Below are 42,076 nucleotides of genomic sequence, written 5' to 3'. Positions count from 1 at the left end.
AGCTAATCACCCTTCGCTTCGGTGTGGCGCGCATTCTACGGAGCGACCCCACCTCTGGCAAGCACTTTTTTAAATAATTTTCTCAGGCCTTCCAAAGGCTTAGAGAAGGGTTGGCCTATGGCACACGGAGGACAATAATGCCCGCCTTTGTATAAAGGAGAGACTCACCCCATGTGGTTCAAAAACCTGCTTATCTATCGCCTGACCCAAGATCTGCCTGTTGATGCCGAGGCGTTGGAAACTGCACTGGCCACCAAACTGGCGCGCCCATGTGCAAGCCAGGAGTTGACCACCTACGGTTTCGTTGCGCCTTTCGGCAAGGGCGAAGATGCGCCGCTGGTACACGTCAGCGGTGACTTCCTGCTGATCAGCGCACGCAAGGAAGAACGCATCCTGCCGGGTAGCGTCGTGCGTGACGCGGTGAAGGAAAAGGTCGAAGAGATCGAAGCCGAGCAAATGCGCAAGGTTTATAAGAAGGAACGCGACCAGATCAAGGATGAAATTATCCAGGCGTTCCTGCCTCGCGCCTTTATCCGTCGTTCGTCTACCTTCGCCGCCATCGCGCCTAAACAAGGCTTGATCCTAGTCAACTCGGCCAGCCCGAAACGTGCCGAAGACCTGTTGTCCACCCTGCGTGAAGTGATCGGCACCCTGCCTGTACGCCCGCTGACCGTAAAGATGTCCCCGACCGCGACCATGACCGAATGGGTCACCACTCAGAAAGCGGCGGACGATTTCTTTGTACTGGACGAGTGCGAACTGCGCGACACCCACGAAGACGGCGGCATTGTGCGTTGCAAGCGCCAGGACCTGACCAGCGAAGAAATCCAGCTGCATTTGAGCACTGGCAAAGTGGTCACTCAGCTGTCGCTGGCGTGGCAGGACAAGCTGTCCTTCGTGCTTGACGACAAGATGGTGGTCAAGCGCCTGAAATTCGAAGATTTGTTGCAAGACCAGGCAGAACAGGACGGCGGCGACGAAGCCCTTGGCCAACTGGATGCCAGCTTCACCTTGATGATGCTGACCTTCGGTGACTTCCTGCCGGCGCTGGTTGAGGCGTTGGGTGGGGAAGAGACTCCGCAGGGGATCTGATTGCTATCGGCGCCAGGCATTAATGGTGGCGCCGGCTTAAAAGATCGCAGCCTTCGGCAGCTCCTACATTGATTCGGTTGATCGCAAATAATGCGGATAGACCTGATTCCTGTAGGAGCTGCCGCAGGCTGCGATCTTTTTTTGCAAGCAGCGTATGCTTAGCTCCCTAACGCTTTCACACATAATAAGGATCAGGCCATGCGCGCACTGGCTGCATTGAGTCGTTTTGTCGGCAACACTTTCGCTTACTGGGTACTGATTTTCGCCGTCGTGGCGTTCCTGCAACCGGCGTGGTTCATCGGCCTGAAAGGCGCGATCGTGCCGCTGTTGGGGCTGGTGATGTTCGGCATGGGCCTGACGCTCAAGCTTGAAGACTTTGCCGAAGTCGCTCGCCATCCATGGCGCGTAGCCCTCGGTGTGGTTGCACATTTCGTGATCATGCCCGGTGTGGCGTGGCTGCTCTGCCAGGCATTCCATTTGCCGCCAGAAATCGCCGTCGGCGTGATCCTGGTCGGTTGCTGCCCAAGCGGCACCTCGTCGAACGTGATGACCTGGCTGGCACGCGGCGACCTGGCGTTGTCGGTGGCCATCGCCGCCGTCACCACCCTCCTCGCCCCGCTGCTGACCCCGGCGCTGATCTGGCTGCTGGCTTCGGCCTGGCTGCCGGTGTCGTTCATGGAGTTGTTCTGGTCGATCCTGCAAGTGGTGCTGCTGCCGATCGTGCTTGGTGTAGTTGCCCAGCGTCTGCTCGGTGATCGGGTTCGTCACGCGGTGGATGTGTTGCCGCTGGTGTCGGTGGTCAGCATCGTGATCATCGTCACGGCGGTGGTTGCCGCCAGCCAGGCGAAGATTGCCGAGTCCGGCTTGCTGATTATGGCCGTGGTCATGCTGCACAACAGCTTCGGCTATCTGCTGGGTTACTTCACCGGACGCTTGTTCAAGCTGCCATTGGCCCAACGCAAGTCGCTGGCGCTGGAAGTCGGCATGCAGAACTCCGGACTGGGTGCCGCCCTGGCCAGCGCACATTTCTCGCCACTGGCCGCGGTACCGAGTGCGTTGTTCAGCGTTTGGCACAACATTTCCGGGGCGCTGCTCTCGACTTACTTCCGCCGTATGAGCGAGAAAGAAGACCGGAAAATCGCGGGTCAGCAAGCTGCCGACTGATCCACGAACTTGATCCCCGGGTTAATGCTGGGCACTATATTGCGCAACGCGAGGACGACCTCGCGGCTCAATCGAGTCATTAATCTGGGGACGACCCCGTCAATCGATGAGGTCTTTGATGTCCTGGATCATTCTGTTTTTCGCCGGCCTGTTCGAAGTCGGCTGGGCCGTCGGCCTGAAGTACACCGACGGTTTCAGCCGCCCTCTCCCGACTGCTTTGACAGTTGCTGCCATGGCCATCAGCCTCGGCTTGCTGGGCCTTGCCATGAAGGAATTGCCGCTGGGCACGGCCTATGCGATCTGGACCGGTGTGGGTGCCGTGGGCACGGTGATCGCCGGGATTATTTTGTTCGGTGAGTCCATGGCGCTGGTTCGACTGGCGAGTGTGGCGTTGATTATTGCCGGGCTCGTTGGCCTGAAAGTCAGCACTTAGGCGACTACCGCTATCGCGAGCAGGCTCGCTCCTACAGTGGATTGATGGTGTGTTGGCTATTTGTGACACAACACATTTCCAATGTAGGAGCGAGCCTGCTCGCGATGAGGCCGGCACAAACAACGACTATCTAACTGAACCGCGCAAATCCCCCACCAACACCTGCAACTTGCCCGGCTCCGCCACCTCAACCGCCACCGCCGCTCCCGCCACCAACGTCACCCGCGACCACAACCGGCGAAACAGCCCCTTGCCCGGATCGCGGCTGAAGAAACTCCCCCACAACCCCTGCAACGCCAGCGGAATCACCGGTACCGGCGTCTCTTCGAGAATCCGCGTCAGTCCGCCCTTGAACTCGTTGATCTCGCCATCAGCCGTCAATTTTCCTTCAGGGAAAATGCACACCAGTTCACCGTCCTTCAGATACTGCGCAATACGCGTGAAGGCCCTTTCGTAGATCTGAATGTCTTCGTGACGCCCCGCTATCGGAATCGTGCCGGCCGTGCGAAAGATAAAGTTCAGCACCGGCAGGTTGTAGATTTTGTAGTACATCACGAAGCGAATCGGCCGACGCACCGCGCCGCCAATCAGCAAGGCATCGACGAACGACACGTGATTGCACACCAACAACGCCGCGCCTTCGTCGGGGATCAATTCCAGGTTGCGATGCTCCACGCGGTACATGGAATGGCTGAGCAGCCAGATCATGAAACGCATGGTGAATTCCGGGACGATCTTGAAAATGTAGGCGTTGACGCCGATGTTCAGCAGCGACACCACCAGGAACAACTGCGGAATCGACAGCTTGGCGAAGCTTAGCAGGATGATCGAGACAATCGCCGAGACCACCATGAACAGCGCGTTGAGAATATTGTTGGCGGCAATCACCCGCGCCCGTTCGTTCTCGGCGGTGCGCGACTGGATCAGCGCGTACAGCGGCACGATATAGAAACCACCAAAAACGCCTAGACCGAGGATGTCGATCAACACCATCCAGGTGTGGCCAAATCCGAGAATTTCGATCCAGCCATGGCCCTCGACACTGCCTGGAATTCCGCCGGAATGCCACCACAGCAACAAGCCAAACACCGTCAGGCCGAACGAGCCGAACGGCACCAGGCCGATTTCGACTTTGCGCCCGGAGAGTTTCTCGCAGAGCATCGAACCCACGGCGATGCCGACCGAGAACACCGTCAGAATCAGCGTTACCACGGTCTCGTCGCCGTGCATCCATTCCTTGGCGTATGCCGGGATCTGCGTCAGATAAATCGCCCCGACAAACCAGAACCAGGAGTTGCCGACAATCGAGCGCGACACTGCCGGGGTCTGTCCCAGGCCCAGCTTCAATGTGGCCCACGATTGGCTGAAAATGTTCCAGTTCAAACGCATGTCCGGCGAGGACGCCGCGGCCCGCGGAATGCTGCGACTGGCCAGATAACCGAGCACCGCAATTCCGATAATCGCCGTGGAAACGATCGGCGCGTAGTGACTGGACGACATCATGATCCCGGCGCCGATGGTCCCGGCCAGAATCGCCAGGAAAGTCCCCATCTCCACCAATCCGTTGCCACCCACCAGCTCATCTTCGCGCAGGGCCTGGGGCAGGATCGAGTATTTCACCGGTCCGAACAGCGCCGAGTGCGTGCCCATGGCGAACAGCGCCACCAGCATCAGTGACAGGTGATCGAACATGAAACCGACCGCGCCGACCGCCATGATGGCGATTTCCCCGAGCTTGATCAGACGGATTAGCGCGTCCTTGGCGAATTTTTCGCCGAACTGTCCGGCCAGCGCCGAGAACAGAAAGAACGGCAGGATAAACAGCAGCGCACAGAGGTTGACCCAGATCGAACGGTCACCGTCGATGGTCAGCTTGTACAAAATGGCGAGGATCAACGACTGCTTGAAGATGTTGTCGTTGAAGGCTCCGAGTGACTGTGTCACGAAGAACGGCAAGAAGCGCCGGGTGCGAAGCAAGGTGAACTGTGAGGGGTGACTCATCTTCCATGTCCCTGATTTAGGCAGTGAGTGGCGTGGATACAGCGATTGGAATGTCGCACGTCGATCCAGGCCACACCTTACCTAATCTTTACCGCTTATTTCTTTAATCCTGCAATGCACGGCGAGACAAACAGCTCGCCGCGCCAGGCGCCCAGCACGGTACGTTTGCCGACGATCAGCCACATTACGGCCAGCAAACTCACCAGCACGCAGCCGAAGACATTGAAAAATGTGAGGTGCAAAGTGCTGGCCAGTTTCAACGTTGCCAGCGAATAGACGCCCAACGGGAAGGTAAAACCCCACCAGCCAAGATTGAAAGGTATGCCGGCGCGCAGATAACGCAGCGTGATCAACACCGCCATCAGCATCCACCACAGGCCAAAGCCCCATAGCGTGATCCCGGCGACCAATCCTAGTCCCGCTGCAATTTCACCAATACCCGATAAACCATTGGCGGCGAAAATTGCTGGCGCATCGGCGCCCAACAGCAACATGCCCAGCGCCCCAGTACCAATCGGGCCAAGCGCCAACCAGCTCGAAGCGGCCATGTTTTCATGGGGCAGCTTATGCAGCGCCATGCGCAGCAACAGGATCGTCAGAATGCTGAACGCCACCGGTAGGGAAAATGCCCAGAGCACGTAGCTGGTCACCAGCACCACCAGTTGCGAATGGGCATCGGCGAGATGCGGCGCCAGCAGGCCACCGCTGGCGGCCGCCACTTCCGCCGCCACCACCGGCAACAGCCAAACAGCCGTCATTTGGTCAATGCTATGTTCCTGTCGGGTGAACATCATGTAGGGAATCAGCACGCCGCACGCCAGCGACATCGCCACATCCAGCCACCACAACACCTCGGCCAGTTGAATCACACCCTCGCCCCAACGCGGCAGGCCGAACAGCAGAAAACCGTTGATGATGGTCGCCAGGCCCATGGGGATCGTGCCGAAAAACATCGAAACCGTGGAGTGGCCGAAAATCCGTCGTGCCTCGTCGAAAAACATCGCCCACCGCGCCGCGTACAGCACCGTGAACAGCAGGAATAGAAAGATATTGAATAGCCAAAGCGCTTCGGCAATCCCGCGCAGCACAGGATTGGCGACGGGCAATTGAGCCAGCGCCAACGCCAGCACTCCGGTGCCCATGGTGGCGGCGAACCAGTTAGGCGTGAACTGGCGGATGACCTCGCGCGGGTGCTGCAAATGGCTGAACGGCTTGATACCGGGCTTGATGGTGTTGGGGCATGTCATGGTGAACTCCTGTCCTCTGGTGAGGTAGGAGTCCATGTTAGACCCCGATCGAATATCTATATAACGGGTAATATCTCTAACTGTTATCGGTTTTACGAATAAACATCACCTGATCTCGCTGCACGCACTGACCGCCCGTGGGCGCATCAAGCCAAACAACGCACTCAGCGACAGGATGATCAACACCGCGCCGTAACCATCGGTGGTTGCGACCAGGCCGAAGGTCCGGGAGAGGTTGCCGGCCAGTAACGATGGCAGGCAAAACGCCAGATAACTCAGCACATAAAATGCCGACATCAGCCCGGCACGTTCATGGGGCAAGGCCAGCGGGACCAGGCTGCGCACGGCACCGAGGAACCCGGCGCCGAAGCCACACCCGGCGACCAGCGTTCCCAGGAAAAACAGGGCCAAACTGGCGCTGTGCACGCCCAGTAGAATCAAGATGACACCCGTCGGTAACAAACTGGCGCCCAATTGCAACGCTCGGGTGGCCGGCCGATTACGAAGGGTGAAAATCATCAAGGCACCGGTGAGCGTCAATGCGGCTACCGTCGCCCCACCGATCAGATTCGATGTCGATCCGGTAGCAGTGCGCACCAACGACGGCGCCAGCGACGCGAAGAAACCGCCGAGCGCCCAAGTCGCAGTGTTGAGCGGCAAAACCCGCCACAAGGTGGCGCGCGCCTGGACCGGCACATGCAGGGTCGGACGCAGCGATGCCAAAGCACCGGCCTGCGGCGAGACACTCTCCGGTAAACGCCAGACATACACGGCCTGCACCGCAAAAAGCGCCAGTAACAGCCAAAAGGTCAAATGCAACGGCGCCGGTGCAAACTCAGCCAACAATCCGCAGCCCATCCCGCCCAGGGCCATGCCGAGCAACGGTGCAACACTGTTGATCAGCGGCCCGTGCTGGCGGTCGGTGTCCAGCAGCGCGGCACTCAAAACAGCGGTGGCCATGCCAGTGGCAAAGCCTTGCAGCACACGGGCAGCGATCAGCCAGGCGACACTGTCGGCGTAAATGAACAACAGCATCGCCAGGATATTCAGCACCACCGCGGTGAAAATCACTGGTTTACGTCCCAGGTAATCCGAGAGCGATCCAACTGTCAGCAGAGCGGCCAGCAGACTCAGCGCGTAAACGCCAAAGATCAGAGTCAGCACGGCGGCCGAGAACTGCAACTGCTCTTGATACAAGTGATACAAAGGCGTCGGCGCGGTAGAAGCCGCCAGAAAGCTGAGTAAGGTGATCGCCAGAAACCACAGGCTGGCACGGTTTGAAGAACTGGACATGAGCACACTCCGCAAAAGCTAATTATTTGCTTTTGCGGAGTGTGCTACTGACGTGCGCTTAAAGCAAATTCTTTGTGTTAAGGTCCGATACGTGGCTTTAACGACCGGGGCTGTGCCACCACAAACCCCGGCGCGAAACAGGAAATACAGGATGGCAACTCCCACTTTACGTCCCGGTGGCCGCAGCGCCCGGGTACAGGAATCGATTCATACCGCCGTGCGCGAACTGCTCGAAGAGCAGGACCGCGCTACCGTCACCGTGCCGCAAATTGCCGCGCGCGCGGGCGTCACGCCCTCGACGATTTATCGGCGCTGGGGCGATTTGTCGGCGTTGCTGGCCGACGTCGCCCTCGCCCGCCTGCAACCGGAAACCGAATCAGCCAACACCGGCAGCCTTCAGGGCGATGTGCGGGCCTGGGCGGAACAATATCTGGACGAAATGAGCTCCGCCCCCGGTCGCAACATGCTGCGCGACGTGCAATCGAGCCTCAAGCCAAGCTATTGCGCGACGATCATTGGCGGGCAGTTGCAGACGATCCTGGATCGTTACCCGGATGAGCCCAAACCGAGTGTCGATCGGCTGATCAATATGGTGGCTGCGCCGATCGTGTTTCGAATCCTGTTTTCCGAGGCGCCTCTGGACGTGGAGGAGTTGCACCGGTTGATCGGGATTGCGTTGGGTCAATGAGGCTCGCTCCTACAAGGGATCGCGTTTTTTCTGAATGAACACGGTCGAATGTAGGAGCGAGCCTGCTCGCGATGAGGCCCGAACAGACACCCGAGATTCAAAGAGCTGCTACCTGCGACACCCCACCACCCCACGACCTTGGTCGACACTGACTAACCCCGGCCATCGTGCGAGACTGTGGGTCCGGGCGGGAGGCCCGGGAGTCTTTGTTTTCCGGGAGTTCCCATGTCGCTGTCCAGCGGGCTGATCGCCGCCGTCGCCCTGGCCTATATGGCCATCATGTTCGCCATCGCCTTCTACGGTGACCGCCGCAGCGCGCCATTGCCGCCGCGGGTGCGCGCCTGGGTGTATAGCCTTTCGCTGGCGGTCTACTGCACCAGTTGGACGTTCTTTGGTGCGGTGGGCCAGGCGGCGGAACAGCTTTGGTCGTTTCTGCCGATTTACCTCGGGCCGATCCTGCTGCTGATCGGGGCACCGTGGGTGCTGCAAAAAATGGTGATGATCAGCAAACAGGAAAACATCACCTCGATTGCCGACTTCATTGCCGCACGGTACGGCAAATCCCAATCGCTGGCGGTGGTGGTGGCGCTAATCTGCCTGGTCGGCGTGTTGCCCTACATTGCCTTGCAACTCAAAGGCATCGTCCTCGGCGTGAACCTGCTGATCGGCGCCGGTGCCGATGCCATGGGCGTTCGCGCGCAGGACACCGCACTGATCGTATCGCTGGTGCTGGCACTGTTCACCATCGTCTTCGGTACGCGCAACCTCGATGCAACCGAACACCACCGCGGCATGGTGCTGGCGATTGCGTTCGAATCGCTGGTCAAGCTGTTCGCGTTTTTGGCTGTCGGCGCGTACGTGACGTTCGGGCTCTACGACGGTTTCGACGACCTGTTCGACCAGGCCATGCTCGCCCCGCGCCTCGAAGAATACTGGAAGGAAACCATCAACTGGCCGTCGATGGTGGTGCAGACCGGGGTGGCGATGATGGCGATCATTTGCCTGCCGCGACAGTTCCACGTGACCGTGGTCGAGAACATCGACCCGCAGGATTTGCGCCTGGCGAAATGGGTGTTCCCGGCCTACCTTGCCTTGGCGGCATTGTTCGTCGTACCGATTGCGCTGGCGGGTCAGATGCTACTGCCGAGTTCGGTGCTGCCGGACTCCTTCGTCATCAGCCTGCCGCTGGCCCAGGCTCATCCGGCGTTGGCGCTGCTGGCGTTTATCGGCGGTGCTTCGGCGGCCACCGGCATGGTGATCGTGGCCAGCGTGGCGTTGTCGACCATGGTTTCCAACGACATGCTGCTGCCGTGGCTGCTGCGCCGCAACAACGCCGAGCGTCCGTTCGAAGTGTTCCGCCAATGGATGTTGTCGGTGCGCCGCGTGACCATCGTGGTCATTCTGCTGCTGGCCTACGTCAGTTATCGGTTACTGGGCTCGACTGCGAGCCTGGCGACCATTGGCCAGATCGCATTCGCTGCGGTGACACAGCTGGCACCGGCCATGCTCGGCGCGCTGTACTGGAAACAGGCCAACCGCCGAGGCGTATTCGCCGGCCTCGCTGCCGGGACATTCCTGTGGTTCTACACCCTGGTTCTACCGATTGCCGCCCACAGCCTGGGAATGTCTTTGAACAGTTTCCCGGGCCTGGCCTGGCTGCACAGCAACCCGCTGAACCTGCCGATCACCCCGCTGACCCAAGGCGTGGTGCTGTCCCTTGCCGGCAACTTCACATTGTTCGCCTGGGTTTCGGTGCTATCGCGCACGCGGGTATCGGAACACTGGCAGGCCGGTCGTTTCATCGGCCAGGAGATCAGCGCCCGCCCGAGCGCACGCTCGATGCTGGCGGTGCAGATCGAGGATTTGCTGCAACTGGCCGCTCGCTTTGTGGGTGAGGAACGCGCCCGCCAGAGCTTCATCCGGTTTGCCTACCGCCAGGGCAAAGGCTTCAACCCGAACCAGAATGCCGACGGCGAATGGATCGCCCACACCGAGCGCTTGCTGGCCGGTGTGCTCGGCGCCTCATCGACGCGCGCGGTAGTGAAAGCCGCCATCGAAGGTCGGGAGATGCAGCTGGAGGACGTCGTTCGGATCGCCGACGAAGCTTCGGAAGTCCTGCAATTCAACCGAGCGTTGCTGCAAGGCGCGATCGAAAACATCACCCAGGGCATCAGCGTGGTCGACCAGTCGCTGAAACTGGTGGCCTGGAACCGTCGCTATCTTGAGCTGTTCAACTACCCGGACGGTTTGATCAGCATCGGCCGCCCCATTGCCGACATCATTCGCTACAACGCCGAGCGCGGATTGTGTGGCCCCGGCGAAGCCGAAGTGCATGTCGCCCGCCGCCTGCACTGGATGCGTCAGGGGCGCGCGCACACTTCTGAGCGGATGTTCCCCAATGGCCGGGTGATCGAACTCATCGGCAACCCGATGCCCGGCGGCGGCTTCGTCATGAGTTTCACCGACATCACCCCGTTCCGCGAAGCCGCGCAGGCACTGACCGAAGCCAATGAAGGCCTGGAACAACGGGTTGCCGAGCGCACTCACGAACTGTCGCAACTCAACATGGCCCTGACCGAAGCCAAGGGCACCGCCGAGGCGGCGAACCAGTCGAAAACCCGTTTTCTGGCGGCGGTCAGCCATGACTTGATGCAACCGTTGAACGCCGCGCGATTGTTCTCTGCGGCGCTCAATCATCAGGACGACGGTTTGTCCGCCGAGGCACAGAAACTGGTCCAGCACCTGGACAGTTCACTGCGCTCGGCCGAAGACTTGATCAGCGATTTGCTCGATATCTCCCGCCTGGAAAACGGCAAGATCAATCCGGATCCCAAGCCGTTCGCACTCAACGAGTTGTTCGACACGCTCGGTGCAGAATTCAAGGCACTGGCGCGGGATCAGGGTTTGAAGTTCCGCGTGAGGGGCAGCAAATTGCGGGTCGACAGTGACATAAAACTGTTGCGCCGGATTTTGCAGAATTTCCTCACCAACGCTTTCCGCTACGCCAAAGGGCCGGTGCTGCTCGGCGTTCGCAGGCGTCGAGGTGAGCTGTGCCTGGAGGTCTGGGACCGGGGCCCGGGTATTCCGGTGGATAAACAGCAGGTGATTTTCGAGGAATTCAAACGCCTGGACAGTCACCAGACCCGTGCCGAAAAGGGACTCGGACTGGGCCTGGCGATCGCCGACGGCTTGTGCCGCGTGCTGGGGCATACGTTGCGCGTACGCTCGTGGCCAGGACGCGGCAGCGTGTTTAGCGTCAGCGTTCCGCTGGCCCGCGCGCAATCCGCGTTGCCGGCCAAGGCTGCCGAACTCAATGGCAAATTGCTCAGCGGCGCGCAGGTGCTGTGCATCGACAACGAAGACAGCATCCTGATTGGCATGAACAGCTTGCTGACCCGCTGGGGTTGCCAGGTCTGGACTGCGCGTAATCGCGACGAATGCGCAGCGCTGCTGAGCGATGGGGTGCGGCCGCAATTGGCGCTGGTGGATTACCACCTCGATAACGGCGAAACCGGAACCGAGCTGATGGCCTGGTTGCGAACCCGGTTGGGCGAGCCAGTACCCGGCGTAGTGATCAGCGCCGATGGACGACCGGAAACAATGGCCCAGGTGCATGCGGCGGGACTGGATTACCTGGCCAAACCCGTGAAACCGGCGGCGTTGCGGGCGTTGTTGAGTCGGCATTTGCCGTTGTAGCGACATCGTTGAGCCAGCGCAACCCTGTGGCGAGGGAGCTTGCTCCCGCTGGACTGCGCAGCAGTCCCTCTCTTGGGGCCGCTTCGCGACACAGCGGGAGCAAGCTCCCTCGCCACAAATATCATCGGCGCGCCAGCGATTTACTCCGGCAACTCCACCAACCCATCCACATCAGTCATCGCCCGTTCCAGCAAATCCGCCGGCAGGCTTTTGCTCGCCCGCGCGCCCAGCAACTTCAGTTGTTCGCTGCGACTGACAAGGTTGCCACGCCCTTCTGTCAGCTTGTTGCGCGCCGAGCTGTAGGCCTTGTCCAGTTGCTGCAAGCGATTGCCGACTTCATCCAGATCCTGAATGAACAACACGAACTTGTCGTACAGCCACCCGGCCCTTTCAGCGATTTCCCGGGCGTTCTGGCTCTGGCGCTCCTGTTTCCACAGGCTGTCGATGACGCGCAGAGTGGCCAGCAATGTTGTCGGACTGACGATCACGATGTTGCGATCGAACGCCTCTTGAAACAGCGTCGGCTCAGCCTGCAACGCGGCGGAAAATGCCGCTTCGATCGGTACGAAAAGCAGCACAAAATCGAGGCTGTGCAAGCCGTCGAGACGTTTGTAATCCTTGCCGGCCAAGCCTTTGACGTGATTGCGCAGGGACAGCACGTGCTGCTTGATGGCGATTTGGCCGATGGCCTCGTCTTCGGCCGCCACGTATTGCTGATAGGCCGTGAGACTGACCTTGGAGTCGACCACCACCTGCTTGTCGCCCGGCAAATAGATGATCACGTCCGGCTGGAATCGCTCGCCGTCCGGGCCCTTGAGATTGACCTGGGTCTGGTACTCGCGACCCTTCTCCAGCCCGGCATGTTCGAGCACGCGCTCGAGGATCAATTCGCCCCAGTTGCCCTGGGTTTTCTGCCCTTTCAAGGCGCGGGTCAGGTTGGTGGCTTCGTCGCTCAGGCGCAAATTGAGTTGTTGCAAACGCTCCAGCTCCTTGGCCAGGGAGAAACGTTCCCGGGCCTCGGCCTGATAGCTTTCCTCGACGCGTTTTTCAAAAGACTGGATGCGTTCTTTCAACGGATCGAGCAATTGCCCCAATCGCTGCTGACTAGTTTCGGCAAATCGCTGCTCACGTTCATCGAAGATCTTCCCTGCCAGCTCGGCAAACTGCGCGCGCAGTTCATCTCGCGAGCCTTGCAAGTCATTGAGGCGCTGCTGATGGCTTTCCTGCTGCTCACGCAACTCAGCGTTGAGCGAAGCAGCCTGGGCGTCCAGGCGCCGCAGCTCGGCCTCTTTACCGGCGCGCTCGATATTCCAGGCGTGGGCAGCGTCCCGAGCATCGTCACGCTCGATTTGCAGCAACTCGACTTCACGGCGCAGAGCGGCCAGATCGGCTTGTTTGGCGGCGTTCGCCATGGCCAGATCAGCGACTTCATCGCGACAGGCTTCGAGCTGGGCATTGACCCCATCCTGAGCCATATTCGCTGTGGCCAGACGCTCTTCCATGAGTGCGACCTCTGCCTGCGCCGAGCTCGCCCGGCGCTGGAGTTGCCAGGCCAATACCAGTAACGGCAGAGCAGCGCCCGCCAGACCGAGCAATGCGCTGGTCAAGTCCATAGCCATAGCCATTCCTGCTATTGAAATAATGCTTGAAGGTTAACCAAGGCGTCAGGTCTTGGACAGCTCAGTCTTCGATCAGACCCAGTTCCTGTTGCGCGCGCCGATCCCCTGCCCGCGCGGCCTGACGCAAAAGATCCTGGCCGATTCGGCGATCTCGGGCATTCCCGCATTCCCGACACATCAATTGGCCGAGACGGCTTTGCGCAGCCACGACGCCTTCGCGGGCCGGTTGCTTGAGCAGACGTCCGGCGATGTGTTTGACGTTCGGGTTTTCGCCCAGACGCGGGCTGTCCAGCAGCCACTCCGCCACGCGCATCGAAAAGCGCTTGGGCGACGCAACAGGGGAAGGTTTAGCGGTGTTGGAATCTGATGGTGAACGAAACTTCATAAAGCACTGTGGGGCAGATCGGAAGGCGCGCCACTCTACTCTTTTTTTCTTACAGGTAAAGCCGAAAAAATCCCGGCACGCCCGTGCTAGAGCAAGCGCTCGGGACAATCCACAGAAGCTGTGGATAACTCAGTGGACAACCGTCCTTGAACTCGCGCAAAGCCCTGTGGAATGGGGCCTGCAGTCAAACTGACGATTTTTTCACCAGTAAAAAAAAGCGATGTTTTTCATTGACTTAAATTTTGGTTACAGGCACCCACTGCACTTGAAAGCTGGATGACAGTGAGGTGACAGGCTGCGCAACATATGTGCACAACTACCTCTGAGACGGTTATATCGGTGCGCTTTTTCGGCGCACTTTGCTACCTGACCTGGGGATAAACCTTGGCAAACCCGTGATCCAGGCGGTTCGCGAAGGAGTGGATTATCACGACCACCGGTCGGATTATGTGCAAAAAAGACGCGTATCTGCAGGCGACTAACGTTCGATTAGCGCTCATGCGGGGACAAGTGAATGCCACACCGGCACTCTTTTTTGCTAACACACTTCCCTTCGCCCATTCAATCCGTTACTATCCGCGGCGTTAGTACCAAGCTGAAAGTCAATTCTGGTCGAACAAATCCCCCCGGACAGCCTTCCCAAAGGAAGCCTCCACCGAACAAGCGGGATCGACCACCTCGATGGTTTCCAGGTAAATCTTGCGCCAACACAGCCTTTGAATCGAAAGCAAAGGGTGTTGCCAGGCTCACTTACTCTGACCGAACCAGCCTGCAAATTGATCAGGATCTTCACCCCGGGCCCAGAACCTTTGCCCTTGATGTGTTGCCTGCCCTCCTAAGTACCTACCTGCCAGCCCAAGCGCGCCAATTTAAAGCGCTTCAACTGGCTGCTTTGTTCCAGTCGGGTTCTTCGTTCGACCAACGGTGGTCGTCGTCACTGGAACGTTTTAATTTTGCACGGTTCTTATCCGTGTCGCTTGTAGGAACACCCAATGACTATGTCTACTCAAATCCACACCCAGGATGCCATCCGCACCCTAACCAATGCTTTTGCACCAATGAACTGCCTGATCATGGCCGCTCGCAAAGGCTGCTTCAGCTTCACCCTGGTCAACGAACACGGCATCGCTCGTCACAGCGAACGCCTGTACCCCGATCAATACTCCAGCGCCGAACCGCTGCAGGCAGTGATCGAGCGTACCCGTCAGGCACTGGTTGCCTGAGACGCCAGAAACGCTGAAACATCAAAAGCCCCGCTCAAAAAGCGGGGCTTTTTATTGCCTGAAGTTTCAGATGGGCGAGACATCGTCTAAGTACAAAGCGATATAACGGTTATAACTGCTCGCCACAAATATTTTAAAAACAGACCTTTACGGTACGAATATGACACTACACTTCAACTCAAGCGGCTTGATCCGCTTCCGGCGAGCCTGAGTCGATCCACCGCTGCCAAGGCCTTTCAGGTTTCGCCGCCCATTTCAGTTTTCGAGGGTTTTATGGGTATCGCTGCCAGCGAACTGTGTCGTTATGTGATCCGTCCGACATTGATTTACCTGGGACGCCATAGCGCAACTGCCGAATCCCTGCTGCTGGGCATCGCCGCCAGTCAGTCAGCCCTTGGTTCCGCCCTCCACGACCGCCGTGGTCACGGCCTTTACCGAATTGCCGAACCCCGCCACCAGGCGCTCTGGGATCACTACCTGGCACTCGACCCCGAACGCGCAAGCCTGGTCCGTGGCCTGGCCAGCCAGCACGCGTTTCTCAGCGGCCCGCACCTTGAATTGACCGTTAACCTGCGTTACGCCACAGCCATCGCCTGGCTGCTGGTCGAAGAACAGAACACTCCCCTGCCCGAAGCAGACGACCTGTTGGGAATGGCCCGCATCTGGCGCCAGACCTTCCATCCTCAAGGACGCCTCAGGGACTTTACCTGCGCCTGGCAAACTTGTGTTTCACCGCTGAATCAGGTTGCCTGCTAACCGCATCTGGATCCAAAGATCGCACAACACGCTGCGAATTCGGTCGGATTGTCCTACAAAACCGCTCTAAATCAAGCGATACAGCCTATGGCGCTGGGACGAAAATGTTGGTAATTTTCGCCCCGGTGATCACCAGGAGTTCTAATAATGAAAAAAGTAATGCTCAAAACCACCATTAGCCTCGCCGTTGCCATGGCATCCACCCAGATCTTCGCAAGTGGCTTTGCCCTCAACGAACAAAGCATCAGCGGGATGGGGACAGGTTTTGCCGGGCGATCTTCTTCTGCCGACGACGCATCCACCCTAGTTGGCAACCCTGCCGGCATGTCTCGCCTCAAGCGCGAACAAGTCACCGGCGGTGTTGCATTTATCGACGCACACACCGACATCAGCGATGCCAGCGCCCGCAATGGCGGCACCAACAAAGGTGACATGGTCCCTTTCATGGGCGTGCCGATGGGCTACTACGTCAAGCCAATCGATGACCAGTGGGCGGTCGGTTTCGGCGTCTACGCTCCATTCGGCCTGGTGACCGACTACGAGAACGGCTTTGCCGGCCGTTACTTCGGCAGCAAGAGCGAAGTTCAAATCATCACCCTGCAGCCAACCGTCAGCTATGCCTTCAACGACAAGGTGTCGATCGGTTTCGGCCCGACCATCAACCGTATCGACGGCAAGCTGGAATCGAACCTGTCGCTGAGCCCGAACCCAGCCGCACCGGACGGTGAAGTCAAAATCAAGGGTGACGACACTGCACTCGGCTACAACATCGGTATTCTGGTTCAAGCCACCGACTCCACTCGCGTCGGCCTGACCTATCACTCGAAAGTGAAGTACAAGCTCGACGGTGACACCAAGCTCAGCTACGCCCCGCTCGGCGCACTGGGTCAACAGAAGTTTGATGCTTCGCTGGACATTACTACCCCTGAGTCCGTGGACTTTTCGGTCACTCATCAGCTGGACGACCAGTGGACCCTCTACGCAGGCAGCACCTGGACTCGCTGGAGCCGCCTGAAAGAAATCTCCGTCGAGAACAGTGGCGTGCCTGCTCCTTTGGCCCCAGCGTTCGGCACCATCACTGAAGAACAGAACTGGCATGACACCTGGGCTCACGCCATCGGTGCTTCGTACCAGTTGAACAAGCAGTGGGTACTGCGTACCGGTCTGTCGGTTGACCAGTCGCCAACCAACAACGAAAACCGCTCCCCACGTATCCCGACTGGCGATCGCACGATTTTCAGCCTGGGCGCCGGTTGGAGCCCGACCGACGACCTGACCATCGACCTGGCGTACTCGTATCTGCGCGAGGAGTCGGTCAAGGTCAACGACAACAATGGCCGTCAGAACTACAGCGCCAAGTATGAAAACTGGGCGAATGGCTTCGGTGTTGGTGCGACCTACCGCTTCTGATGATTCATGGCGAGCCTGAACCCCTCGCCACCTGAATCAACAAAAAGCCCCGCTCTCTTGTACAGAGGCGGGGCTTTTTCATTTTCGACTTAAATGCGATTTGTAGGAGCCGGCTTGCTGGCGATGGTCGTTAACGATGACGCGCATGGCCTGGTTAAACGGGGAGTTTCCATCGCCAGCAAGCCGGCTCCTACAGGTATTGCGTTATCAGGGTGTCTAAAGCGGCGGTGAAGCCAAGGCTTTCTCTACTGCCACAATGAAATCCGGATCATCAGGCTTGGTCAGGCTGGAAAAACTGGCGATCACCTTGCCCTGCCGATCGACCACATACTTGTAGAAATTCCACTTCGGCGCGCTGGACTGATCAGCGAGGACCTTGAACAGATGAGTCGCATCATCGCCGCGGACTATCTGCGGCTCGGTCATGGTAAACGTCACGCCATAGTTCACGTAGCAAACCTTGGCTGTTTCCGCACCGTCTTTGGACTCCTGCTTGAAGTCGTTGGACGGCACACCGATCACCTCCAGCCCCTGATCCTTGAAACGCTGGTTCAGCGCTTCAAGGCTTTTGAATTGCGGAGCAAATCCACAGAAACTGGCGGTATTGACCACCACCAACGGCTTGCCGGCGAAGCGCTGGCACAAGTCGATGGACTCGTTAGCGCGCAACTTGGGTAACGAGCCTTGCAACAGCGCCGGGCACTCCGCCGCTTGAGCCAATCCGGTAAACGCTAAAAGTAACGCGGGAACTGCCAGCCAGCGCATCAGCATGTCGGAACTTCCTTGGGTCATCGTGTGAAATCGAAGTTACTCGCCCTCACAACCCACTAGCAAGCACCCATGCCCAACTGCATCAGCGCCAACCCGCCCTGATGCCACCCCCACCACGCCAGCGCCAGGAGCAAGGCACAGAGGGCCAAAATGGTGATTCGCGGCCAGAGACTGTTCATATCGCGCTCATTTGGCTTTGCAGGCGGGCTACCGGGGTTTCACGCACCGGCCAGTTCAAGGCGGCAGCCATCAGACTCAACAGAATCGCAACCTGCCAGATCAAGTCATAGCTCCCGGTTCGGTCATACACCACCCCGCCCAACCAGCCGCCAAGGAACGAGCCGAGCTGGTGGAACAGGAAAACAATCCCACCGAGCATGGACAGATTTCGTACACCAAACAAGGTCGCCACCGTGCCGTTGGTCAAGGGCACCGTCGACAGCCACAGGAAGCCCATCGCCATGCCGAACAGGTACGCCGTAGTCGTCGTCACCGGCGCCCACAGGAACAGCCCGATCACTACCGCCCGCAGTAGGTAAAGCCCGGTAAGCAGACGAGGCTTGGACATGCGTCCGCCGAGCCAACCAGCGGTGTACGTCCCGAAAATATTGAACAAACCGATCAGCGCCAGCACCGTCGTCCCCACCGTCGCCGGCAGATGTTGATCGACCAGGTACGCCGGCAAATGCACGCCGATGAATACCACCTGGAAACCGCAGACAAAAAAACCGAACGCCAACAGCCAGAATCCCGAATGGGAGCAGGCCTCGCGCAGGGCTTCGGACAGGGTTTGCTCATGGCCGAGCACCGGCAGTGGCTTGTCCTTGAGCATGCTCACCAGCGGCACGATCAGCGCCACAAGCAAGCCAAGCGCCAGCAATGCCGCCGACCAGCCGAGCCAGCCGATCAACCCGAGCGTGCCGGGGAGCATGGCGAACTGGCCGAACGAACCGGCGGCGCTGGCAATGCCCATGCCCATGCTGCGTTTCTCCGGCGGCACTGCGCGTCCGACTACGCCGAGGATCACCGAAAACGAAGTACCGGACAGGCCGATGCCGATCAACAATCCGGCGCTCAAGGACAAGGTCACCGCCGAATCGGACAAGCCCATGAACACCAGTCCCAGGGCGTACAAAACACCACCGATCAGCACGACTTTGGCCGCGCCAAAACGGTCGGCCAGCGCACCGGTAAATGGTTGCGCCAGACCCCAAATCAGGTTTTGCAAAGCGATGGCGAAGGCAAAGACTTCACGGCCCCAGCCAAACTCGGCACTCATCGGCGCCAGGAACAGGCCGAAGCCATGCCGAACCCCCAGAGACAACGCAAGGATCAGCGCACTCCCCAACAAAACCCAACCGCACGTACGCCACATCGATGTCATTCTTGTTCTCCGGGCGCGGGTATATACCCGCTTAAGATCGAACAAACCGGCGTCAGGCCAGTTCGTCCAGCAACTTCAGTAACGTTTCACGCTTCTCGGCACCCAGGCGATCAACCAATCGCTGTTGCGCCGCTTCCCAAGCCGGCAAGGCTGCTTTCAGGCGCTCGGCACCGGCCTCTGTCAGCCGGACGATGCGATTGCGCATATCCTCGCCCTCAACCAGCATCACCAGGCCTTCGCCCTCCAGCACGCGCAAATTGCGTCCCAGGGTGCTGCGATCCAGCCCCATGGCCTCGGCCAGGGTGGAAATGCTCGGCTGATCCAGGCGCTGCAAATTGCACAGCAAAGAATACTGCGCAACGTTGATCCCGAAGCCGTCGAGAGCGCCGTCGTAATGCCTGCTGACGCCACGGGCGGCGCGACGCAGGTTGATGCATAAACATTGGGAGTCGAGCATGATGCGTGTATATACCCGCGAGTGTGTTAAATCAAGTTACAGGATCGCAGAAAAATCAAAAGATCGCAGCCTTCGGCACCGCCTACAGGGCACGCGATCTTTCAAACCAATGCCAATCCCACCAGCACCGCCATCTCCAGCAATTCCAACAACGCTCCCGCCGTATCACCCGTCGTCCCACCCAATCGACGCAGCATGACTTGCCGCAACCAGACAAACACTACCGTCGCCACGACCAACGCCAACACGCCGCTAACACCGCCAATCAACAGGCAAAATAACGCGCTACCGGCCAACACCTGCCTACCCGCCAATCGCGGCAGATGATCAGCCAGCGCCTGGCCCAAACCTCCGGCACGTACATAGGGGGTGGTCAGGAACAATCCCAGCAACGCACTGCGACCGATCAACGGCACGATAATCAGCGCCACGGCGTATTGCTGTTCGATCAATGCAAGCAATGCCGCGAACTTGAGCAGCAACACCAGTACCAGCGTGACCACCGCGATCGGCCCGCTACGGGGATCTTTCATGATAGTTAGCGTGCGTTCACGATCACCGAATCCGCCCAGCCATGCATCAGCGCTATCGGCCAGGCCATCCAGGTGCAGTCCGCCGCTGAGCAACACCCAAACCGTCAACAACAGCGCTGCATGCAACATCACTGGCGTGCCCAATAACAGCCAGTTCAGCACCCACAGAATTCCACCGAACAACAAACCCACCAACGGATAAAACAGCAGCGACCGCCCTGACTCCTGCGGCGTCGGCATGCCCGGCAGACGAATCGGCAGGCTGCTGAGGAATTGCAAGGCGATCCAGAAAGGCAACATGATCAGAGCGTTTCCTTCAGCAAGCCATCGGACTCGACCGACAACGAGAACAGCGCGCCATGCCCCACCTCAACATTGAGCAACTGCTCACGAGGCAGCCCGCGCGCTTGTGCCAGTAACAAACGCATGACCCCGCCATGACTGATCAGCAACACCCGTTCGCCCGCATACGCTGCCTGCAAACGCGCCACCGCTGCCAGTACCCGCGCCGAAAACGCCGCGACGGGCTCGCCTTGAGGTGGCGTGAACGAATAGGGATTCGCCCAGAAAAGGCCCAAGGCTTCGGCATCCGTTTCCATCAGCTTCGCCGCACTTTGCCCTTCCCAGGCACCGAAATGCAGCTCTTGCAGGTCTTTATCCAACTCGACCGGCAGGCCCGATTTCTCGGCAAGTTCATCAGCGAATCTTGCACAGCGCTGCAATGGCGAACTTACCAGACGATCCCAGGGCCCCTGCTCTAGCACCGCCGCACGCATCTGCTCCCAGCCTTTTTCCGTCAGGGCATCGTCGAGGCTGCCGCGCAAACCGCCCCCGAGCTCCGTTTCGCCGTGACGCAGCAGATCCAGGCGCAAGGTCATGCCGGACGATCCGCCACCGCGGCTTCAGCAAACGTCGCCATCTGCCCGTGCAGATCACAGGCCAGACGCAGCAACGGCACGGCCAGTGCAGCACCGCTGCCCTCTCCCAGGCGCAAACCGAGGTCGAGCAACGGCTCGGCGTTCAGGGTTTCCAGAACATGGCGATGGCCGGGCTCAGCGCCGCGATGGCCGAACAACAGCCACTGCCGGCACTCGGGATTCAATCGTACTGCCACCAACGCGGCGACGCTGCAAATGAAGCCGTCCACTAATACTGCAACGCCTTCCTGAGCGCAGGCCAGGTAAGCACCGACCAACGCGGCGATTTCAAACCCACCGAGGTTGAACAGCGTCTGCAACGCATCGCCACGCTGAGCGCTGTGCAAAGCCAATGCACGTTCGATCACCTGAGCCTTATGACTGACACCCGCCGCATTCAGCCCGGTGCCCGGTCCAGTCAAATGCACCACCGGACAATCCAGCAAAGCGCAGGCCAGCGCGCTGGCAGCCGTGGTGTTGCCGATGCCCATTTCGCCACCGATGAACAACTGCGCACCCGTCGCGACAGCGCGTTGAACGGCATCCCGGCCTGCCTGCAATGCCTGCCCACCCTGCGTAGCCGTCATGGCTGCACCGTTCACAAAATTTCTCGTGCCGGGGCCGACATTCAGGTGGCGCACACCCGGCAGGTTCAACGATGGCGTGACCGTGCCGAGATCGACCACTTCAAGGGAAGCGCCCAACTGCCGCGCCAAAACGCTGATCGCCGCGCCGCCGTTGACGAAGTTGTGCAGCATTTGCCCGGTGACTTCCTGTGGAAACGCCGACACCCCTTCAGCGACCACACCGTGGTCTCCGGCAAAAATCGCGATCCACAGCTGATCGAGACTCGGTTTAACCTGCCCCTGCAACCCGGCCAGTTGCACCGCTACCGATTCCAGCCGCCCGAGGGAGCCGGCCGGTTTGGTCAGTTGCTGTTGGCGGGCCTCGGCCTGTTCGACGGCTTGGGCATCGATCGGCTTGCACGGGTTCAGCCACCAGGATGGGGTCATAACGCAGTTCCTTTCAAAGTCAGGGGCAGGCCGGCGACGGTCAGGACGACTCGCTGACAGCGCTCGGCCAGAGCTTGATGCAGCCAACCGGCTTCATCGACGTAGCGGCGAGTCAATTCGCCCAGCGGCACGACACCCATTCCGGTTTCGTTGCTGACAAAAATGATTTCACCCGGCAACGACGCCAGGCACTCCAGCAAAGCATCGCGTTCGGCGGTCAGGCGTTCGGCATCGTCGAGCATCAACAGATTGGTCAACCACAGGGTCAGGCAATCCACCAGCAGGCAGCGGTCGGCGCTGGCGTTTTCGCGCAGCACGCGGGCCAGTGCAAGCGGCTCTTCGATCAATGCCCATTCGGCGGGACGGCGGGCGCGGTGATGAGCGACCCGGTCGTTCATTTCGCCGTCAAGGGCTTGGCTGGTGGCGATGTAGGTGACTTGGAGCTGGCTGTCTGAAGCCAGTTTTTCAGCCAGGCGACTTTTGCCGGAGCGGGCGCCGCCGAGGATCAGTTGGAGCATGGTTCATTCCTTAAATCTTCGGTGACACATCTGGCCTCATCGCGGGCAAGCCCGCTCCCACAGGGTTCGCAGGTGTACTCAAAAGTCATGTTCAAACCTAAATCCCCTGTGATAGCGGGCTTGCCCGCGATGGGGCCGGGACATCCAACTCAAATCCCGCAGAGCTCACGCAGCAGTGAAGTATCCAAATGCTTCTCCACCAAATCCGCCAAGCGCTCGATATCACGCTCGCGCAAACCGTGGTAATCCACGTCCTGCACATCCCGCAATCCCGCCCAGCGCAACAATGCACTGCACGCCGCCGGGGATTCAAAGAGGCCGTGCAGGTAAGTGCCGAAAATCTGCCCATCGACACTTTGCGCACCATCGCAGCGACCGTCATCCAGTTGCACGGCAGCGTGTTCCAATGCCGGCCCGGTGGTAACGCCAGCGTGGATTTCATAGCCACTGACCTCAGCATCTTCCACCGCCAGACGCCCGCGCACATTGCGCAGCTGCTTCTCTTCTTCCAACTGCGTTTCAAACGCCAACAGCGCTAACCCCGCGCTCGACCCCGGCGCGCCTTCGAGCCCCAGCGGATCGTGCACGTGTTCGCCGAGCATCTGCAGGCCGCCGCAGATACCGAGCACCTTTCCGCCGTAGCGCAAATGCCGGGAGATCGCTTTATCCCAGCCGTTGGCGCGCAGATACGCGAGATCGCTGCGCACGCTTTTCGAACCGGGAAGAATGATCAGGTCGGCGGGTGGAATCGCCTGGCCAGGGCCGATGAATTGCAGGTCCACTTGCGGATGCAGACGCAGCGGATCGAAATCGGTGTGGTTGCTGATGCGCGGCAGCACCGGCACCACCACTTTCAACACCTGATCGGCCTTGTCGGTCTGGCGCTGATCGATGCCGTCCTCGGCCTCCAGGTGCAGATCCATCACGTAGGGCAACACGCCGATCACCGGTTTGCCGGTGCGCTCCTCCAACCAGTCAAGACCGGGTTGGAGCAAGGCGATGTCACCGCGAAAACGGTTGATGATGAAGCCTTTGACCCGCGCCTGTTCGCTCGGCGACAGCAGCTCCAATGTGCCCACCAGATGCGCGAACACCCCGCCACGATTGATGTCGGCGATCAGCACCACCGGGCAATCCACCGCTTCGGCGAAGCCCATGTTGGCGATGTCGCCGGCGCGAAGATTGATCTCCGCCGGCGAGCCCGCGCCTTCCACCATCACCACCGGATACGCCGCACTCAACCGTTCGTGGGAGGCCAGTACCGCTTGCATGGCGATGGTTTTGTAGTCGTGGTAGGCCACGGCGTTCATGGTCGTGACGGCACGCCCGTGAATGATGACCTGGGCGCCGGTATCGCTGTTGGGCTTGAGCAGCACCGGGTTCATGTCGGTGTGCGGTTCAAGGAAAGCGGCTTGGGCCTGCACCGCTTGCGCACGGCCGATCTCGCCACCGTCGGCCGTCACCGCGCTGTTGAGCGCCATGTTCTGCGGTTTGAACGGCACCACGCTGACGCCTTGGCGGGTGACCCAGCGGCACAGTGCCGTCACCAGCGTACTTTTACCGGCGTCGGAGGTGGTGCCTTGCACCATCAACGTGGTCATGGGTTTTCCTTGGTAAAGGCGTCGAGTGCGAAGGTCAGGCGCGTCCAGTCAGCTTCATCGCCAGGCAAGCCGAAACGCAGGCTGCTGTTCTGCGTGAACAACCGCAGCAGAATGCCGCGCCGGGCCATGAACTCGTGCAACACCTCGGCGCGCTCGGTGATCAACCAGTGAAACAATGCGCAACCGCCCTGGGGTTTGAAACCGTATTGTTCCAGCAACGACGCCAGGCGCGCGCTGGCCTCTTCGGCGCGGACGCGTTGCTGTGCCTGCCCTTCGGTATCGCGCAGGCAGGCTTGCCCCAGAACCCGGGTGGGGCCGCTGACCGCCCATGGCCCCACTTGCTCGGCGAGCAACTTGAGCAACTTGCGCTCGGCCAGCACAAAGCCGAGGCGTACACCGGCCAGACCAAAAAACTTGCCGAACGAACGCAGCACGATCAAACCGACCTGATGGGCAAACGGCGCCACACTGAGTTGCGGGGTGTTGTCCATGAAGGCCTCGTCGACCACCAGCCAGCCTCCGCGCTGAGCCAGTCGCGCATGCCATTCAAGCAATCGCGAGGGGGGCAGATTCAGGCCGGTGGGATTGTTCGGGTTGACCACCACCAGCACATCGAAGCTGTCGATATAGAAGTCGACCTCCTGCTCCAGCACTTCGCGCACGATATAGCCATTGCGGCGCCAGGCTTCGGCATGCTCGGCGTAACACGGCGACAGCACGCCGACCTTGCCCGCCCGGCGCAAACGCGGGAGCAACTGGATGGCCATTTGCGAACCGGCCACCGGCAATGCTTGCAGCGTGCCGTAGTAATCGCAGGCGGCCTGCTCCAGTCCGTCATCGGTTTCCGGCAAGCGCGCCCAGGCCCGCAGCGGGATATCCGGAAGCGCAAACGGCCAGGGCGCGAGGCCGCTGGACAGGTCAAGCCAATCGGCTTCCTCGATGCCGTATTCGAGCGCGGCCTTGCGCAACCGTCCACCGTGCTCAAGCATAAAATTCAGCCCCCACGCAGAGAATCAGCAGCCATAACCATACGCCGCGCTGGACCAATTGCCAGCCACGATCAATGGAGTCGGCGTCCGCTGGCACGCCTTCACCCAGTTGTGGACGTACATGCAGTTCACCGTGATAAATCGCTGGCCCACCCAGCTCGACGCCCAGTGCACCGGCACCCGCCGCCATCACCGGGCCGGCGTTCGGGCTGTCCCAGGTCGGTCCCTGTGTACGCCAGCATTTGAGCGCCAAGCGGGTTTTGCCCAGCAGCGCGTAAGTCAACGCCACCAACCGCGCAGGAATGTAATTGAGCACGTCGTCGATCTTCGCGGCCGCCCAACCGAAACGCTCGAAGCGTTCGTTGCGATAACCCCACATCGCATCCAGCGTATTGCTCAATCGGTAGAGAACTACGCCCGGCGCACCGGCCACGGCAAACCAGAACAATGCGGCGAACACCGCGTCGCTACCGTTCTCCAGCACCGATTCGGTGGCGGCGCGGGCGACTTCGGTTTTGTCCAGCTCACTGGTTTTACGGCTGACCAGATAGCTCACGCGTTTGCGTGCTTCATCAAGATCATCGCTGCGCAGGGCTTTCGCCACCGGCTCGACGTGTTCACCGAGGCTGCGCATGCCGAGGGCGCAATACAGCGCGAGAATCTCGACGATCCAGCCAACATAAGGCGCCCAGGAAAACGCCGTGGCCAGTAAGGTCAGCGGCACCACCGCCATCACCCACGCGGTGACTCCGTGACTGCGCCAGCCGCGACCGCCACCATTGAATCGTTGCTCGATGCGCTCGGCAAATCGGCCGAACGCCACCAGCGGATGCCAGCGCTTGGGTTCGCCCAGCAGCGCATCCAGCGCCACGGCGGCGACACTCAACAACGCCACACTCATGGACGCACTCCCCAATAATTCTCATACAACAGTTCACCGAGCGGACGCGCCTGCGCCCAGCCTTCGAGTACCAGCATCGGTGCTGGATAAAATGCTTTCACCGGTCCGAGGCACAGAACGGCCAACGGTTTGGCGCCGGATGGCAGACCGAGCAAATCGGCCAGGGCTTGCGGTTCGAACAGCGAAACCCAACCCATTCCCAACCCTTCGGCCCGGGACGCCAGCCAGAGGTTCTGGATCGCGCAGGACAACGACGCCAAGTCCATCTCCGGCAAGGTGCGACGACCGAAAATATGCTGTTCGCGATCCTCCATCAGCGCCGCCACCAACACTTCGGCACAATCGTTAATGCCTTCGACCTTGAGCTGCATGAATTCGTCGGTGCGCTCGCCGAGGGCTTCGGCGGTGCGGATGCGCTCTTCTTCCACCAGAGCCTGGATCTTGCCGCGCAGGGCGCGGTCGCTGATGCGGATGAAACGCCAGGGCTGCATCAAGCCAACACTGGGTGCTTGATGCGCGGCTTCGAGCAGTCGGCGCAACAGCTCAGGCTCGACCGTACCGCCGCTGAAGTGGCGCATGTCGCGACGTTCGCCGATGGCTCGGTAGACCGCTGCGCGCTCGGCTTCGGAAAATGCGTTGTCCGTCATGGCCTCTTCGCTGGCAAGCCAGCTCCCACAAGGGATTGCATTTCTTCAGGGATCACACCGCCCACTGTGGGAGCTGGCTTGCCAGCGATAGCGGTTTCAGGGTCTGGCGCAAACAACGCGGCAATCGCCGATGGATTGGACGGAAAATAAAAATGCACGTAAGAAGCCGTCATCCGCCCCTCACGATAAACCGCCTCCGCCCCGCGCCCGCCATTAGGGCTCAAGCCCCGAGCAATCGGCTCAAGCTCAGTCGTGGTCAGCGAATGATGATAGGTGTGCCCACGCAACGAACCTTCCGGCAGCTCAACTGCTTGCAACGCCAATGCAGCCAGACGCTTTTGCATCACCGCATCACCCGCCAGCAAGCCGACCAATTCCGCGCGTGTACCTTCAACATCGGTCAACGAATCGAGCAGATAAAGCATGCCGCCGCACTCGGCCAACAACGGCTTGCCAGCCGCGTGGTGCGCGCGGATCGCGTCGAGCATCGCGGTGTTTTGCGACAGCGCCACATGATGCAATTCCGGATATCCGCCCGGCAGATACAAGCTGTCCGCATCCGGCAACTCAGCATCACGGATCGGCGAGAAAAACGACAACTCGGCGCCCATCGCCCGCAGCAAATCCAGGCTGGCGCCATAGGTAAAGGCGAACGCTTCGTCACGGGCCACGGCAATGCGCACACCGACCAGCAACGGTTCGACGGCGATCACATCGGGCGCGGCGAACTCGACGGCGGGCGGCAGCGCAACCTCGCAACTGCTGGCCAACGCTTCGGCCGCCGCATCGAGACGCACATCAAGATCGTTCAACTCACTGGCCTGCACCAGACCGAGATGCCGACTCGGCAATTCGATCCCGGTTTCCCTGGACAACGCGCCGTACCAGCGCAGGCCTTCGGTCAGGCTGCCTTCGAGAAGTTGGGCGTGACGCAGGGTGCCCACGCGATTGGCCAACACGCCAGCGAACGGCAAGTCCGGTTGATAACGCGCCAGCCCCAAGGCCAGTGCGCCAAAAGTCTGGGCCATCGCAGTGCCGTCGATCACACCCAGCACTGGCACGCCAAAGTGCCGCGCCAGGTCAGCGCTGGACGGCGTGCCGTCGAACAGCCCCATGACGCCTTCGATCAGAATCAGGTCGGCTTCAGCGGCGGCTTCCCACAACAGTCGACGACTTTCCTGCTCGCCGACCATCCACATGTCCAGTTGATACACCGGCGCACCGCTGGCGCGCTCGAGAATCATCGGGTCGAGAAAATCCGGGCCGCACTTGAACACGCGCACCTTGCGCCCCTGATTGCGATGCAACCGGGCCAGCGCGGCGGTGACGGTGGTCTTGCCCTGGCCGGACGCCGGCGCGGCAATCAGTACCGCCGGGCAATGACGAGGTTGATTCACAGCTCGACGCCTTTTTGCGCTTTGATACCGGCCTGGAAGGCATGCTTGATCATGCCCATCTCAGTGACGGTGTCGGCCAGCTCGATCATTTCCGGCTTGGCGCCACGACCGGTGACCACCACGTGCTGCATCGGCGGACGCGCCTGCAAATCGCTGAGTACCTGATCGAGATCGAGGTAGCCGTGCTTGAGGGCGATGTTCAATTCATCCAGCACCACCAGGCCAATGGATGGATCGCGCAGCAGTTGCTGCGAGACCGCCCATGCGGCTTCGGCGGCGGCGATATCACGCTGACGATCCTGGGTTTCCCAGGTGAAGCCCTCGCCCATCACATGAAAACGCACTTGCTCTGGAAAGCGTCGGAAGAACAACTCTTCGCCTGTGCTGTTACGGCCCTTGATGAACTGCACCACACCGCACTGCATGCCGTGGCCCATCGCGCGGGCGAGCATGCCGAACGCCGAGCTGCTCTTGCCTTTGCCGTTGCCGGTCAGCACCAGCAACAGGCCGCATTCGTTCGGGGAGTTGGCGATGCGTTCGTCGATCACGGCTTTTTTGCGCAGCATGCGCGCCAGGTGACGTTCGTCACGATCAGGGGTATCAGTCATGGGGAGCTCTCCGTTGAGGCTGGATAACGGCGGGCAGGCACAAGAATAGAAGGCAAGAAGCCTGGCATCGCCCACCGTGATGCCGCTTGGATGGATCAGGCCGGTCTCCGGGCTCATGAGCGGCGTTGGCCTGACTGCGCGCCTTCCCATGTCGTCGACACAGTGGCTCAAGGCGCAGCCTTTCACTCATTTACCGTTGCGGGGGCAGCGCCGGGATCGCGGAGTTTCATCGACTGAAACGCTGACTCACCGGCTTCCCTGTTTCACTCTGTCGACCCAAGCCACAGAGCACCTGAAACAAGCGGCGAAGGTTAGAGGGTTGGGGGTGGAGCGTCAATTGAAGACGGGGCGTGCGAGCGAATAACTGCCGTTGATCATCAAACTGACGCCAATCTTGTGCGACACTCACAGCAGTGATATCAAAGAGCCACAACCCCAACATAATAACAAGAGTAAGCCCCATGCAAGGCATGATCATCAGCAATCCGAAGCTGGAATTCCTGCGCCCGGCGCTGGAACGCTGGTTTGACTGTATCGACCGCTACAACGCCGTGCGCGGCGACGGTGAAACACCTTACTGGCTGGATGAAAAAGCTAACCTCGGCCTGCTCTCCGCCGCCGCGTGGATGGCGGAGATGATCACCCTGCAACAATCGCCCACCCGCAAACAGACCGAGGAAGGCGATCGCAACGGCCGCGCCGATTTGTTCATCGCTACACCCGAAGCCAAGGCCTGGCTGCAGACCACGCAACGCTGGCCACGGGTCAACAGCCTGAACCTGACCGAGGCTTTACTCGATGTCACCAGCGACGCCAGGAAGATCAGCTACGCCAGCGACTTGAAACTCGGCTGCCTGTTCGTTGCTCCGCAAAAAGCCCAGCATGGCGCCACCCCGGAAGAACTGCAGGACATGGTCGACGACCTGCAAAAGGAACACACCTGCGCCGTGGCCTGGTATTTCCCCTACGCCTATCGCAAGTTGCGCAACGAAGGCGGCAACTATCACCCCGGTATTGCCGTGCTGTTCAAGGAAGCGCGCGGCTGACGGTTGAACCATCGCGCATTCTCACTTCTCTATTGATCAGGTCACTGCATTCATAGGGAAGGTCAGCATGCGCAAGCCCCAGCTCGTTCTCGTTATCGCGCTCGCCGGAGGGCTCGCCGCTTGCGGTGAAACCTCCAGCCTGCAAGTCTCTGACGGCACCGGGCCGTCACCCAAATTGCCAGAGCCCAACAAGACGCTGATGCCGACAGTAAACATCGCCCCGGCGATCGGCTGGCCGGACGGCGCCAAACCCGTCGCCGCTGCCGGTACCCAAGTGGCAGCGTTTGCGGAAGGTCTTGATCACCCGCGCTGGCTATACGTACTGCCCAACGGCGACGTGCTGGTCGCCGAAACCAACGCCCCGCCCAAGCCCGATGACGGCAAAGGCATCAAGGGCTGGGTCATGAAGAAAGTCATGGGGCGCGCTGGTGCGGGCGTACCAAGCCCGAATCGCATTACGCTGCTGCGGGACAAGGACCACGACGGCATCGCAGAAACCCGCACGGTGTTCCTGGAAAACCTCAACTCGCCTTTCGGCATGACCCTCGTGGGCAATGACCTGTACGTTGCCGATACCGACCGCTTGTTGCGCTTCCACTATGAAGACGGCGCCACCGCGATCAAGTCGCAGCCGATCAAAGTGGTCGACTTGCCGGGCGGTACGCTGAATCACCACTGGACCAAAAACGTCATCGCCAGCAAGGACGGAAGCAAGCTCTACGTCACGGTAGGCTCCAACAGTAACGTCGGCGAAAACGGCATGGACCAGGAAGAAGGTCGCGCGGCGATCTGGGAAGTGGACCGCGCCACTGGTAACCACCGGATCTTTGCGTCGGGAATTCGCAACCCCAACGGTCTGGCTTGGGAACCGTCCAGCGGCGCGTTGTGGACAGCCGTGAATGAGCGGGACGAAATCGGCAGTGACCTGGTGCCGGACTACATCACCTCAGTGAAGGACGGTGGATTTTACGGTTGGCCCTACAGTTACTATGGTCAGCACATCGACGTTCGTGTCGAGCCGCAACACCCGGAGATGGTCGCCAAGGCGATCGCCCCGGACTACGCCGTCGGCCCTCACACCGCGTCATTGGGGCTGACGTTTGCCGAGGGCAACAAATTGCCGGCGCAGTTCAAGGAAGGCGCCTTCATCGGCCAGCACGGATCCTGGAATCGCAAACCGCACAGCGGCTACAAAGTGATTTTCGTACCGTTCAGCGCGGGCAAACCGAGCGGGCAGCCGCTAGACGTGCTAACTGGTTTCCTCAATGACGAAGAAAAAGCCATGGGTCGGCCGGTAGGTGTGGTGATTGATCAGCAGGGGGATTTGCTGGTGGCGGATGATGTGGGGAACAAGGTGTGGCGGGTGTCGGCGGTTAAATAACGAAATTGACCTCACACGAACCTGTGGGAGCGGGCTTGCCCGCGATGACGTCGGCACGCTCAATAGAGATGCTGGCTTATGAAACGCTATCGCGGGCAAGCCCGCTCCCACAAAAAACATAGTTAGCGCTTGCGACAGAGCGTCAACCCATCCCCCAACGGCAACAGCGACAAATCCACCCGCGCGTCCGTCTTCAATGCACGATTGAGCGCCTGGATTGCGCGGGTATCTGCGCTTTCGGGATTCTCCTCAAGCACCCGGCCACTCCACAGCGTGTTATCGAACACTGCTAACCCACCGACGCGCAGCAACCGCAGCGCATGTTCGAGGTAGGTCGGGTAATTGGCTTTGTCGGCGTCTATGAATACCAGGTCGAATTGCCCGCCCTGCCCTTGCCGTTCAATCTCGCCGAGGGTTTCCAGCGCAGGCGCCAGACGCAGATCGATTCGCCCGGCCAGACCCGCTTCCTGCCAGTAACGGAGCGCAGTGGCGTTGTAGTCACCGGGGATGTCACAGCAAATCAACGAACCGTCTTCGGGTAATGCCTCCGCCATGCACAAGGCGCTGTAACCGGTGAAGGTGCCGACTTCCAGCACACGTCTGGCGCCGATGAGCTTTACCAGCAATGCGAGGAATTGCCCCTGCTCCGGTGCCACCTGCCAGCGCGCCATGGGCAGCGCCTGGGTTTCGTCACGCAGGCGCTTGAGCAGCGGCGTTTCGCGCAGGGACACATCAAGCAGGTATTGATAGAGCGAATCGTCGAGATTGAGCGTGCGCGCGGTCATGACGACAACCTCTGGCTATTACGGATTGCGCGCCAGGTGCTCCGGTTGCAGGACACGCTTGGCGCTCAGATAGGCTTTCTGCCAATACGCCTTGGACAAGCTGTCGAGCTTGACCGTGCCGCCAGTGGCCGGTGCATGGACGAAGCGACCTTCACCGACATAGATGCCAGCATGACTGACTTGGGAGCCGCCATTGGTGGCGAAGAAGATCAGGTCACCGGTCTGCAGACCTTCCTTACCGACGCTGGCCGCCTGCATGGAGATCATTTCACGCGTGGTCCGCGGCAAGGAAATACCAGCCACATCACGGTAGACGTAGCCGATCAAACCACTGCAATCAAATCCGGAATCCGGTGTATTGCCGCCCCAGCGATAAGGCGTACCCACCAGGCCCAACGCGCGAAACAGCACGTCCTCGGCTTCAGGCGAAAAGGCTTGGGAGGGACCGAACACGATAGGCGCGCGAACCACCGGCGCAGGCGGCGGTGTGCGACTGGCGCAAGCGCTGAGCAGCGCTGCGAAGAGCATGATTGTGAGGCGGGCCGACATCGTCATAAGCAGAACATCCTGATCTGGCTGCGGCTTTTTCTGCTGAAAGCGCAGAAAAGAAAACCGCCTGCGCGTGACGCAGGCGGTTTGCCATCATTAATAGATCAAGATTCTAGCTGCTACGTGGCAAACTTCAAGTAAGACTTTAAGTTCACCTTACAAATTGTCCGCTTACTTGCGAGCAGTAACGATTGGTGACGCACCAGGTGCCATCGCGAGGGCGCGCTTGGCTTCGATGAAGGTCTTGCTCCAGTAGCTGTCGCCCAGGCTATCGATTCGCACACCACCGCTGCGGCGGCTGCTGGAATGGATGAACTGGTTGTCGCCCAGGTAGATCCCGGCGTGACTGACACGACCGCGACGACCATTGGTAGCGAAGAACAGCAAATCGCCCGGCTCCAGCTTGCTGCGAGAGACGAGAGGAGCGTCGACGTTGATCATTTCGCGAGTGGAGCGAGGCAGGTTCATCCCGGCTTCTTCACGGAACAGATAGCCAATGAAACCACTGCAATCGAAACCGGCTTCAGAGGTACCGCCGAAACGGTAACGGGTACCGATCAGGGACATGCCGCGTTCGAGGATGCTGTCAGCCAGAACTGGAAGTTTGTACGACTTGCCATCGGCGAAAGCTGCGAGTTCTTTTTCGGTAGCCGCCTCGTCTTGAAAAAGATCTTCCTGATAACGAGCGGAAGATTGGGCGGTAACAGAGTTTTTAACCTGCTGTTGTTGCTCTTGCTGGGACACTGGAGAGTGGGCAGCGCAACCGAACAACAGGGTAACGAGTGCGAGAGGCACGAGGGGTGCAAAGCGATTTAGCATGGGCACGACCGTGGCTGATAGTTGTAAAGAAGCCGAGACTATGCCCGCTATCATCCTCATTTGCAAATTCAATCGAACTTTTTGTGACTTCTCGGTTTCTCGTAAACATCTAAGCGCTTAAGCCCCATTTAGACGCTTGCGCTGCCTACGCGTGTAGGAACGTGCGTTTTCTGGCGCCTGAAATATGCCAAAAAACCGCGAGAAACCGGAGGTTTTACCAGCCCAGCGTTTCTTTCAGGAAGGGAATAGTCAGCTTGCGCTGCGCTTGAAGCGAGGCCTGATCGAGACGCTCAAGCAGTTCGAACAGCGCACTCATGCTTCGAGTACCGCGAGTCAAAATAAAGTGACCGACTTCATCCGTCAGATGCAGTCCGCGACGGGATGCGCGCAGTTGCAACGCACGCAGTTTGTCTTCATCGGAAAGCGGTCGCATCTGGAAAATCAGTGCCAGGGTCAGGCGGGATTTAAGGTCCGCCAACTTCACCGGCAACTCACGCGGCGACGTCGACGCGGCAATCAACAGACGCCGGCCACTGTCGCGTAGACGATTGAACAGATGAAAAAGTGCCTCTTCCCAATCCGCCTTGCCGGCCACCGCTTGTAAATCGTCGAGGCAGACCAGTTCGTATTGTTCGAGGTTATCGAGGATTTCAATGCCGCGATCGAGCAACTCGGCCAAAGGAAGGTAAACCGCCGGCTCACCCATCTGCTCGAATCGCAAGCACGCAGCCTGCAACAGATGCGTGCGCCCTACCCCGTGCTTGCCCCAGAGATAAATCAGGCTTTCGGTCCAGCCGGCGTCGGCTTCGCACAGCCGCTCGACATAGCCGAGTGCAGCGGCATTGGCGCCTGGGTAGTAGTTGATAAAAGTGGCGTCATCACGCAGACGCACACCTAGGGGCAGCTGAATCGGTTTCATGCTGACTGAACAGTTCCAAAGGAACCGTTAGTGGCCTCTGTGTAAAGTTTGCGAAGTTTATACCCGTGAAGCCGACCGCACAATGCGACAGACCACAAGCAAAATCAAAGGTTTGCGTTTGCGACCCGGTTTTATGACGGATTCTTTGGCGGTCCATCCGACCGCTAGACGAACCCGTCGTTCCGACTTGGCCTTAAACCAGGTCATCTGCGTTCCGCTCATTTCAAGCCTTAAAGTTCGGGATCCTCGACCCCGCTGTACATATCCGAATCTTTATACAAATCATGCACATGGCGCACCAGCACCATGATCACCGCCGCCACCGGCAGCGCAAGCAATACGCCGGTAAAGCCAAACAGCTCGCCGCCGGCCAGGATCGCAAAGATCACCGCCACCGGGTGCAGACCAATCCGATCCCCCACCAGCAATGGCGTCAGCACCATGCCTTCCAACGCTTGACCAACCATGAACACCGCGACAATGCCGATCATGGGATACAGATCGCCACCGAACTGAAACAGACCGGCAATCAATGCTGCGCCAATACCAATGACGAAACCCATGTACGGCACAATCGCCGCCAGGCCGGCAATCAGACCGATCAACAGTCCCAACTCAAGCCCCACCAACATCAGTCCCGCTGCGTAGATTACGCCCAACGCCACCATCACCAACAACTGCCCGCGAACGAATGCTCCCAGCACTTCATGGCATTCAGCGGCCAGGGAAACTGCCTGCTCTTCGCGATCACGGGGCAGCAAGCTGCGGATTTTGGCCATCATCAGGTCCCAATCCCGCAGCAGGTAGAAACTCACCACCGGGATCAACACCAGATTCGCCAACCAGCCAATCAGCGCCAGGCCGGAAGCGGTCGCCTGACTCAGCACTACACCGACAATGTCAGTGGTCTGGCCCATGTGCTCACTGATCGCCGCCTTGAGCTTGTCGAACTTCCAGAAACCCTCCGACAAACCGAACTTCGATTGCGCCCATGGCAACGCGGTGTGCTGCAACCAATCGAGCATCTGCGGCGCCAGCTCATATAAACGAAACAACTGCTTGGCGAGCATTGGCACCAACACCAGCAGCAGCGTAGTGAAAATCAGGGTGAACAGCGCGAACACCGCGATCACGCCCCACGTGCGTGAAAGACCGGCCTTCTCCAGCCGATCCACCAGCGGGTCGAACAGATAGGCCAACAGCAACGCCACCAGAAACGGCGTCAGAATCGGATGCAACAACCAGATAAACGCGCAGAACAGAACCACTGCACCCAACCAGAACCAGCGCCGCGTATCGGCCATGAACCACTCCATTGCTTCTATATAAAGAAAGAAAAATCTACCAGCGGAAACGCAACTGCGGTGTCGGTGCGGGGGTTGGCGTTATGGCAGCGGCAGCGCCGCCAGCCGCCGGTTGAGCAGGTGTAACGGGGGCTGGGGCCGGTGTTGGTGCCGCTGCAACCTCTTGCAACTTCGCCAACGATAATTGCGCCCGCAATTGATCAGCACTGCCATTGACCCGATACAGAATCCGGTCGCCATCGACACTTTGCGGACGCCCACCGAAGGGTTCCAGCAATCGCCCAAGCGTCGCATAACGCTCCAGATTCATCCCCTGCACTTCCAGCAACTGTTGCGATGAAGCCCCAGGCTTGGCGACGAATCGCGGCGCCAGGCGTTCGTTGACCGCCAACATCACCGCATCCGCCACAGCGGCCTGATCCGCGCCTTGAACGCTACCCGCCTCTTTCTGGTCACCCAGCCACAGACGCCACTTGGCCTGCCACTGACCACCCTCTTCACGGGCATGCACCGCCAGCACAGCGTCGGCATTGTAACGTTCCGATGCCGCCCGCAGCGGTGCCGGATCAGCACTTTCAAGATTCGGTGCCGTAGCGACGCCCTGCTCACCCAAATCCGCCAGCGGCAGACGCAGCGGCAAACCACGGTGCTGAGCGGCTCGGCGCAACGGCGTCGCATTGGCCTGACCATCGCCCACTAGGCTTGAGCCCTCTGTGGATTCGTTCAACCACCAACCCAGAATCGACGGCCGATTGGCTCCCCACATGGCCAGCCCGGCGCGGCGCAAGGCCTGCTCGGTGGTCGCCGGATCGAAATCGACTTTCAACACTTCCGGCGGCCCCGCCTCAAAACCGTACTGACTGATGATTTGCTGCGGGTCTTTGCGAATCGCTGCCAGGCCCGGACTTTGCGCCGCCTTCGGATCGCCGGTCAGTCGCAACACCAGCGTATCCAACGCACGCTGAGTCGCTTGATCACGCTCCTCCTGCGTCTGGCTGCTGACAGGCTCGCGCACTACATAAAGGCCTTTCACCGTTTCGGCCTGACTGACGAGACTGACCAATGACAAACAACCTGCAAACAAGAATTTACAAAAACGCATGGAAGATTCCTGACGACAAGGGCGGGTGGAACAGACCGCATGAAGACGATCGAGCAAGGCTGTGACCATCGCTCGGCGCAAAACATTCACACGTCCCGGGTAAGTTTTCGCACTGTCATAACGATAGACGGTTAATGACGATACCCTGCGCGAGCGAGCAGGATGCTACTGACACGGGGCAATTTCGTTTTTTTTAGGCAGATATGCCCCTGCTGTCGGCGTGAGGATGGCCGCTGCCTCTCAAGCCTGATAAAATCGCGCGCCTTCGCAGACCGGCAACAGCCGGGCACCCTCGAAATTCGCGTGAGGCAATCGCCCCCCGTCGAATTCGGCGTCCCCGCTGAACTCGGTCGTTACCCCTGAATCCCCCCTAAAGGCCTGGATCATGAGCAAGCAACCCTCCCTGAGCTACAAGGACGCCGGTGTAGACATCGACGCCGGTGAAGCATTGGTCGAACGCATCAAGAGCGTCGCCAAGCGCACTGCGCGCCCGGAAGTCATGGGCGGCCTGGGCGGTTTTGGCGCCCTCTGCGAAATCCCGGCCGGCTACAAGCAGCCTGTGCTGGTTTCCGGTACTGACGGCGTCGGCACCAAGCTGCGCCTGGCACTGAACCTGAACAAGCACGACAGCATCGGCATCGACCTGGTCGCCATGTGCGTCAACGACCTGGTGGTGTGCGGCGCAGAGCCGCTGTTCTTCCTCGACTACTACGCCACCGGCAAACTGAACGTCGACACCGCCGCCCAGGTTGTGACCGGCATCGGCGCAGGCTGCGAGCTGTCCGGCTGCTCCCTGGTCGGCGGCGAAACCGCTGAAATGCCAGGCATGTACGAAGGCGAAGACTACGACCTGGCCGGCTTCTGCGTCGGCGTCGTGGAAAAATCCGAAATCATCGACGGTTCCAAAGTCGCTGCTGGCGACGCCCTGCTCGCCCTGCCGTCTTCCGGCCCGCACTCCAACGGCTACTCGCTGATCCGCAAGATCATCGAAGTGTCCGGTGCAGACATCGAAAACACCCAGCTCGACGGCAAGCCGCTGACCGACCTGCTGATGGCCCCGACCCGCATCTACGTGAAGCCGCTGCTCAAGCTGATCAAGGAAACCGGCGCCGTCAAAGCCATGGCCCACATCACCGGTGGCGGCCTGCTGGACAACATCCCGCGCGTTCTGCCAAAAGGCGCACAAGCGGTGGTTGACGTGGCGAGCTGGACCCGTCCGGCGGTGTTCGACTGGCTGCAAGAGAAAGGCAACGTCGACGAAAACGAAATGCACCGCGTACTGAACTGCGGTGTCGGCATGGTCATCTGCGTCGCTCAAGAGCACGTCGAAACTGCCCTGAACGTTTTGCGCGAAGCCGGCGAGCAGCCATGGGTCATCGGTCAGATCTCCACCGCTGCCGAAGGCGCAGCTCAGGTCGAACTGAAGAACCTCAAGGCTCATTGATGTCCCAGACCTGTGATGTGGTGGTGCTGTTGTCCGGCACCGGCAGTAACTTGCAGGCCTTGATCGACAGCACGCGGACCGGCGACAGCCCGGCCCGCATCGCTGCGGTGATTTCCAACCGCGCCGACGCCTACGGCCTGCAACGCGCCAGTGACGCGGGTATCGCCACCCGCTCGCTGGATCACAAGGCTTTCGATGGCCGCGAGGCCTTCGATGCCGCGTTGATCGAACTGATCGACGCCTTCAACCCCAAACTCGTGGTACTGGCCGGTTTCATGCGCATCCTCAGCGCTGATTTCGTGCGTCACTTCCAGGGTCGCCTGCTCAACATCCATCCTTCGCTGCTACCCAAATACAAAGGGTTACACACTCATCAGCGAGCGCTGGAGGCCGGCGACGCCGAACACGGTTGCTCCGTGCACTTCGTCACCGAGGAACTCGATGGCGGACCACTGGTCGTACAGGCAGTAATACCGGTAGAGTTGCATGACTCGCCGCAAAGCCTGGCGCAGCGGGTCCACGTTCAGGAACACCTGATCTACCCGATGGCCGTACACTGGTTTGCCGAAGGCCGGTTATCACTCGGTGATCAAGGTGCTTTACTGGATGGACAGTTACTCGCGGCCAGCGGCCACTTGATTCGAACCTAGGAGATTTTATGCGTCGCGCCCTGCTCTTCGCTTGCGCTCTGCTCGCCCTGCCCTTTGCGCAGGCTGCAGACCTTCAACCGTTCTCCGCCAGCTACACCGCCGACTGGAAGCAGCTGCCCATGAGCGGCACCGCCGAACGCAGCCTGACCAAGGAAGCCAACGGCATCTGGAAGCTCACCTTCAAGGCGTCGATGATGATCGCCAGCCTGTCCGAAGAAAGCACCCTGACCGTCGACAAGGACACCCTGCTGCCACAGTCCTACCACTTCGAACGCGGTGGTCTGGGCAAAGCCAAGAAGGCTGATCTGGACTTCGACTGGGCCGCCAAAAAGGTAACCGGTACTGATCGTGGCGACGCCGTGAATATCCCGCTGAACCGCGGCATGCTCGACAAATCCACTTATCAGCTTGCTCTTCAGCATGACGTCGCCGCCGGCAAGAAGAGTATGAGCTATCAGGTCGTGGATGATGGCGAAGTCGATACCTACGACTTCCGCGTGCTCGGTTCGGAAAAAGTCGACACCAAGGCTGGCCAGATCGATGCAATCAAGGTCGAGCGCGTGCGCGACCCGACGCAAAGCAAGCGCATCACTGTGCTGTGGTTCGCCAAGGATTGGGATTATTTGCTGGTCCGCCTGCAACAGGTCGAAACCGACGGCAAGGAGTACAACATCATGCTCCTGGACGGCAAGGTCAACGGCAAGACTGTCAAAGGCAGTTGATCCGAACGTATATAAAGAAGCCCCGCAAATGCGGGGCTTTTTTTGATCAAAAGATCGTCCGAGCGCGGCCCGAACCTTCGGCAGCTCCTACGGGAAGATGCGTTCGACGCAGGCTGCGATCTTTTAAAAAGGAACGCGCAGCAGGCGTATTGCTCTATACCTTCAAGGTCTTTTTTGATCGAATGTTTTTTCCTGCCGCCTGCGAGGTTTCCCATGACCGTTACCGTCAATACCGTTTCCGCCGAAGGTTTTCGCCACAGCGTCCAGATCGATGACCACGAACTCTTTGCCGATGTCCCCCAGTCCGCTGGCGGCGGAGGTTCGGCGCCGGAGCCGCACGATTACTTCGATGCCGCGCTGGGTGCATGCAAGGCCCTGACCTTGAAGTTGTACGCGAAGAAAAAGGACATTCCGCTGACGGGCGTTGGCGTTGAGGTCAAACGCGACAACAGTGAAGAGCAGAAAGGCAAATATGTCCTCCACGTCAGACTGACCCTCAAGGGTGTGCTCACCGACGCCCAGCGTGATGAGTTGCACCGTGTGGCCGACCGCTGCCCGATTCACAAGCTGATGACCACCAGTGAAGTCAGCATCGAAACCCACCTTTCCGAAGGCGCGTTCAGCCAATAGCGGCAACGGCTGCGCAAGCGGGTTATGCTCGAACGCATCACCCGCTCAGCCTGGAACGCACCATGAACACTCCGCTCGTGATCCGCCCCCGCGCCGAAGATGTCGAAGGCCAGCCGATTCTTCGTCCGCTGCCTTCTGCCAAATGCCGCAATGTCGGGCCCTTCGTGTTTTTCGACCACATGCTCGAAACCGAGTATCCGGCCGGCAAAGGCATGAACATCCGACAGCACCCGCATATCGGGCTGTCGACCCTCACCTACTTGTTCGACGGGCAGATCCAGCACAAGGACAGTCTCGGTTCTGATCAGGTGGTCAATGCTGGCGATGTCAGCTGGATGACCGCCGGCAGCGCCATCGCCCACGTTGAACGCACGCCTCAGCCGCTATGGGACCAAAGTTTCAAGATGCACGGTTTGCAGATCTGGCTGGCGTCCCCGAAAGATCACGAACAAGGCCCGGGGCATTACAGCCATCACCCAGCGACTACGCTCCCGGTCAGCGACAACCTTGGGGTGAAGATCCGCATGATTGCCGGCTCAGGCTTCTGCCTTGAATCGCCGGTGCCGGTGCTTTCTCCTACGCTATACGCGGAACTGAACCTGCAAACGGCGACGACATTGCTGATTCCAACCGAGCATGAAGAACGAGCGCTGTATGTGTTGAGCGGTGAAGCGCAACTGGATGGCGAGGCAGTAGAACCGCATTCGCTGGTTGTTTTGCCTGCCGGAGAGGAAATGACCCTGTTCGCTGAGAGCGACTGTCATGCCGTGCTGTTCGGGGGAGCACCACTGGACGGACCGCGACGGATCAATTGGAATTTCGTGGCGAGCGATCCGGCAGCAATCGATGAAGCGCGCCGTCGCTGGGCGGCCGGGGATTGGCCTACGGTGCCGGGGGAAGTTGAGCGGATTGAATTGCCTTGAGGTTTTAAGCGCCTGTCATTGCCTCATCGCTGGCAAGCCAGCTCCCACAGTTGATCGGCTTGTTCGCAAAACTGTGTACGACACAACTCTTGTAGGCGCTGGCTTGCTAGCGATGGCGATCATGAGGACGCTATCGCCAGCAAGCCGGCTCATACAGGGTTCGATGTTCGGTGCTTTTTCAGCCCTTGAACACTTCATCCAGCAAGTTATGCATCGACGTGAACGCCCGTGTGGCAATCTTCGCGTCGTACATCATCATCCCCGGCACATTCGCATGCGGATCGGTGAACGAGTGGAACGCACCGCCGTAGCTCAGCAACTGCCAATCCACACCCGCCGTATTCATTTCCTCTTCGAAGGCCGGCAGTTGCTCTTTCGGCACTAATGGATCGGAAGCACCGTGCAGTACCAGCACCTTGCCCTTGATGTTTTTCGCATCGGCCGGATTCGGCGTATCGAGGGTGCCGTGGAACGACACCGCCGCCTTTACCGGCGCACCAGTACGGGCGAATTCCAACGCACAGCAACCACCGAAGCAGAAACCGAATGTGGCCAGCTTCGAAGTATCGACGGCCACTTCGCCCTGGTTTTGCAGCTGTTCGAACGCAACCTGCATGCGCTTGCGCAGCAATGGGCGGTCATTCTTCAGCGGCATCATCGCTGCGCCCGCTTCATCGTTGTTCTGAGGGCGAAGCGATTGGCCATAGAGGTCTGCGATCAGTACCACGTAGCCCTTGGCCGCCACCGACTTGGCGATTTCTTCGGCGCCGGCGCTGACACCCATCCAGTTCGGCGCCATCAACAACCCCGGACGCGGGCCTTTTTGGTCAGCATCAAAAGCCAGACGGCTTTCGTAGGACTGGCCATCAATCTGGTAGGCCACGGAACGTACAGTGATTTGGCTCATTTCTGACTCCTGATTTTTAAACACCAGAATGAAAAAACCCGCCGAAGCGGGTTTTTCTACAACGCAGTTAAGCCGACAGCTCAACCAATAGCTTGTTCAGACGACGCACATAAGCCGCCGGGTCCTTCAAGCTGTCGCCGGCCGCCAGGGCC

42 protein-coding genes and 1 riboswitch (1 of these 43 running past the window's edge) are annotated in these 42,076 nt (G+C 59.6%); of the genes, 15 read left to right on the top strand and 27 right to left on the bottom strand.

Annotated elements, in window-relative coordinates; translation table 11 throughout:
* Nucleotides 1-171: 171 nt before the first annotated feature.
* The 3 genes from rdgC to sugE all read left to right on the top strand — a co-directional run bounded on the left by rdgC (nt 172) and on the right by sugE (nt 2,689).
* Nucleotides 172-1,092 (top strand): recombination-associated protein RdgC, encoded by a 921-nt coding sequence (gene rdgC / locus NL64_RS01565; protein WP_008060875.1) that lies wholly within the window; start codon nt 172-174, stop codon nt 1,090-1,092.
* A gap of 198 nt (nt 1,093-1,290) precedes the next feature.
* Nucleotides 1,291-2,256, top strand: coding sequence for a bile acid:sodium symporter family protein (locus NL64_RS01560; RefSeq protein WP_034146394.1), 966 nt, complete (start codon nt 1,291-1,293; stop codon nt 2,254-2,256).
* Nucleotides 2,257-2,374: 118 nt separating this feature from the next.
* Nucleotides 2,375-2,689 carry a quaternary ammonium compound efflux SMR transporter SugE gene (gene sugE / locus NL64_RS01555; protein ID WP_034146393.1) on the top strand — a complete coding sequence of 105 codons (315 nt, stop codon included), beginning with the start codon at nt 2,375-2,377 and terminating at the stop codon, nt 2,687-2,689.
* A gap of 126 nt (nt 2,690-2,815) precedes the next feature.
* On the opposite strand, the gene NL64_RS01550 is transcribed toward sugE, so the two are convergent.
* From NL64_RS01550 to NL64_RS01540, 3 genes are all read right to left on the bottom strand, one after another.
* Nucleotides 2,816-4,690, bottom strand: a complete 1,875-nt coding sequence (locus NL64_RS01550; RefSeq protein ID WP_034146392.1) for an MFS transporter — start codon at nt 4,688-4,690, stop codon at nt 2,816-2,818.
* Between the two features lie 95 nt (nt 4,691-4,785).
* A complete protein-coding gene (locus NL64_RS01545; RefSeq protein ID WP_034146391.1) occupies nt 4,786-5,937 on the bottom strand; it encodes a TDT family transporter in 1,152 nt (383 codons plus the stop codon).
* A 105-nt stretch (nt 5,938-6,042) separates the two neighbouring features.
* The gene (locus NL64_RS01540) at nt 6,043-7,230 is read right to left on the bottom strand and encodes an MFS transporter (protein ID WP_034146390.1); all 1,188 of its coding nucleotides are present in this window, start codon (nt 7,228-7,230) and stop codon (nt 6,043-6,045) included.
* Nucleotides 7,231-7,381: 151 nt separating this feature from the next.
* On the opposite strand from NL64_RS01540, the gene NL64_RS01535 reads away from it, so the two are divergent.
* Both NL64_RS01535 and NL64_RS01530 read left to right on the top strand, forming a co-directional pair.
* Nucleotides 7,382-7,918, top strand: a complete 537-nt coding sequence (locus NL64_RS01535) for a TetR/AcrR family transcriptional regulator (protein ID WP_034146389.1) — start codon at nt 7,382-7,384, stop codon at nt 7,916-7,918.
* Between the two features lie 225 nt (nt 7,919-8,143).
* Nucleotides 8,144-11,614 carry a hybrid sensor histidine kinase/response regulator gene (locus NL64_RS01530; RefSeq protein WP_034146388.1) on the top strand — a complete coding sequence of 1,157 codons (3,471 nt, stop codon included), beginning with the start codon at nt 8,144-8,146 and terminating at the stop codon, nt 11,612-11,614.
* A gap of 140 nt (nt 11,615-11,754) precedes the next feature.
* On the opposite strand, the gene rmuC is transcribed toward NL64_RS01530, so the two are convergent.
* Complete coding sequence (gene rmuC, locus NL64_RS01525) at nt 11,755-13,116, bottom strand: DNA recombination protein RmuC (RefSeq protein ID WP_172668630.1); 1,362 nt, start codon at nt 13,114-13,116, stop codon at nt 11,755-11,757.
* 178 nt (nt 13,117-13,294) lie between these two features.
* A complete protein-coding gene (locus tag NL64_RS01520; RefSeq protein ID WP_080757824.1) occupies nt 13,295-13,618 on the bottom strand; it encodes a hypothetical protein in 324 nt (107 codons plus the stop codon).
* A 998-nt stretch (nt 13,619-14,616) separates the two neighbouring features.
* Here NL64_RS01520 and NL64_RS01515 point away from each other — a divergent pair.
* The 3 genes from NL64_RS01515 to NL64_RS01505 all read left to right on the top strand — a co-directional run bounded on the left by NL64_RS01515 (nt 14,617) and on the right by NL64_RS01505 (nt 17,007).
* Nucleotides 14,617-14,841 (top strand): hypothetical protein, encoded by a 225-nt coding sequence (locus NL64_RS01515; RefSeq protein ID WP_007898912.1) that lies wholly within the window; start codon nt 14,617-14,619, stop codon nt 14,839-14,841.
* 273 nt (nt 14,842-15,114) lie between these two features.
* Nucleotides 15,115-15,597: a hypothetical protein gene (locus NL64_RS01510; RefSeq protein WP_034146385.1), complete on the top strand. Its 483-nt coding sequence runs from the start codon at nt 15,115-15,117 to the stop codon at nt 15,595-15,597.
* A 147-nt stretch (nt 15,598-15,744) separates the two neighbouring features.
* Nucleotides 15,745-17,007 carry an OmpP1/FadL family transporter gene (locus tag NL64_RS01505; protein ID WP_034146384.1) on the top strand — a complete coding sequence of 421 codons (1,263 nt, stop codon included), beginning with the start codon at nt 15,745-15,747 and terminating at the stop codon, nt 17,005-17,007.
* 216 nt (nt 17,008-17,223) lie between these two features.
* On the opposite strand, the gene NL64_RS01500 is transcribed toward NL64_RS01505, so the two are convergent.
* From NL64_RS01500 to cobO, 14 genes are all read right to left on the bottom strand, one after another.
* Nucleotides 17,224-17,778: a glutathione peroxidase gene (locus NL64_RS01500; protein ID WP_034146383.1), complete on the bottom strand. Its 555-nt coding sequence runs from the start codon at nt 17,776-17,778 to the stop codon at nt 17,224-17,226.
* Nucleotides 17,779-17,834: 56 nt separating this feature from the next.
* A complete protein-coding gene (locus tag NL64_RS30870; protein ID WP_263386149.1) occupies nt 17,835-17,957 on the bottom strand; it encodes a hypothetical protein in 123 nt (40 codons plus the stop codon).
* The gene (locus tag NL64_RS01495; RefSeq protein WP_034146382.1) at nt 17,954-19,162 is read right to left on the bottom strand and encodes an MFS transporter; all 1,209 of its coding nucleotides are present in this window, start codon (nt 19,160-19,162) and stop codon (nt 17,954-17,956) included. Before NL64_RS01495 ends, NL64_RS30870 begins: the two co-directional genes overlap by 4 nt.
* A 52-nt stretch (nt 19,163-19,214) precedes the next feature.
* A complete protein-coding gene (locus NL64_RS01490) occupies nt 19,215-19,619 on the bottom strand; it encodes a MarR family winged helix-turn-helix transcriptional regulator (protein WP_034146381.1) in 405 nt (134 codons plus the stop codon).
* Between the two features lie 101 nt (nt 19,620-19,720).
* Nucleotides 19,721-20,452: an adenosylcobinamide-GDP ribazoletransferase gene (locus NL64_RS01485; RefSeq protein ID WP_034146380.1), complete on the bottom strand. Its 732-nt coding sequence runs from the start codon at nt 20,450-20,452 to the stop codon at nt 19,721-19,723.
* Between the two features lie 2 nt (nt 20,453-20,454).
* Nucleotides 20,455-21,030, bottom strand: a complete 576-nt coding sequence (cobC, locus tag NL64_RS01480) for an alpha-ribazole phosphatase family protein (RefSeq protein WP_034146379.1) — start codon at nt 21,028-21,030, stop codon at nt 20,455-20,457.
* Entirely contained in the window at nt 21,027-22,082 is a 1,056-nt protein-coding gene (gene cobT, locus NL64_RS01475) for a nicotinate-nucleotide--dimethylbenzimidazole phosphoribosyltransferase (protein WP_034146378.1), read from the bottom strand. Before cobT ends, cobC begins: the two co-directional genes overlap by 4 nt.
* The gene (gene cobU / locus NL64_RS01470; protein WP_034146377.1) at nt 22,079-22,600 is read right to left on the bottom strand and encodes a bifunctional adenosylcobinamide kinase/adenosylcobinamide-phosphate guanylyltransferase; all 522 of its coding nucleotides are present in this window, start codon (nt 22,598-22,600) and stop codon (nt 22,079-22,081) included. Before cobU ends, cobT begins: the two co-directional genes overlap by 4 nt.
* 149 nt (nt 22,601-22,749) lie before the next feature.
* On the bottom strand, nt 22,750-24,201 hold the full coding sequence (locus NL64_RS01465; protein WP_034146376.1) for a cobyric acid synthase: 1,452 nt from the start codon (nt 24,199-24,201) through the stop codon (nt 22,750-22,752).
* Nucleotides 24,198-25,190: a threonine-phosphate decarboxylase CobD gene (gene cobD / locus NL64_RS01460; RefSeq protein WP_034146375.1), complete on the bottom strand. Its 993-nt coding sequence runs from the start codon at nt 25,188-25,190 to the stop codon at nt 24,198-24,200. Before cobD ends, NL64_RS01465 begins: the two co-directional genes overlap by 4 nt.
* Nucleotides 25,183-26,091 carry an adenosylcobinamide-phosphate synthase CbiB gene (cbiB, locus tag NL64_RS01455; protein WP_034146374.1) on the bottom strand — a complete coding sequence of 303 codons (909 nt, stop codon included), beginning with the start codon at nt 26,089-26,091 and terminating at the stop codon, nt 25,183-25,185. The genes cobD and cbiB overlap by 8 nt, the downstream gene beginning before the upstream one ends.
* Complete coding sequence (gene bluB, locus NL64_RS01450) at nt 26,088-26,738, bottom strand: 5,6-dimethylbenzimidazole synthase (RefSeq protein WP_034146373.1); 651 nt, start codon at nt 26,736-26,738, stop codon at nt 26,088-26,090. The genes cbiB and bluB overlap by 4 nt, the downstream gene beginning before the upstream one ends.
* Nucleotides 26,735-28,135: a cobyrinate a,c-diamide synthase gene (locus tag NL64_RS01445; RefSeq protein WP_034146372.1), complete on the bottom strand. Its 1,401-nt coding sequence runs from the start codon at nt 28,133-28,135 to the stop codon at nt 26,735-26,737. Before NL64_RS01445 ends, bluB begins: the two co-directional genes overlap by 4 nt.
* Nucleotides 28,132-28,743 (bottom strand): cob(I)yrinic acid a,c-diamide adenosyltransferase, encoded by a 612-nt coding sequence (gene cobO, locus NL64_RS01440; RefSeq protein WP_034146371.1) that lies wholly within the window; start codon nt 28,741-28,743, stop codon nt 28,132-28,134. Before cobO ends, NL64_RS01445 begins: the two co-directional genes overlap by 4 nt.
* 81 nt (nt 28,744-28,824) lie before the next feature.
* Nucleotides 28,825-29,054: riboswitch (cobalamin riboswitch) on the bottom strand.
* 150 nt (nt 29,055-29,204) lie between these two features.
* Here cobO and NL64_RS01435 point away from each other — a divergent pair.
* Both NL64_RS01435 and NL64_RS01430 read left to right on the top strand, forming a co-directional pair.
* A complete protein-coding gene (locus tag NL64_RS01435; protein ID WP_034146370.1) occupies nt 29,205-29,789 on the top strand; it encodes a hypothetical protein in 585 nt (194 codons plus the stop codon).
* 67 nt (nt 29,790-29,856) lie between these two features.
* Nucleotides 29,857-31,170 (top strand): PQQ-dependent sugar dehydrogenase, encoded by a 1,314-nt coding sequence (locus tag NL64_RS01430; RefSeq protein ID WP_034146369.1) that lies wholly within the window; start codon nt 29,857-29,859, stop codon nt 31,168-31,170.
* 122 nt (nt 31,171-31,292) lie between these two features.
* Here NL64_RS01430 and NL64_RS01425 read toward each other — a convergent pair whose 3' ends face one another.
* From NL64_RS01425 to NL64_RS01400, 6 genes are all read right to left on the bottom strand, one after another.
* Nucleotides 31,293-31,955 (bottom strand): class I SAM-dependent methyltransferase, encoded by a 663-nt coding sequence (locus NL64_RS01425; protein WP_034146368.1) that lies wholly within the window; start codon nt 31,953-31,955, stop codon nt 31,293-31,295.
* Between the two features lie 18 nt (nt 31,956-31,973).
* Nucleotides 31,974-32,510 (bottom strand): C40 family peptidase, encoded by a 537-nt coding sequence (locus NL64_RS01420; protein ID WP_034146367.1) that lies wholly within the window; start codon nt 32,508-32,510, stop codon nt 31,974-31,976.
* A gap of 165 nt (nt 32,511-32,675) precedes the next feature.
* Nucleotides 32,676-33,323: a C40 family peptidase gene (locus tag NL64_RS01415; RefSeq protein WP_034146366.1), complete on the bottom strand. Its 648-nt coding sequence runs from the start codon at nt 33,321-33,323 to the stop codon at nt 32,676-32,678.
* Between the two features lie 214 nt (nt 33,324-33,537).
* A complete protein-coding gene (gene hda, locus NL64_RS01410) occupies nt 33,538-34,242 on the bottom strand; it encodes a DnaA regulatory inactivator Hda (protein ID WP_034146365.1) in 705 nt (234 codons plus the stop codon).
* A gap of 230 nt (nt 34,243-34,472) precedes the next feature.
* Complete coding sequence (locus NL64_RS01405; RefSeq protein ID WP_034146364.1) at nt 34,473-35,546, bottom strand: AI-2E family transporter; 1,074 nt, start codon at nt 35,544-35,546, stop codon at nt 34,473-34,475.
* 37 nt (nt 35,547-35,583) lie between these two features.
* Nucleotides 35,584-36,648, bottom strand: a complete 1,065-nt coding sequence (locus NL64_RS01400; protein ID WP_034146363.1) for a DUF2066 domain-containing protein — start codon at nt 36,646-36,648, stop codon at nt 35,584-35,586.
* A gap of 385 nt (nt 36,649-37,033) precedes the next feature.
* On the opposite strand from NL64_RS01400, the gene purM reads away from it, so the two are divergent.
* The 5 genes from purM (at nt 37,034) to NL64_RS01375 (ending at nt 41,017) form a co-directional block, all read left to right on the top strand.
* Nucleotides 37,034-38,092 carry a phosphoribosylformylglycinamidine cyclo-ligase gene (gene purM / locus NL64_RS01395; protein ID WP_034146362.1) on the top strand — a complete coding sequence of 353 codons (1,059 nt, stop codon included), beginning with the start codon at nt 37,034-37,036 and terminating at the stop codon, nt 38,090-38,092.
* Nucleotides 38,092-38,742 carry a phosphoribosylglycinamide formyltransferase gene (purN, locus tag NL64_RS01390; protein WP_034146361.1) on the top strand — a complete coding sequence of 217 codons (651 nt, stop codon included), beginning with the start codon at nt 38,092-38,094 and terminating at the stop codon, nt 38,740-38,742. Before purM ends, purN begins: the two co-directional genes overlap by 1 nt.
* Nucleotides 38,743-38,750: 8 nt before the next feature.
* The gene (locus NL64_RS01385; RefSeq protein WP_034146360.1) at nt 38,751-39,464 is read left to right on the top strand and encodes a DUF3108 domain-containing protein; all 714 of its coding nucleotides are present in this window, start codon (nt 38,751-38,753) and stop codon (nt 39,462-39,464) included.
* 213 nt (nt 39,465-39,677) lie between these two features.
* Complete coding sequence (locus tag NL64_RS01380) at nt 39,678-40,094, top strand: OsmC family protein (RefSeq protein WP_034146359.1); 417 nt, start codon at nt 39,678-39,680, stop codon at nt 40,092-40,094.
* Nucleotides 40,095-40,156: 62 nt separating this feature from the next.
* Complete coding sequence (locus NL64_RS01375; RefSeq protein WP_034146358.1) at nt 40,157-41,017, top strand: pirin family protein; 861 nt, start codon at nt 40,157-40,159, stop codon at nt 41,015-41,017.
* Between the two features lie 178 nt (nt 41,018-41,195).
* On the opposite strand, the gene NL64_RS01370 is transcribed toward NL64_RS01375, so the two are convergent.
* Entirely contained in the window at nt 41,196-41,924 is a 729-nt protein-coding gene (locus NL64_RS01370; RefSeq protein WP_034146357.1) for a dienelactone hydrolase family protein, read from the bottom strand.
* 67 nt (nt 41,925-41,991) lie between these two features.
* Nucleotides 41,992-42,076: the end of a molecular chaperone HtpG gene (gene htpG / locus NL64_RS01365; RefSeq protein WP_034146414.1), read on the bottom strand. The gene runs 1,820 nt beyond the window's last position; 85 of the gene's 1,905 nt are visible here — the last part of the coding sequence; its start codon lies off the right edge, out of view — the gene reads right to left on this strand; its stop codon occupies nt 41,992-41,994.

The sequence above is a fragment of the Pseudomonas fluorescens genome, assembly GCF_000802965.1.
In the GTDB taxonomy this organism is placed as follows: Bacteria; Pseudomonadota; Gammaproteobacteria; order Pseudomonadales; family Pseudomonadaceae; genus Aquipseudomonas; species Aquipseudomonas fluorescens_A.
Note: the sequence above shows the minus strand (reverse complement) of the source record. Positions and strands in the feature narration are given on the sequence as shown.

Excerpts from the sequence above, each read along its gene's own strand:
- NL64_RS01430 (WP_034146369.1), top strand. The coding sequence starts at position 29,857 with ATGCGCAAGCCCCAGCTCGTTCTCGTTATCGCGCTCGCCGGAGGGCTC.
- NL64_RS01540 (WP_034146390.1), bottom strand. The coding sequence starts at position 7,230 with ATGTCCAGTTCTTCAAACCGTGCCAGCCTGTGGTTTCTGGCGATCACC.
- NL64_RS01500 (WP_034146383.1), bottom strand. The coding sequence starts at position 17,778 with ATGCTGATGCGCTGGCTGGCAGTTCCCGCGTTACTTTTAGCGTTTACC.
- NL64_RS01545 (WP_034146391.1), bottom strand. The coding sequence starts at position 5,937 with ATGACATGCCCCAACACCATCAAGCCCGGTATCAAGCCGTTCAGCCAT.
- rmuC (WP_172668630.1), bottom strand. The coding sequence starts at position 13,116 with ATGGAAGAGCGTCTGGCCACAGCGAATATGGCTCAGGATGGGGTCAAT.
- NL64_RS01495 (WP_034146382.1), bottom strand. The coding sequence starts at position 19,162 with ATGACATCGATGTGGCGTACGTGCGGTTGGGTTTTGTTGGGGAGTGCG.
- NL64_RS01530 (WP_034146388.1), top strand. The coding sequence starts at position 8,144 with ATGTCGCTGTCCAGCGGGCTGATCGCCGCCGTCGCCCTGGCCTATATG.
- NL64_RS01485 (WP_034146380.1), bottom strand. The coding sequence starts at position 20,452 with ATGTTGCCTTTCTGGATCGCCTTGCAATTCCTCAGCAGCCTGCCGATT.
- purN (WP_034146361.1), top strand. The coding sequence starts at position 38,092 with ATGTCCCAGACCTGTGATGTGGTGGTGCTGTTGTCCGGCACCGGCAGT.
- NL64_RS01400 (WP_034146363.1), bottom strand. The coding sequence starts at position 36,648 with ATGCGTTTTTGTAAATTCTTGTTTGCAGGTTGTTTGTCATTGGTCAGT.
- NL64_RS01380 (WP_034146359.1), top strand. The coding sequence starts at position 39,678 with ATGACCGTTACCGTCAATACCGTTTCCGCCGAAGGTTTTCGCCACAGC.
- NL64_RS01420 (WP_034146367.1), bottom strand. The coding sequence starts at position 32,510 with ATGACGATGTCGGCCCGCCTCACAATCATGCTCTTCGCAGCGCTGCTC.
- NL64_RS30870 (WP_263386149.1), bottom strand. The coding sequence starts at position 17,957 with ATGAACAGTCTCTGGCCGCGAATCACCATTTTGGCCCTCTGTGCCTTG.
- cobO (WP_034146371.1), bottom strand. The coding sequence starts at position 28,743 with ATGACTGATACCCCTGATCGTGACGAACGTCACCTGGCGCGCATGCTG.
- bluB (WP_034146373.1), bottom strand. The coding sequence starts at position 26,738 with ATGACGGACAACGCATTTTCCGAAGCCGAGCGCGCAGCGGTCTACCGA.
- rdgC (WP_008060875.1), top strand. The coding sequence starts at position 172 with ATGTGGTTCAAAAACCTGCTTATCTATCGCCTGACCCAAGATCTGCCT.
- cobT (WP_034146378.1), bottom strand. The coding sequence starts at position 22,082 with ATGACCCCATCCTGGTGGCTGAACCCGTGCAAGCCGATCGATGCCCAA.
- NL64_RS01370 (WP_034146357.1), bottom strand. The coding sequence starts at position 41,924 with ATGAGCCAAATCACTGTACGTTCCGTGGCCTACCAGATTGATGGCCAG.
- cobD (WP_034146375.1), bottom strand. The coding sequence starts at position 25,190 with ATGCTTGAGCACGGTGGACGGTTGCGCAAGGCCGCGCTCGAATACGGC.
- NL64_RS01490 (WP_034146381.1), bottom strand. The coding sequence starts at position 19,619 with ATGCTCGACTCCCAATGTTTATGCATCAACCTGCGTCGCGCCGCCCGT.
- NL64_RS01415 (WP_034146366.1), bottom strand. The coding sequence starts at position 33,323 with ATGCTAAATCGCTTTGCACCCCTCGTGCCTCTCGCACTCGTTACCCTG.
- NL64_RS01465 (WP_034146376.1), bottom strand. The coding sequence starts at position 24,201 with ATGACCACGTTGATGGTGCAAGGCACCACCTCCGACGCCGGTAAAAGT.
- NL64_RS01560 (WP_034146394.1), top strand. The coding sequence starts at position 1,291 with ATGCGCGCACTGGCTGCATTGAGTCGTTTTGTCGGCAACACTTTCGCT.
- sugE (WP_034146393.1), top strand. The coding sequence starts at position 2,375 with ATGTCCTGGATCATTCTGTTTTTCGCCGGCCTGTTCGAAGTCGGCTGG.
- NL64_RS01510 (WP_034146385.1), top strand. The coding sequence starts at position 15,115 with ATGGGTATCGCTGCCAGCGAACTGTGTCGTTATGTGATCCGTCCGACA.
- NL64_RS01385 (WP_034146360.1), top strand. The coding sequence starts at position 38,751 with ATGCGTCGCGCCCTGCTCTTCGCTTGCGCTCTGCTCGCCCTGCCCTTT.
- NL64_RS01435 (WP_034146370.1), top strand. The coding sequence starts at position 29,205 with ATGCAAGGCATGATCATCAGCAATCCGAAGCTGGAATTCCTGCGCCCG.
- cobC (WP_034146379.1), bottom strand. The coding sequence starts at position 21,030 with ATGACCTTGCGCCTGGATCTGCTGCGTCACGGCGAAACGGAGCTCGGG.
- cobU (WP_034146377.1), bottom strand. The coding sequence starts at position 22,600 with ATGCTCCAACTGATCCTCGGCGGCGCCCGCTCCGGCAAAAGTCGCCTG.
- hda (WP_034146365.1), bottom strand. The coding sequence starts at position 34,242 with ATGAAACCGATTCAGCTGCCCCTAGGTGTGCGTCTGCGTGATGACGCC.
- NL64_RS01425 (WP_034146368.1), bottom strand. The coding sequence starts at position 31,955 with ATGACCGCGCGCACGCTCAATCTCGACGATTCGCTCTATCAATACCTG.
- NL64_RS01375 (WP_034146358.1), top strand. The coding sequence starts at position 40,157 with ATGAACACTCCGCTCGTGATCCGCCCCCGCGCCGAAGATGTCGAAGGC.
- NL64_RS01520 (WP_080757824.1), bottom strand. The coding sequence starts at position 13,618 with ATGAAGTTTCGTTCACCATCAGATTCCAACACCGCTAAACCTTCCCCT.
- NL64_RS01505 (WP_034146384.1), top strand. The coding sequence starts at position 15,745 with ATGAAAAAAGTAATGCTCAAAACCACCATTAGCCTCGCCGTTGCCATG.
- NL64_RS01515 (WP_007898912.1), top strand. The coding sequence starts at position 14,617 with ATGTCTACTCAAATCCACACCCAGGATGCCATCCGCACCCTAACCAAT.
- NL64_RS01550 (WP_034146392.1), bottom strand. The coding sequence starts at position 4,690 with ATGAGTCACCCCTCACAGTTCACCTTGCTTCGCACCCGGCGCTTCTTG.
- NL64_RS01405 (WP_034146364.1), bottom strand. The coding sequence starts at position 35,546 with ATGGCCGATACGCGGCGCTGGTTCTGGTTGGGTGCAGTGGTTCTGTTC.
- cbiB (WP_034146374.1), bottom strand. The coding sequence starts at position 26,091 with ATGAGTGTGGCGTTGTTGAGTGTCGCCGCCGTGGCGCTGGATGCGCTG.
- NL64_RS01535 (WP_034146389.1), top strand. The coding sequence starts at position 7,382 with ATGGCAACTCCCACTTTACGTCCCGGTGGCCGCAGCGCCCGGGTACAG.
- purM (WP_034146362.1), top strand. The coding sequence starts at position 37,034 with ATGAGCAAGCAACCCTCCCTGAGCTACAAGGACGCCGGTGTAGACATC.